Source organism: Candidatus Pelagibacter sp. HIMB1321 (assembly GCF_900177485.1).
GTDB lineage: Bacteria > Pseudomonadota > Alphaproteobacteria > Pelagibacterales > Pelagibacteraceae > Pelagibacter.
Genome location: NZ_LT840186.1, coordinates 863,131 through 920,801 on the forward strand (window position 1 = coordinate 863,131; position 57,671 = coordinate 920,801).

The 57,671-nt window shown below is 29.6% G+C and carries 57 protein-coding genes, 1 tRNA gene and 1 other RNA gene (2 of these 59 only partly in view); 18 read left to right on the forward strand and 41 right to left on the reverse strand.

What is annotated here, in order from left to right; genetic code table 11:
* The 13 genes from mrdA to hflK all read right to left on the reverse strand — a co-directional run.
* On the reverse strand, window positions 1-697 hold the 5' end (the start) of the coding sequence (mrdA, locus tag B9N70_RS04705) for a penicillin-binding protein 2 (protein ID WP_085114653.1). Its footprint begins 1,178 nt before the window's first position; the window shows 697 of its 1,875 coding nt (coding positions 1-697); its start codon is at window positions 695-697; its stop codon lies beyond the left edge, outside the window.
* The gene (gene mreD / locus B9N70_RS04710) at window positions 690-1,196 is read right to left on the reverse strand and encodes a rod shape-determining protein MreD (protein ID WP_085114654.1); all 507 of its coding nucleotides are present in this window, start codon (window positions 1,194-1,196) and stop codon (window positions 690-692) included. Before mreD ends, mrdA begins: the two co-directional genes overlap by 8 nt.
* Window positions 1,197-2,405 carry a rod shape-determining protein MreC gene (gene mreC / locus B9N70_RS04715; protein ID WP_085114655.1) on the reverse strand — a complete coding sequence of 403 codons (1,209 nt, stop codon included), beginning with the start codon at window positions 2,403-2,405 and terminating at the stop codon, window positions 1,197-1,199. It abuts the gene before it with no gap.
* A gap of 5 nt (window positions 2,406-2,410) precedes the next feature.
* Window positions 2,411-3,445 (reverse strand): rod shape-determining protein, encoded by a 1,035-nt coding sequence (locus tag B9N70_RS04720; RefSeq protein ID WP_085114656.1) that lies wholly within the window; start codon window positions 3,443-3,445, stop codon window positions 2,411-2,413.
* Between the two features lies 1 nt (window position 3,446).
* Entirely contained in the window at window positions 3,447-5,018 is a 1,572-nt protein-coding gene (locus B9N70_RS04725) for a 2-isopropylmalate synthase (RefSeq protein WP_085114657.1), read from the reverse strand.
* 76 nt (window positions 5,019-5,094) lie between these two features.
* Complete coding sequence (ilvC, locus tag B9N70_RS04730; protein WP_085114658.1) at window positions 5,095-6,117, reverse strand: ketol-acid reductoisomerase; 1,023 nt, start codon at window positions 6,115-6,117, stop codon at window positions 5,095-5,097.
* An 18-nt stretch (window positions 6,118-6,135) separates the two neighbouring features.
* Window positions 6,136-6,684 (reverse strand): acetolactate synthase small subunit, encoded by a 549-nt coding sequence (ilvN, locus tag B9N70_RS04735; RefSeq protein ID WP_085114659.1) that lies wholly within the window; start codon window positions 6,682-6,684, stop codon window positions 6,136-6,138.
* Window positions 6,684-8,450: an acetolactate synthase 3 large subunit gene (locus tag B9N70_RS04740; protein WP_085114660.1), complete on the reverse strand. Its 1,767-nt coding sequence runs from the start codon at window positions 8,448-8,450 to the stop codon at window positions 6,684-6,686. Before B9N70_RS04740 ends, ilvN begins: the two co-directional genes overlap by 1 nt.
* Window positions 8,451-8,503: 53 nt before the next feature.
* Window positions 8,504-9,412, reverse strand: coding sequence for a tRNA (adenosine(37)-N6)-dimethylallyltransferase MiaA (gene miaA / locus B9N70_RS04745; RefSeq protein ID WP_231909375.1), 909 nt, complete (start codon window positions 9,410-9,412; stop codon window positions 8,504-8,506).
* A 3-nt stretch (window positions 9,413-9,415) separates the two neighbouring features.
* Window positions 9,416-10,819: a Do family serine endopeptidase gene (locus tag B9N70_RS04750; RefSeq protein WP_085114661.1), complete on the reverse strand. Its 1,404-nt coding sequence runs from the start codon at window positions 10,817-10,819 to the stop codon at window positions 9,416-9,418.
* Window positions 10,816-11,007, reverse strand: coding sequence for a DUF2065 domain-containing protein (locus tag B9N70_RS04755; RefSeq protein WP_085114662.1), 192 nt, complete (start codon window positions 11,005-11,007; stop codon window positions 10,816-10,818). The genes B9N70_RS04750 and B9N70_RS04755 overlap by 4 nt, the downstream gene beginning before the upstream one ends.
* 3 nt (window positions 11,008-11,010) lie before the next feature.
* Window positions 11,011-11,883 carry a protease modulator HflC gene (hflC, locus tag B9N70_RS04760; RefSeq protein WP_085114663.1) on the reverse strand — a complete coding sequence of 291 codons (873 nt, stop codon included), beginning with the start codon at window positions 11,881-11,883 and terminating at the stop codon, window positions 11,011-11,013.
* Window positions 11,884-12,987, reverse strand: a complete 1,104-nt coding sequence (hflK, locus tag B9N70_RS04765; protein WP_085114664.1) for an FtsH protease activity modulator HflK — start codon at window positions 12,985-12,987, stop codon at window positions 11,884-11,886.
* Between the two features lie 50 nt (window positions 12,988-13,037).
* On the opposite strand from hflK, the gene B9N70_RS04770 reads away from it, so the two are divergent.
* Entirely contained in the window at window positions 13,038-13,862 is an 825-nt protein-coding gene (locus tag B9N70_RS04770; RefSeq protein ID WP_085114665.1) for an Mrp/NBP35 family ATP-binding protein, read from the forward strand.
* Here the strand turns inward: B9N70_RS04770 and thyX are convergent.
* Window positions 13,843-14,790 (reverse strand): FAD-dependent thymidylate synthase, encoded by a 948-nt coding sequence (gene thyX, locus B9N70_RS04775; RefSeq protein ID WP_085114666.1) that lies wholly within the window; start codon window positions 14,788-14,790, stop codon window positions 13,843-13,845. The two genes, B9N70_RS04770 and thyX, sit on opposite strands and share 20 nt — an antisense overlap.
* 4 nt (window positions 14,791-14,794) lie before the next feature.
* Between thyX and ssrA the strand changes: the two genes are divergently transcribed.
* From ssrA to B9N70_RS04790, 3 genes are all read left to right on the forward strand, one after another.
* Window positions 14,795-15,095, forward strand: a transfer-messenger RNA (tmRNA) gene (gene ssrA, locus B9N70_RS04780).
* 51 nt (window positions 15,096-15,146) lie between these two features.
* On the forward strand, window positions 15,147-16,562 hold the full coding sequence (locus tag B9N70_RS04785; RefSeq protein ID WP_085114667.1) for a PQQ-dependent sugar dehydrogenase: 1,416 nt from the start codon (window positions 15,147-15,149) through the stop codon (window positions 16,560-16,562).
* Complete coding sequence (locus B9N70_RS04790) at window positions 16,540-18,135, forward strand: glucosamine inositolphosphorylceramide transferase family protein (protein ID WP_085114668.1); 1,596 nt, start codon at window positions 16,540-16,542, stop codon at window positions 18,133-18,135. The genes B9N70_RS04785 and B9N70_RS04790 overlap by 23 nt, the downstream gene beginning before the upstream one ends.
* 9 nt (window positions 18,136-18,144) lie before the next feature.
* Here B9N70_RS04790 and ppdK read toward each other — a convergent pair whose 3' ends face one another.
* From ppdK to B9N70_RS04810, 4 genes are read right to left on the reverse strand one after another with little or no spacing between them, the layout of a single operon-like run.
* On the reverse strand, window positions 18,145-20,805 hold the full coding sequence (gene ppdK / locus B9N70_RS04795; RefSeq protein WP_085114669.1) for a pyruvate, phosphate dikinase: 2,661 nt from the start codon (window positions 20,803-20,805) through the stop codon (window positions 18,145-18,147).
* Window positions 20,798-22,870 carry a glycine--tRNA ligase subunit beta gene (glyS, locus tag B9N70_RS04800; protein WP_085114670.1) on the reverse strand — a complete coding sequence of 691 codons (2,073 nt, stop codon included), beginning with the start codon at window positions 22,868-22,870 and terminating at the stop codon, window positions 20,798-20,800. The genes ppdK and glyS overlap by 8 nt, the downstream gene beginning before the upstream one ends.
* Window positions 22,871-22,875: 5 nt before the next feature.
* Entirely contained in the window at window positions 22,876-23,754 is an 879-nt protein-coding gene (locus B9N70_RS04805; protein WP_085115131.1) for a glycine--tRNA ligase subunit alpha, read from the reverse strand.
* Window positions 23,744-24,550: a S49 family peptidase gene (locus B9N70_RS04810; protein ID WP_085114671.1), complete on the reverse strand. Its 807-nt coding sequence runs from the start codon at window positions 24,548-24,550 to the stop codon at window positions 23,744-23,746. The genes B9N70_RS04805 and B9N70_RS04810 overlap by 11 nt, the downstream gene beginning before the upstream one ends.
* Window positions 24,551-24,661: 111 nt before the next feature.
* On the opposite strand from B9N70_RS04810, the gene B9N70_RS04815 reads away from it, so the two are divergent.
* Window positions 24,662-25,675, forward strand: a complete 1,014-nt coding sequence (locus B9N70_RS04815) for a polyprenyl synthetase family protein (protein WP_085115132.1) — start codon at window positions 24,662-24,664, stop codon at window positions 25,673-25,675.
* On the opposite strand, the gene pdxH is transcribed toward B9N70_RS04815, so the two are convergent.
* Window positions 25,672-26,298, reverse strand: a complete 627-nt coding sequence (gene pdxH / locus B9N70_RS04820) for a pyridoxamine 5'-phosphate oxidase (protein ID WP_085114672.1) — start codon at window positions 26,296-26,298, stop codon at window positions 25,672-25,674. The genes B9N70_RS04815 and pdxH overlap by 4 nt on opposite strands.
* Before the next feature lie 33 nt (window positions 26,299-26,331).
* Between pdxH and aroC the strand changes: the two genes are divergently transcribed.
* The gene (aroC, locus tag B9N70_RS04825; protein ID WP_085114673.1) at window positions 26,332-27,414 is read left to right on the forward strand and encodes a chorismate synthase; all 1,083 of its coding nucleotides are present in this window, start codon (window positions 26,332-26,334) and stop codon (window positions 27,412-27,414) included.
* Between the two features lie 3 nt (window positions 27,415-27,417).
* On the opposite strand, the gene dxs is transcribed toward aroC, so the two are convergent.
* The 3 genes from dxs to B9N70_RS04840 are packed head-to-tail and all read right to left on the reverse strand — an operon-like array spanning window position 27,418 to window position 30,435.
* On the reverse strand, window positions 27,418-29,328 hold the full coding sequence (gene dxs, locus B9N70_RS04830; RefSeq protein ID WP_085114674.1) for a 1-deoxy-D-xylulose-5-phosphate synthase: 1,911 nt from the start codon (window positions 29,326-29,328) through the stop codon (window positions 27,418-27,420).
* Window positions 29,328-30,200: a polyprenyl synthetase family protein gene (locus tag B9N70_RS04835; protein WP_085114675.1), complete on the reverse strand. Its 873-nt coding sequence runs from the start codon at window positions 30,198-30,200 to the stop codon at window positions 29,328-29,330. The genes dxs and B9N70_RS04835 overlap by 1 nt, the downstream gene beginning before the upstream one ends.
* Complete coding sequence (locus B9N70_RS04840) at window positions 30,190-30,435, reverse strand: hypothetical protein (protein ID WP_085114676.1); 246 nt, start codon at window positions 30,433-30,435, stop codon at window positions 30,190-30,192. Before B9N70_RS04840 ends, B9N70_RS04835 begins: the two co-directional genes overlap by 11 nt.
* Window positions 30,436-30,455: 20 nt before the next feature.
* Here B9N70_RS04840 and B9N70_RS04845 point away from each other — a divergent pair, with 20 nt between their 5' ends.
* From B9N70_RS04845 to B9N70_RS04855, 3 genes are read left to right on the forward strand one after another with little or no spacing between them, the layout of a single operon-like run.
* Window positions 30,456-31,394 (forward strand): L-threonylcarbamoyladenylate synthase, encoded by a 939-nt coding sequence (locus tag B9N70_RS04845; protein ID WP_085114677.1) that lies wholly within the window; start codon window positions 30,456-30,458, stop codon window positions 31,392-31,394.
* Window positions 31,387-32,118, forward strand: coding sequence for an ABC transporter ATP-binding protein (locus B9N70_RS04850; protein ID WP_085114678.1), 732 nt, complete (start codon window positions 31,387-31,389; stop codon window positions 32,116-32,118). Before B9N70_RS04845 ends, B9N70_RS04850 begins: the two co-directional genes overlap by 8 nt.
* Window positions 32,108-32,899: an ABC transporter permease gene (locus B9N70_RS04855; protein WP_085114679.1), complete on the forward strand. Its 792-nt coding sequence runs from the start codon at window positions 32,108-32,110 to the stop codon at window positions 32,897-32,899. Before B9N70_RS04850 ends, B9N70_RS04855 begins: the two co-directional genes overlap by 11 nt.
* Window position 32,900: 1 nt before the next feature.
* Here B9N70_RS04855 and B9N70_RS04860 read toward each other — a convergent pair.
* Window positions 32,901-32,977: transfer RNA gene (locus B9N70_RS04860), tRNA-Arg, on the reverse strand.
* Between the two features lie 23 nt (window positions 32,978-33,000).
* On the opposite strand from B9N70_RS04860, the gene B9N70_RS04865 reads away from it, so the two are divergent.
* A complete protein-coding gene (locus B9N70_RS04865) occupies window positions 33,001-33,981 on the forward strand; it encodes an RluA family pseudouridine synthase (RefSeq protein ID WP_085114680.1) in 981 nt (326 codons plus the stop codon).
* Between the two features lie 52 nt (window positions 33,982-34,033).
* On the forward strand, window positions 34,034-34,915 hold the full coding sequence (rpoH, locus tag B9N70_RS04870) for an RNA polymerase sigma factor RpoH (RefSeq protein WP_085115133.1): 882 nt from the start codon (window positions 34,034-34,036) through the stop codon (window positions 34,913-34,915).
* Here the strand turns inward: rpoH and B9N70_RS04875 are convergent.
* The 18 genes from B9N70_RS04875 to B9N70_RS04960 all read right to left on the reverse strand — a co-directional run bounded on the left by B9N70_RS04875 (window position 34,912) and on the right by B9N70_RS04960 (window position 50,607).
* Complete coding sequence (locus B9N70_RS04875) at window positions 34,912-36,204, reverse strand: adenylosuccinate synthase (protein WP_085114681.1); 1,293 nt, start codon at window positions 36,202-36,204, stop codon at window positions 34,912-34,914. The genes rpoH and B9N70_RS04875 overlap by 4 nt on opposite strands.
* A complete protein-coding gene (gene thiD / locus B9N70_RS04880; RefSeq protein ID WP_085114682.1) occupies window positions 36,204-37,016 on the reverse strand; it encodes a bifunctional hydroxymethylpyrimidine kinase/phosphomethylpyrimidine kinase in 813 nt (270 codons plus the stop codon). Before thiD ends, B9N70_RS04875 begins: the two co-directional genes overlap by 1 nt.
* Window positions 37,017-38,342, reverse strand: coding sequence for a phosphoglucosamine mutase (gene glmM, locus B9N70_RS04885; RefSeq protein WP_085114683.1), 1,326 nt, complete (start codon window positions 38,340-38,342; stop codon window positions 37,017-37,019). It abuts the gene before it with no gap.
* A 6-nt stretch (window positions 38,343-38,348) separates the two neighbouring features.
* Complete coding sequence (gene folP, locus B9N70_RS04890; RefSeq protein ID WP_085114684.1) at window positions 38,349-39,395, reverse strand: dihydropteroate synthase; 1,047 nt, start codon at window positions 39,393-39,395, stop codon at window positions 38,349-38,351.
* A 6-nt stretch (window positions 39,396-39,401) separates the two neighbouring features.
* Window positions 39,402-41,291, reverse strand: a complete 1,890-nt coding sequence (gene ftsH, locus B9N70_RS04895) for an ATP-dependent zinc metalloprotease FtsH (protein WP_085114685.1) — start codon at window positions 41,289-41,291, stop codon at window positions 39,402-39,404.
* Window positions 41,292-41,334: 43 nt separating this feature from the next.
* Entirely contained in the window at window positions 41,335-42,357 is a 1,023-nt protein-coding gene (gene tilS / locus B9N70_RS04900) for a tRNA lysidine(34) synthetase TilS (RefSeq protein WP_085114686.1), read from the reverse strand.
* Window positions 42,320-43,297: a tol-pal system protein YbgF gene (gene ybgF / locus B9N70_RS04905; protein WP_085114687.1), complete on the reverse strand. Its 978-nt coding sequence runs from the start codon at window positions 43,295-43,297 to the stop codon at window positions 42,320-42,322. The genes tilS and ybgF overlap by 38 nt, the downstream gene beginning before the upstream one ends.
* Window positions 43,298-43,386: 89 nt before the next feature.
* Window positions 43,387-43,866 carry a peptidoglycan-associated lipoprotein Pal gene (gene pal, locus B9N70_RS04910; RefSeq protein WP_085114688.1) on the reverse strand — a complete coding sequence of 160 codons (480 nt, stop codon included), beginning with the start codon at window positions 43,864-43,866 and terminating at the stop codon, window positions 43,387-43,389.
* A gap of 84 nt (window positions 43,867-43,950) precedes the next feature.
* Complete coding sequence (gene tolB / locus B9N70_RS04915; protein WP_085114689.1) at window positions 43,951-45,303, reverse strand: Tol-Pal system beta propeller repeat protein TolB; 1,353 nt, start codon at window positions 45,301-45,303, stop codon at window positions 43,951-43,953.
* A gap of 2 nt (window positions 45,304-45,305) precedes the next feature.
* The gene (locus B9N70_RS04920) at window positions 45,306-46,115 is read right to left on the reverse strand and encodes a cell envelope biogenesis protein TolA (protein WP_085114690.1); all 810 of its coding nucleotides are present in this window, start codon (window positions 46,113-46,115) and stop codon (window positions 45,306-45,308) included.
* 7 nt (window positions 46,116-46,122) lie between these two features.
* Entirely contained in the window at window positions 46,123-46,539 is a 417-nt protein-coding gene (tolR, locus tag B9N70_RS04925) for a protein TolR (RefSeq protein ID WP_085114691.1), read from the reverse strand.
* An 8-nt stretch (window positions 46,540-46,547) separates the two neighbouring features.
* Entirely contained in the window at window positions 46,548-47,222 is a 675-nt protein-coding gene (gene tolQ, locus B9N70_RS04930; protein ID WP_085114692.1) for a protein TolQ, read from the reverse strand.
* Window positions 47,223-47,273: 51 nt separating this feature from the next.
* On the reverse strand, window positions 47,274-47,768 hold the full coding sequence (locus tag B9N70_RS04935) for a crossover junction endodeoxyribonuclease (protein WP_085114693.1): 495 nt from the start codon (window positions 47,766-47,768) through the stop codon (window positions 47,274-47,276).
* A 3-nt stretch (window positions 47,769-47,771) separates the two neighbouring features.
* Window positions 47,772-48,494: a YebC/PmpR family DNA-binding transcriptional regulator gene (locus B9N70_RS04940; protein ID WP_085114694.1), complete on the reverse strand. Its 723-nt coding sequence runs from the start codon at window positions 48,492-48,494 to the stop codon at window positions 47,772-47,774.
* 3 nt (window positions 48,495-48,497) lie between these two features.
* Window positions 48,498-49,304, reverse strand: coding sequence for a TIGR00282 family metallophosphoesterase (locus tag B9N70_RS04945; protein ID WP_085115134.1), 807 nt, complete (start codon window positions 49,302-49,304; stop codon window positions 48,498-48,500).
* Window positions 49,301-49,846: a 5-formyltetrahydrofolate cyclo-ligase gene (locus B9N70_RS04950; RefSeq protein ID WP_085114695.1), complete on the reverse strand. Its 546-nt coding sequence runs from the start codon at window positions 49,844-49,846 to the stop codon at window positions 49,301-49,303. Before B9N70_RS04950 ends, B9N70_RS04945 begins: the two co-directional genes overlap by 4 nt.
* 6 nt (window positions 49,847-49,852) lie before the next feature.
* Window positions 49,853-50,296 carry a cell division protein ZapA gene (zapA, locus tag B9N70_RS04955; protein ID WP_085114696.1) on the reverse strand — a complete coding sequence of 148 codons (444 nt, stop codon included), beginning with the start codon at window positions 50,294-50,296 and terminating at the stop codon, window positions 49,853-49,855.
* The gene (locus B9N70_RS04960) at window positions 50,284-50,607 is read right to left on the reverse strand and encodes a 5-formyltetrahydrofolate cyclo-ligase (RefSeq protein ID WP_085114697.1); all 324 of its coding nucleotides are present in this window, start codon (window positions 50,605-50,607) and stop codon (window positions 50,284-50,286) included. The genes zapA and B9N70_RS04960 overlap by 13 nt, the downstream gene beginning before the upstream one ends.
* 53 nt (window positions 50,608-50,660) lie before the next feature.
* Here B9N70_RS04960 and tkt point away from each other — a divergent pair, with 53 nt between their 5' ends.
* The 7 genes in view from tkt to B9N70_RS04995 are tightly spaced (at most 4 nt apart) and all read left to right on the forward strand, a layout consistent with a single transcriptional unit that may run on beyond the window.
* Window positions 50,661-52,619 carry a transketolase gene (gene tkt / locus B9N70_RS04965; protein ID WP_085114698.1) on the forward strand — a complete coding sequence of 653 codons (1,959 nt, stop codon included), beginning with the start codon at window positions 50,661-50,663 and terminating at the stop codon, window positions 52,617-52,619.
* A 3-nt stretch (window positions 52,620-52,622) separates the two neighbouring features.
* On the forward strand, window positions 52,623-53,630 hold the full coding sequence (gene gap / locus B9N70_RS04970) for a type I glyceraldehyde-3-phosphate dehydrogenase (protein ID WP_085114699.1): 1,008 nt from the start codon (window positions 52,623-52,625) through the stop codon (window positions 53,628-53,630).
* Window positions 53,630-54,808, forward strand: a complete 1,179-nt coding sequence (locus B9N70_RS04975) for a phosphoglycerate kinase (RefSeq protein WP_085114700.1) — start codon at window positions 53,630-53,632, stop codon at window positions 54,806-54,808. Before gap ends, B9N70_RS04975 begins: the two co-directional genes overlap by 1 nt.
* A 2-nt stretch (window positions 54,809-54,810) precedes the next feature.
* Window positions 54,811-55,818 (forward strand): class I fructose-bisphosphate aldolase, encoded by a 1,008-nt coding sequence (locus tag B9N70_RS04980; protein ID WP_085114701.1) that lies wholly within the window; start codon window positions 54,811-54,813, stop codon window positions 55,816-55,818.
* On the forward strand, window positions 55,808-56,422 hold the full coding sequence (thiE, locus tag B9N70_RS04985; RefSeq protein ID WP_085114702.1) for a thiamine phosphate synthase: 615 nt from the start codon (window positions 55,808-55,810) through the stop codon (window positions 56,420-56,422). Before B9N70_RS04980 ends, thiE begins: the two co-directional genes overlap by 11 nt.
* Complete coding sequence (gene efp / locus B9N70_RS04990) at window positions 56,419-56,979, forward strand: elongation factor P (RefSeq protein WP_085114703.1); 561 nt, start codon at window positions 56,419-56,421, stop codon at window positions 56,977-56,979. Before thiE ends, efp begins: the two co-directional genes overlap by 4 nt.
* 4 nt (window positions 56,980-56,983) lie before the next feature.
* A protein-coding gene (locus B9N70_RS04995) for an inositol monophosphatase family protein (protein ID WP_085114704.1) crosses the window boundary here: on the forward strand, window positions 56,984-57,671 show its 5' portion. The gene runs 53 nt beyond the window's last position; only the first 688 of its 741 coding nucleotides appear in the window; it begins with the start codon at window positions 56,984-56,986; the stop codon falls past the right edge of the window.

Genomic DNA, 57,671 nt, shown 5'->3' on the forward strand with positions numbered 1-57,671 from the left:
GACTAATTCTTCTGCCATAAGCATTAACTTCATATCTCTCTATAGAGTTGTTTCCAATAAGGTCATTCTCAAATGTTTTTTCTAAACCAATTTTCCCAACTTTAAGGCCTTGAACAAACTTCTCTTTAATAATTTCATTCGAGAAAATATCTTGATCATTTGCTTGACTCACATACCCTAATACATGTGTAAAATTTTCTTTAAATGGATAACTTCTAGAAATAGAAATTACTGGTTTAACACCATTTAAATCATATAAATTATTATTAATTTTAGAAAAATTCTCCCAAGTAAGATTATTGGAGACTATTAAATTTTCCCAAGGTTTAATTTGATTTTTTTTCTTTAAAATTTTTTGAAATTGACTATCCGATAATTGAAGAATATTTCTAACTCTATTAATAGTATATCTAAAATTTTCTATTTCTTCTGGAATTAAATGAAGTTCATATGCTTCAAAATTTCCAGCAATAGTATTACCAAAGTAATCTTCAAAATTTCCTCTTATTGGTGGTAATTTCCATTCTCTAATTCGATTTTTATCAGAAAGAGTTAAATATCTTTTATTTTCTTTAACTTGCAAAAAAAATAACCTTGAAACTATACCGCCTAATATAACTACTTTAGCAGCAGCCAAAATAAACATTCTTCTGTTAATTGAATTTAATTTTAAAACATTATCGCTTTGATTAATCATTTATAGCTTTTAAATAGTTATCAAAAATAAATGAAATTGGAATATACAACAAAAATGTGAATAAATTATTAATCACATAAAACATTATATCCAGCTCATAAGAAAAGAAAAAAAATAAAATTAAGTAATTCATTGAATTAATTAAAGTGATGACAAATAAAAAATAAAACCAATCCTTAATTAAGTTAGGCCTTATAGTAATATTTCTTAAATAAGCAGAGAATATGCAAACAAAGATATATGAAAATGAGCTCAATCCTAAAGGTGTACCAATTACAGTATCGTTCACTAGACCTGCAACAAAGACCAATAGATAATCAAATCTATTATACTCTTTAAGTGTAAAATAAAAAATTAATACAAAAGGAAAATTAAATGAAAAATATTCAATTTTTAAATAATTTAAATCAAATTCATTTAAAACGGAAAAGAAAAGAAATAAAATTGGTAACCATGCATAAAGCTTGTATACAAATTTATTTTTTTTAAAAATGATCATTTATTCTCTTCCTCTTTTTAGAATACAATTTTTATATTCTGGCGTACCCACTTTATAACCTTTCTTAAAAATGGTTTTTTGACATTTTGCACTGTATAATAAATTTAATCTCAGGAATTCAAATTCCTCTTGATCTAATTTATTCTGATTAATTTCTTTAGTTTGCTTTTTAATTTTATCTTCTAATTTATTATTATGTATTAATAGGTTTTTATTCTGAGAGGCTAATTCAGTATTTTCTTCAATAAATTTTTTATTTGTTTCGTTTAAAATATTAATTTGATCATTTAATATATTTATTTTAATGGTCTCTTCGTTCTGAGTAGCATCCACATTCACCTCTGTATCATTGTCTAATACAATATTGTTAGTTTTGGTCTCAACTTCAACTAAAACATATTTAAGTTGGCTAAAATCACTATAAAAATTTACAAAAAATTCATTTTGATTGAAGGATACTCTTCCAACTGGAACACCACTTCTAAATAGAGCGCCTGTCCCTGAAGTATAGCCAATACTTTGATCTTGAATTTCTTCAATTAAATTATTTTTAATGTACTTAATTTTACCAGAATCTATCCCGTCACCTACCACAATCGCTTGAATATCTCCTGGCACTATGGATATTGGAACGTTTGAATTAAGATCTGATAATAATAATACTCTAGATGTTTTAAAATTGGTCTCGATAACTCTCCCAATTAAGTAATTTCTATCAAAGATATTAGTACCAATTTTTAATCCATCTTTGCTACCTTTGTTAATTATAATTGTTTTTGAAAAAGGACTATCATGATCAACAATTACCTTTGCTAAAATTTTATTTTTTGTAAAAGTAAAATCTTCAATTAATTTTTTTAATTCTTCATTTTCATTTATAATAATTTCATTTAATATTTCTTTTGTTTCAAAATTTTTTGTCTCTTTTTTGATTCTTAAATACTCTTCATAAAAGTTAGAATATTCATTGATTTTTAAATAATAATTTTTTATTAAGTTTTCTGGGACAGATACAATAAAAGAAGATCTATAGACGGCTTCGTTGATTATACTTTTTAAATCTTTGATAATTTTAAAATTTAAATTTGATGAAACAATTATAAGAATAGATACAAATAATAATGTTAATAGCGAAAATTTTTGTTTAGTCTCTTTCCTTAAAAAAGCAGATCTAAATGCTATGACAAAATCATCTCTGCTTGAGGCCATTGATCTTAGTACTCAGTAAGCATCGTAGAGAAAGTTTGTTCTTGATCTAAAGCTTTTCCAGTACCAATTGCAACACATGATAATGGGTCCTCAGCAATATGAACAGGTAAACCTGTTTCTTTAGCAAATCTTTTATCTATATTTTTAAGTAACGCACCACCTCCAGTTAAAGTTAAACCCATATCAACTAAGTCAGCGGATAATTCAGGTGGAGTAGATTCTAATGCATCTTTTATTCCTGATACCATTTCTTTTAAAATATCATTTAAAGCTTCTGCAGTATCTTCTTCTGTAATATTTACTTCTTTAGGTGTTCCAGATCTTAAATCCCTACCTTTAACTGGATAGGTATTGTCATTTGAAGGTATTGCAGTACCAATTTCTTTTTTAATTTTTTCCGCAGTACTATCACCAATCATTAAATTGTATTCTTTTCTCATATAATTTACTAGGGCTGTATCCATAGCATCGCCAGCTACTCTTAGTGATTTTGAATAAACTAATCCACCTAAGGACATAACTGCAATTTCACTTGTTCCACCACCTATATCAACTACCATTGAACCCGTTGCTTCAGATATTGGCAAACCTGCTCCAATAGCAGCGGCTATTGGTTCTTCAATAAGTTGAACACGTCTTGCTCCTGCTGCAAGTGCACTGTCTTGAATAGCTTTTCTTTCAACCGGGGTCGAACCAGTTGGTACGCAAATTAAAATTCTTGGATTTGCAAATGTGCTTCCTTTATGAACTTTTTTTATAAAATGTTTAATCATTTCTTCTGTAACTATAAAGTCTGCAATAACTCCATCTCTTAATGGTCTAATAGCACTTATATTACCTGGAGTTCTTCCAAGCATGGTTTTAGCTTCATCACCAACTGCAAGAACTGTTTTTTTTCCACCTTGATCCACAATTGCAACCACAGAAGGCTCATTTAAAACCACACCTTGACCCTTAACAACAACTAATGTGTTTGCTGTTCCAAGATCAATCGCCATATCTTGGCTCCAAATTTTCTTCACTCTATCAAATAAACCCATATTATATTCCTCTTACCTTTTGATTTTCTTGTTCCATTGGTGCAGTTTTTCCTCTTTTTAAAATCATTTTATTTAAAGCACTTATGTATGCGTTAGCTGAGGCAACTAATGTATCAGTATCTGCAGCTTGACCAACTGTAGTTTTGCCATTTTCCTCAATACGAACACTTACTGTTGCTTGAGCATCTGTTCCTTCTGTTACAGCATGTACTTGATACAATTGTAAATTCACATCATGTGGATATAAATTTTTAATACATTTAAATATTGCATCAACAGGACCATCGCCTGTTTCAGAAGCAGATTTTATTTCCCCACTGACATCTAATTTCATTTCAGCTTTTTGAGGTTCACCTGTTCCTGCAAAAACCTTTAGTGATTTTAAAACTATCGTGTTGGCTTTATTGTCTAGAACCAAACTATCATCTACTAATGCTATAATATCTTCATCATAAATATGTTTCTTTTTATCAGCCAAAACTTTAAATTTTCCAAATGCATTTTCAATTACGTCATCTGTCAAATCAGCATAGCCTAAGCTAATCAATTTATCTTTAAAAGCATGTCTTCCAGAATGTTTTCCCATCACTAAAGAAGTTTGTTTAACACCAACACTCTCAGGTGTCATGATCTCATAAGTATTTCTATTTTTTAACATTCCATCTTGATGAATACCTGACTCGTGAGCAAAAGCATTTTTACCAACTATTGCTTTGTTATATTGGACTGGAAAGCCAGTAACATTTGAAACTAACTTAGAAGCTTTACTTAATAATGTTGTGTTAATTCCAGTTTCAAAAGGCATTAAATCATTTCTAGTTCTTATAGCCATAACAACTTCTTCAAGAGCTGCATTCCCCGCTCTTTCACCAATACCGTTTATCGTACATTCAATTTGTCTAGCACCCGCTTGTATTCCGGCTAAAGAATTTGCAACTGCTAATCCTAAATCATTATGACAATGAGTTGATAAAATTGCTTGATCAATATTTGGAACTTTATTTAAAAGAGTATTTATAATTTTTGTAAATTCAGAAGGCACAGTATAACCAACTGTATCTGGAATATTTATAGTTTTAGCACCTGATTTTATTGCAAGTTCAACTGTCTTACACATATAATCCATATCAGTTCTTGTTCCGTCCTCACACGACCACTCTACATCGTCTGTAAGATTTCTTGCATAACTTACATGTTCTTTGATTGACTCATAAACTTGCTCAGGGGTTTTGTTAAGTTTATGCTTCATATGTAAAGGGCTTGTAGAAATAAATGTATGAATTCTAAATCTTGAGGCATGCTTTAATGCTTCAAAACATCTATCAATATCCTTTTTTGAATGTCTTGCTAAACCGCAAGGAATAGATTTTTTTAAAACTTTACTAATTGCTGTTACGGCTTCAAAATCTCCAGGAGATGCAATCGGAAAACCAGCTTCAATAATATCAACACCAAGTTCATCAAAAACTCGAGCGATTTGAATTTTTTCCTCTAGACTCATAGAGGCACCTGGTGATTGCTCACCATCTCGCATTGTTGTATCAAATATAAAAACTCTATCTTTATCAGCCATAATTTTAAAATTTAAAAAAATGGATAATACAATCTATAATAGATTTTGCAAAATAATTGTTAGAATTTCTTACCTTTTAACTCTTATCACTATCAACTAACTTCTTTTTACCAATCCAAGGCATCATATCTCTTAGTTTGGCACCTACAGTTTCAATTGAATGTTTAGCTAAATCCTCTCTAGTTTTTAAAAAGTTTTTTTGTCCATTTTTACACTCTTCAATCCACTGTTTTGTAAACTTACCAGACTGAATATCTGCTAAAACTTCTTTCATTCTCTTCTTTGTTTCTTCTTTATTTATAATTCTTGGACCAGAAACATATTCACCATACTCTGCAGTATTAGAAATTGAGTAGTTCATATTAGCTATTCCACCTTCATAAATTAAGTCAACAATCAGTTTTACTTCATGGAGACATTCGAAGTATGCCATTTCAGGTTCATAACCAGCTTCAACCAATGTTTCATATCCATTTTTAATTAGTTCAACTAAACCACCACAAAGAACTGTTTGCTCACCAAATAAATCCGTTTCACATTCATCTTTAAATGTTGTTTCAATAATTCCTGATCTACCTCCCCCAATTGCTGATGCATAAGACAAAGCTAAATCTCTTGCCTTACCAGTTCCATCTTGGTGAACAGCCATTAAACATGGCACACCACCACCTTTTTCAAATTCACTTCTCACTAAATGGCCAGGTCCTTTTGGTGCCACCATAAAAACATCAAGATCTTTTCTTGCTTTAATTAAATCGTAATGAATATTTAAACCGTGCGCAAAAGCTAAACTTGTCCCTTCTTTAATTCTTTGCTCAATATGATTTTTATATATTGTTGCCTGCAATTCATCTGGAGTTAATATCATGCAAACATCAGCCCATTCAGCTGCATCAGATAAATTCATAACTTTTAAACCTTTAGACTCAGCTTTTGCTTTACTTGTAGAACCATCTCTTAAAGCAACAACTACCTCTTTAACACCACTATCTTTCAAATTTAAAGCATGTGCATGTCCTTGGCTTCCATAACCAAATATTGCAACTTTTTTTTCTTTTATTAGATTTACATCTGCATCTTTTTCATAAAACATTTTCATTTTTTTTCTCCTTTTTAATTAGTTAAAAACTTCCGCACCTCTTGTCATTGCGATCGCCCCTGTTCTAGAAGTGCTAATTAGACCTAGAGGTTTTAATTTTAAATTCATTTTATCAATTTCTCTTCTTAATGCTGTAATTTGAAGAACTACTGATTTTTTTGTTTTATCTATTATTACTGGATTATAGTTTTTACAAGCTTTTAAACATTTATCAATTTTAGTCTTATTACCAATAATTTTTAAAAGTGCCATTTCTTTGAAAATTACTTGCTTATCTTCTCTTTTAAAGTTTGCCACTTTGTGTACTGGCACTAGTTTTCCTAATTGTAACTTAATTTGATCAATTACTTGTGGAGTACCAGTAGTTACAATTGTTATTCTTGAAATATTTTTTTTAGCATCAATCTCTGCAACTGCTAAAGACTCTATATTATAACCTCTTCCAGAAAATAAACCTACAACTCTTGCTAATACACCAGCTTCATTATCCACCCATAAAACAAATATATGTGTATCTGATTTTTCCTTTTTAGTTGAAAAACTATAAGCTGACTTAGATTTTGCCATTAAACTAAAGACTTACCCTTGCCAGTTATTTTATTCTCAGCTTGATCATTTGGACCTAGTATCATTTGGTTATGAGGTTTGCCTGATGGTATCATTGGAAAACAGTTTTCTCCTGGATCTACCTGGCAGTCGAATATTACTGGACCTTTATGATCAATCATTTCTTGAATTTTTTCATCTAATTCTCCATAATTTTCTACTCTAATTCCCTTACACCCATAAGCCTCTGCCATTTTATTAAAATCTGGTAAAGCTTCTGAATAACTCTCTGAGTAATTTTTTTCATGTAAAAGCTCTTGCCATTGTCTTACCATTCCCATGTATTGGTTGTTCAAAATAAATATCTTTATAGGTAAATTATACTGAACTGCTGTAGACATTTCCTGCATAGTCATTAAAACTGAAGCTTCTCCAGCAATATCGATAACTAATTTATCTGGATGTGCAATCTGAACACCAACAGCTGCTGGTAAACCATATCCCATCGTTCCAAGACCACCTGATGTCATCCATCGATTTGGTTTATTAAATTTATAGTGTTGAGCTGCCCACATCTGGTGTTGACCAACTTCAGTTGTAATAAAAGTATCTTGATTTTTTGTTAATTCATAAAGTCTCTGGACAGCATGTTGAGGTTTTATAGTTTGATTGCTATTGATAAAACCTAAAGAATTTTTCTCTCTCCATTTTTGGATTTGCTGCCACCATTTTGAAATCTTTTCTTTATTAGAATCTTTTAGACTTTTATTTTTTTTATTGATTGTTTTGATTGATGATTGGATTACATCATTTACGTCACCAACAATTGCAAGATCAACTTTTATAATTTTATTTATTGATGATGGGTCAATATCAATATGAATTTTTTTTGAATTTGGAGAAAATTCATCAATTTTACCAGTTATACGATCATCAAATCTTGCACCAATATTTATCAATAAATCACAATCATGCATTGCATTATTAGCTTCGTAAGTTCCATGCATTCCAAGCATACCTAAAAACTGATCATCATCCCCTGGGAAAGCTCCAAGCCCTTGTAAAGTTGATGTGATTGGAAACCCAGTTAATCTTGTAAATTCTCTTAGAGATTCACTAGCTTCAGGTCCTGAATTTATTACTCCTCCACCAGAATAAATTACTGGTTTTTTTGCTTTTGAAATAAGGTCAACTAATTTGTCTATATCATCTTGTGAAAAATGATTATGGGATTTTCCATTTAATCTTTTTTGTATTTTAGGTTTTGAATAATTAGTTTTTGCAAATTGGACATCCTTTGGAATATCAATTAGCACAGGTCCAGGTCTTCCTGTAGTTGCCACGTGAAATGCTTCATGTAAAATTTTTGGAAGATCTTTAATATCTTTTACTAACCAGTTGTGTTTAGTACATGGTCTTGTAATTCCTGTTGTATCACATTCTTGAAAAGCATCTGTGCCAATCAAATGAGTTGGAACTTGTCCTGAAATACAAACTAATGGAACAGAATCCATATAAGCATCTGTTAAAGCAGTAACCACATTGGTTGCACCTGGCCCAGAGGTCACAAGAACTACACCAGGCTTTCCAGAAGATCTTGAATATCCTTCTGCAGCATGACCAGCTCCTTGCTCGTGTCTTACTAAAATATGTTTTATTGATGGATGATTTTTTAACTCATCATAAATTGGCAATACTGCTCCTCCAGGATAACCAAAAATAAATTTAACGTCTTGATCCTCAAGACATTTGAATACGATCTCAGCTCCTGAATATAATTTAGACATCAAAGCAATCTAGCTGAAGTTGTACTAATTGGTCAAGCTATAGTGAAAAATAATTAAATTTTTTTTAGAAAATTATTTATTCTTTTAGGGTTTAATTTTATCCAATTTGACATGTGGCCTCGTGACCAAGTCAACTGTCTTTTGGCATATTGCCTGGTCTTTATTGATATTTTTTCAATTACTTCTTTTTCATCCACTTTTTTAGTTAAATATTCCTTTATTTCTGCGACTCCTATTGCTTTTGATATACTTTTATTTTTATTAATTTTGAGCTTTAAAAATTTTTTAACCTCAAGTACAGCCCCCAATTTAAACATTTTAAATGCTCTTTGGTTAATCGTTTCAATTAAATCTGATCTTGGGAAATCAATAATTAATTTGTAAAAATCTTTTTTTTTAAATTGTGATTTTGTATTATCATGCCATTCGTTAATTGATTTATTTGTAAATAGTTTTACCTCATAAGCTCTTATCGATCTTTGAGTATCAGTAGGTTTTATTGTTTTTACTAAATTAGGATCAATTTTTAAAAGTTTTTTATAAAAATTTTTTTGACCAAGATCTTTTTGTAGTTTTCTTACTTTATTTCTAAAAGCCATCGGTATATTTGGAATTTCAACCAAACCATCTATTAATGCTTTAAAATATAATCCAGTTCCACCAACTAAAATTGGGATTTTTTTTCTTCTTTTAACTTCTCCAATTTTTTTAATTGCTAGCTTTAACCAATCACCGGTTGAAAAGCTTTTTTTTCCACTTTGAAATCCATATAGATGATGCTTGATATCTTGGTGTTCTTTTTTTAAAGGTCTGGCAGTTAAAATTTTTAAATCTTTGTAAAGCTGCATGCTATCAGCATTAATTATTTCACCTCCAATTTTTTTTGCTAGTTTGACTGCAAAATTAGATTTACCTGATGCTGTTGGACCATAGATTAAAATGATTTTGGATTTTAAATCCATTATCTATTTTAATTTAACACCTATGTATCTTCTTTGATTTTGGCTGTTGTAGATTACAAGCAAGATTGTTTTTTGATTGGTATTTAAAACTTGTTTTACAATTTGTTTTAGATCATTTGCACTACCAATTTTTTTCTTTTGTGCTTCAATTATTATACTATTAACTTCAATTGAATTAATTAATGGACTATCATTTTCTATTTTAGTTATTACTAATCCTTTGGTTTGATTTGGAAGATTTCTTTCTTTAATGTCTTCTTTGTTAAGTTTTCTCACTGTGATTTTTAAATCATCAATTTTATTCTCTGTGGGTGAAGATTTTTCAGTAACTTTGAAATCTTCTGATGTTTCTAATCTACCTAGTGTTACTTTTTTGACTAGTTCTTTTTTATTTCTCCAAATTTTTACATCAACTTTTTTTCCAACTTCAGTTCGAGCAACTATTATTGGTAATTCTTTCATTTCTTTTATTTTTTCATTATTAAATTCTAAGATTATATCTCCAGCTTTAATTCCTGCTTTATCGGACGGACTATTATCAGCAACACTTGCAACCAAAGCTCCTCTTGGCTCATCTAAATTTTCAACTTCAGCTATCTCTTTAGTAACATCTTGAATTCTTACACCTAACCAACCTCTTTTAGTTTCTCCAAATTCAATTAATTGATCGATAACAATTTGTGCACTATTAGAAGGTATTGAAAAACCAATTCCTATAGATCCGTTTCTTCCTAAAATTGCTGTATTAATTCCAATCACATTTCCATTTATATCAAATAATGGTCCACCTGAATTTCCTGAGTTAATCGAAGCATCAGTTTGAATGTAGTCTTCATATCTTGAAAGACCAATCGATCTATTTCTAGCAGAAATGATACCTGAAGTGACTGTTCCTCCTAAGCCAAATGGGTTTCCAATTGCAATTACCCAATCCCCAATTCTAGCTTTATCAGAGTCTCCAAATGAAACAGGAATAAATTTTTCTTTAGTTTCTAATTGCAAAACAGCTATATCTGATAAAGGGTCTGCACCTATAACTGTTGCTTTAAATTCTTTGTCACCATTTACTCTTACAATAATATCTTCGGCGTCTTGGATAACGTGATTGTTTGTTACAACAATTCCTTTCTCATCAATAATAAAACCAGATCCAAGTGCTGAAGATTTTCTCTCTTGAGGAGCTCCAAATTCTTTAAACATATCTTCAAATGGTGATCCTGGAGGAAATTGAAATGGAAAGGGATTAGTATTTGTAACTACAGTTTGCGTTGTTGAGATATTAACAACGGAAGGCATCAACTTTTCAGCAAGATCTGCAAAAGACTCTGGCACACCTTTTGAAAAAGATTTGGCATCAACACTAATAAGTATAAATAATGTAAGTAAATATATTTTTAAATTTTTCATGTACTAGTCTTTAAATAATAAATAATTACAAATCCTAAAATTGCAAAGATTAATCCGCCAGTCCTTAATTGACTATCTTTTAACAATTCAAGTTTGCTTAACATATTTCTCATTTTTGATGGAAATAAGGCATATAAAATTCCTTCGATAAATAAAAATAAACCAAAAGCTATAAATAGCTCTTTCATTTTCTACTGATTAATTTCTGGTTTTATATTTCCAAAAAATTTAAAGAACTCTGAGTCTGGAGATAAAATTAAAGAAGTTTCACCACCAATTAGAGCTTTTTCATAAGCTTGCATCGCTCTATAAAATGCAAAAAATTCTGGATCTTGACCGAATGCGTCAGCAAATATCTTATTTCTTGCCCCATCACCTTCACCCTTCATAATCTCAGATTCTTTTTGTGCCTCTGCTAAAATAACTGTAACTTCTTTATCGGCTGTTGAGGTAATAGTTACAGCCATTTCTGCACCTTCCGCTCTAAATTCTTTTGCTTCTCTTTCCCTCTCAGTTTGCATTCTTCTATAAATAGCATCACTATTAGCTTGAGGTAAATCTGCTCTTTTAATTCGAACATCAACAATGTTTATTCCAAAATTTTGCGCTTCATTGTTTACACCCTCTTTAATTAAAGCCATTTGTTTTGATCTATCTTTTGATAATAAAGTTTGAAGTTCTTCTTGACCCAAAACATTTCTAATTCTTGAATTGATAATTGTAGATAATCTTGATCTCGCAACTCTTTCATCTCCAACTGAAATATAAAATTTTAAAGGATCAACAATTTGAAATCTGGCAAAAGCATCCACAATTAAACGTTTTTGATCTGATGCAATAACTTCTTCTGGTGGGGTATCTAAATTTAAAATTCTCTTATCAAGATAAACAACATTTTGAATAAAAGGTATTTTAAAATTTAATCCAGGTTTAGTTATAATTCTTTTAGGGTCACCAAATTGAAGTATGATTGCTTGGTTAACTTCTTTAACAATAATTACTGATAAGAAAGCAAGAGCTCCTATTGCAATAATAATACCTAATAATATTTTTCCAGCTTTCATTTAATTAGTCGCCTTTTTTTTTAATTCTGGTAGCGGCAAATATGGAACAACGCCAGAACCTCCATTATTTTCAATAATAACTTTATCTATATCCGCTAAAACTTTTTCCATTGTTTCTAAATACATTCTCTCTTGAGTTACAGCTTTAGCATTTTTGTATTCGTTATAAATTGCAAGGAATCTACTAGCTTCCCCTTCTGATTTTGCTACAACTTCTTTTTTATATGCTTCCGCAGCTTGTAAAATTTTTTGAGCTTCCCCTCTCGCTCTTGGAATTACATCATTAGCATAAGCCTCGGCTTCATTTTTTGCTCTTTCCATGTCAGCTCTAGCAGCCTGAACATCTCTAAAAGCATCAATAACTTGATCAGGTGGGTCTGCTTTTTGAGTTTGTACTTGAGTTATTTGAATGCCACTCTCATAGTCATCCAATATAGTTTGAATTATATCTTGTGTTTCAACCTCAATTTTAGATCTCCCTTCAGTTAAAATTGGTTGTATATCACTTTTTGCAATAACTTCTCTCATAGCTGTTTCTGCTGCAGCTTTTACTGTTCCTTCAGGATCTTGAATTTTAAATAAGAAATTTCCAGCATCTTTAATCACCCAAAAAACAGAAAAATCAATATTAACTATATTTTCATCACCAGTTAACATTAGGCTTTCTTGTGGTACATCCGCTACTCCACCACCACTTGAGAAACCACTTTCTCTTTCAGATCTAAAACCAATATCTATTCTGTTAACTTTTGTAACTTTTGGAGTCAAAACACTCTCCACTGGAAATGGAATATGATAATTTAATCCAGGTTGTGTTGTATTTACAAATTTTCCAAATCTTAAAACTACACCTTGCTCATCAGGAAGTACTCTATAAAGACCGCTTGCTAACCAAACAAATGCTAAAATTATCAATCCTAAAATTAAAGATTTAGTGCTTGAAGATTTTCCACCTGGTAAAAAGTTTTTTATTTTATCCTGGAACTCTCTTATAATTTTATCAACATCCGGTGGTGTTGGACCTCGACCTGATCCATTGCCATTTCCACCTCCTGGAGGAGACCCCCAAGGACTTCCACCTCTTTGTTGAAAATTGTCAGACATACACTATGTATATAGTGTCTTTGAACTCAAAAACAAGTTAAGATCAAAATATGTCTGAAAAAAAGCCAGAACTAAGTGACGCAATGAAAAAAAAAGTAGAGCCAAAAAACTTTACTAAAAACCCTATACTTGGAACAAAGTTTACAATCGCAGTCTCCAGTGCGAAGGGTGGTGTTGGTAAATCTACTTTTGCAACAAATCTTGCATTAGCCCTTAAAAGTGTTGGCTGTAAAGTTGGATTGCTTGACGCTGATATTTATGGACCCTCAATACCGAAAATGTTTGATATAAATGAAAAACCAAAAAGTGATGGTCAAAAACTTGAACCTGTGATGCAATATGACATTCAATGTATGTCGATTGGATTTTTGGCAGATCAGCAAACTCCCATGATTTGGAGAGGACCTATGGTTACAAGTGCAATTAAAACTTTTACTCAAAAAGTAAATTGGAAAGATTTAGATTTTATTATTATTGATATGCCTCCAGGCACAGGGGATACACAACTAACATTCTCGCAAGAAATCAAAATAGATGGAGCCATAATTGTTTCTACACCCCAAGAAGTAGCATTACTTGATGTTGTAAGAGGTATTAAAATGTTTGATAAACTAGATGTTAAAATTTTAGGCTTAGTAGATAATATGAGTTATTTTAAAGGCGATGATGGAAAAAATTATAAAATTTTTGGTGAGGGAGGTGTTAAAAGAACAGCTGAAGAATTTAATAAAGAATTTTTAGGTGAAATACCAATCAATCCTGAGGTTGGTAAAGCTGGAGATAATGGAAAGCCAATTGTAGAAGAGAACCCAAATCATGAAATTTCTAAAATATATTTAGAGTTTGCGGAAAAAATTAAATCAACTTATCTTTAAGCTCAAAAGCTTCCATTAATTCATTCCATTCTCTTTTTGAAAGACCAGAATCATCAGGTGAAACGTCTTCTCCTTTTATCAATTTTTGAATTATATTTTTACCTTTAGCTGAAACCTCGGTACCTCCAACTCGATAATCCATAAATGCTTCATAAGTAATGGGAACCCATTTTTTTAAAGTATCTAACATTATGTCGGCATAAACTCTTATTTCATATTGTGCATGACTATCAGCTCTTAGTCTTAAAAAATTCATCAAGTTTAATAAATCTGTTTTCCAGTACCACTGTGTGTATGTATTTAAAGTTAAATTCATTCTTGCAAGTTCTCTTGCTAATCCCTTTTTATTTTCATCAATAGTTGAGCCATCATATCTTTCATTCAACATAGTTTCATAATTATCATAAGTTCTCTCAGCATCATTTTTTAAAAGCTCTAATACTTCATTTGCTTGTTCACCTTCAAGCACCTCACCTCTACCTTGTCTATTACTTATAGACTGAGCAGCCAAATTTTCTTTAGTAGGTAAATAAAATTCTTTATCCAAAATTGAATATCGAGCAGAGTACTCATTAACATTTGCTGTTCTGTGTCTTATCCATTGTCTAGCAATAAAAATTGGAAGCTTAATGTGATATTTAATTTCGCACATTTCAAATGGAGTGCTGTGCCAATGTCTCATTAAATATTTAATTAAACCTTTGTCAGTAGATACTTGTTTTGTGCCTTTTCCATATGAAACTCTCGCAGATTGAACAATAGAGGTATCATCACCCATATAATCAACTACTCTAACAAACCCATGGTCTAAAGCTGGAATTGCCTCATACAAAACTTTTTCAAGCTCAGGCGATGTAACTCTTTTAGTTTGATTACTTTGAGCTTGCTGATTTTTTATTTCCTCTGTTTGCTCTTTAGTTAATTTCATGATTGTTATTGAATCTATTGTAATTCCTTTTATATTAATAAAGTTGGTTTTCCAACTATGACGATAAACGAATTTCGTAATAACCATTGCGGACGTGGGGGCAGTACCCACCACCTCCACCATTACAACTTATGGGGGTGAACCAGAATCGACGAATGTCTAAAGGCTATTCTTTCGTTCGGAATTGTTCCTCCGTAAAGGACTAATTTATAATTGCTAACGAAAGTTACGCACTTGCTGCATAATTAACTTAAGTTAATTTAGCAGACGGGGTCTGGGGCACCTGGCAACAGAACGCCCCTAATAGAAATAACAACTTTATTTAAATATTAATAAATTATAATCATCATTATCAAATGAAATTTTTAAAAAAAAATATTTTTCTATTTTTATCATTATTTCTTTTAGTAGTCATAATTCTTGGATACTTTTTGAATAAAGAAAGTTCCTCATCAAAAAAAAATGAGATCTCAAATTTTGCTCAACAATTAAAAATTAGAAATAATCAAATAGCGAAAATACAACAAAATCTTTTTTTAAAAGGGAAGGATATTAATGAATTGATCAATGAAGATCAGATTGATTTTAGAAAAATTATTGAAAATCAAATATTAGTTGATTTCAATGGATACAATTTTTCTAAAAAAAAAATTAATGAAAACCTGTTAGAGGGTTACTTATTTTCTAAATTTTCAACTAATGATATTTTATTTACTGGAAATATTGGTGCATCAGCGACTGCATTTATTGATTTTTACAATCAAGATAAAAACATAATTTTAGCAACATATGATGGGATTTTTGCAAAAGCAAAAATTTCAACTCCAGAAAAATTTACAAAAATTCCATCAAATATTAAAGAGCTTATTAAATATAAAAAATTTTATACTCACGATCATTATGGAATAAAAGATATTTTGGTCGATAAAGATATTTTATATGTTTCATACATTGGCCAAAAAATAAAAGATTGCTTTGATTTAAAAATTATATCTGCCAATTTAAATGATAATTATTTAAATTTTGATTTATTTTATCAGACTAAAGATTGTGTAAATGTAAAAAACAATCATGGATTTTGGGCGCATCAAGGTGCTGGTGGACGATTAGCAAAAATTGATAATTCTAACTTATTGTTTACAACTGGGGATTTTAGAAACAGGCCATTAGCACAAAATCAAAATAATGAATTTGGGAAAATAATAATCATTAATACTAAAAATAGAAAATCAAATATTATATCTATTGGTCACAGAAATCCTCAAGGACTTTATTATAGTGAAAATTTTGATTTTATAATTTCGACAGAACATGGTCCAAAAGGTGGTGACGAAATTAATTTAAATCATAGACCTTTAACTAAAATTAAAAATTTTGGATGGCCTATTTCATCCTATGGTGAACATTATGCTAAAAATTATTCAAAAAAAATATTGGATGAAGCTCCTCTCAGGAAATCTCATAAAAAATATGGATTTGAGGAACCAATAAAATATTTTGATCCCTCTATAGGTATAAGTCAATTGATATCATTAAATGATAATGATTATGAATTTTTTGTTGGAGCGATGGGTAATGAAATTAAAGAGCAGGATCTGGGCGTACATTATATTAAACTTGATAAATCAAGAAAAAAAATCGTCCAACATAATTATATTCCACTTAATGAAAGAGTGAGAGATATTGTAATTTCTGAGGATAAAAACATTATTCTTTTATTCTTAGAGACAACTTCATCAATAGCAATACTTGAAAAAATTGAAAAAGATTAAGATAGGTTTTTTAGTAAATGAAGGTCTTATTGATAATTATAATTATCAATTATTAAAATGGTTAAAAAAAAATAGTGATAAATTCATAGTTTCATCTTTTATTTCAATTGAAAATTCAAAAAAAAAAATAATATTCAATAAAATTCCAAAAAAAATATTTTTTAAATTTATAATATTTTTTGAATACTTGATTTTATTTTTTTTAAAAAAACATACTAACCATCTTAAAAAATTTAAATTAAACAAAACTATTCGATCACAAATATCTATTCAGAAAAATAGCTTTGAAAAAGAAATTTTTAATAAAAAAGACTTAATAAAAATCAGAAAAGAAAAGTATGATGTAATAATTCGAGCATGTAATGATGTTTTAAGTGGCGATATTCTTAAAGTATCAACTTACGGTATTTTATCATTTCATCACGGAGATTATAAAAAATTTAGAGGTTCACCGGCTGGTTTTTGGGAGGTTTTTTTCAAAGAGCCAAACACAGGTTTTATAATCCAAAAAATTGACAAAAAACTAGATGCTGGAAAAATTGTCGAGAAAGGGTTTTTTTCTACACAAAGCTTTTTTCTTTTAAATCAAGCTGAGCTTTATAAGAAAAGTCTGTTTTACCTAAAGAATATTTTGCTAAAGTTATATGAAGACAAAAAGTTTAAATTTCTTGATAGTGCTAACCCTGGTAAAATTTATGAAATACCAAAAGTCTGCAATCAATTTATTTATTTAGTAAGTACTTTAAAAATGTTATCCAAAAAAATTTTCATTAAAAAAAAATATTTTAAACTAGCTTTTTTTGATAAAAATAATCTTAAAAAACCAATCATAATTGGGAATACAAACGCAAAAAACTTTTTAGCTGATCCTTTTTTAGTAGAAAAAAAAGATAATCTTTTTTGTTTTGCTGAAGAATTTAATTACACAAAAAAAAAAGGAGAAATTGTTTGTATTGAATTAAATAAAAAAAAATTTAATAAAAAAAGTACAATTCTTAAAGAAAGTTTCCATTTATCCTTTCCTTATATTTTTGAATATAAAAAAAAACTTTTCATGTGTCCTGATACCTCTGAAATTTCAGAAATAAGATTATATCTATGTACTGATTTTCCTTATAAGTGGAGATACTACAAAACTATAATTAAAGATATTAATGCTGTAGATACTATGATTTTCCAGAAGAAAAATTTTTGGTGGATGATAACTAATATTGATCGCACATCATCTAAAGATTTTAATCATGATCTCTCAATCTATTATTCTAAAAATGGACCTCTTACAAATAAATGGTTTCAACATAAAAAAAACCCCTTAAAAAATAATTCTTTAGGATCAAGAAATGGAGGTCTTATTATTAATAACAACAAAATTATAAGAATTTCTCAAAATCAAGGTTTTGATAATTATGGTGAAAGTATTAATTTTAATGAAGTCATGTCAATTAATGAAAATGATTATAAAGAAAAAAAAATTAAAAGTGATTTATTAGATAAAATTAATAACTCTCTAAAATCAAAAGATATTCACCATCTATCAAATATCAAAAATAAAGTGATTGTTGATTTTAAGTAAATTTCTTTTTTATTTTTTTAAAATCTCAGCTTGGGCTGCTGCTAATCTTGCAATTGGTACTCTGTATGGAGAGCATGAAACATAATTTAAACCAACTCTAGAGCAAAAAGCTATACTTTTAGGATCACCTCCATGCTCGCCACATATACCTAATTTAATTTTTTTATTTTGCTTCTTGCCTTTTAAAACTGCAATCTCAATCAAATCTTCAACACCTTCGTCAATTGAAACAAATGGATCAATATCAAAAATTTTATTATCAATGTAATCATTTAAAAATTTACCACTATCATCTCTACTTATTCCAAATGTGGTTTGAGTTAAATCATTAGTTCCAAAGCTAAAAAACTCAGCATGTTTTGCGATATCTTTCGCTTTAACTGCTGCTCTTGGAAGCTCAATCATAGTTCCAACCATAAAATCAATTTTTACTTTGTTTTCCTCTTGAACAGTTTTTGCAATTTTATTGACTAATTCTTTCATGATCTTAATTTCAACTTCTGTAGAAACTAAGGGAATCATAATTTCAGGAAAAGCTGATTTTACTTTATTCTTTTTCAATTCAACTAAAGCCTCAAAAATTGCTCTACATTGCATTTCATATATTTCAGGGTAAGAAATGCCCAATCTACAACCTCTATGACCAAGCATAGGATTTTGCTCATGTAATTCAGATATTCTTGATTTAACTTCCTTTAAGTCTACTCCGACCACATTTGCCACTTCTTGAATTTCTTTGTCTGAATGAGGCAAAAACTCATGTAATGGCGGATCTAATAATCTTACAGTTACAGGCAATCCATCCATTATTTTAAAAATCTCTACAAAGTCTTTTTTCTGATGTGGTAATAATTTTGCTAATGCTTTTGCCCTGTCCTCTTTTGATTTTGATAAAATCATCTCTCTTACGGATAAAATTCTTTCCTCATCAAAAAACATATGTTCTGTTCTGCATAAACCAATTCCCTCTGCACCAAAATCTCTTGCTGTTTTTGTATCAATAGGAGTTTCTGAATTTGTTCTTACTTTTAATTTTCTAGTATCATCTGCCCAGCTCATTAATTTTGAAAAATCACCAGAAATTTCAGGTTTAACTGTTGGAACCTTTCCAAGGATTATCCTTCCTGTAGAACCGTCAATTGTAATAATATCACCCTCTTTAACTTCAAGCTCAGAAGTTTTGAAAATTTTACTTTCATAATTAATATCAATTTCACTTGATCCAGAAACACAAGGTCTACCCATACCTCTTGCAACGACAGCCGCATGACTTGTCATACCTCCCCTTGCAGTTAAAATACCTTTTGCAGCATGCATTCCCTGAATATCTTCAGGAGAAGTTTCTACTCTAACCAATATAGTATCCTGCATCATATCGTTTAATTTTTCAGCCTCTTCTGAAGTAAAAACTACTTTGCCACTTGCAGCCCCTGGTGATGCTGGAAGACCATTTGCTATTACATTTATTTCGCTTTTTTCATCTAATGTTGGATGTAACAAAGTATCTAAAGAACTTGGATCTATTCTCAGAATAGCCTGTTTTTTAGAAATTAATTTTTCTTTAACCATATCAACAGCTATTTTTACTGCTGACTTAGAAGTTCTTTTTCCTGACCTAGTTTGCAAAATCCAAAGTTTATTGTTTTCAACAGTAAACTCAACATCCTGCATATCTTTGTAATGAGTTTCCAGCTTAATCAAAATTTTTTCTAATTGTTTATAGACTTTAGGCATAGACTCTTCCATGGATGGATCTTTTACATTTGCATCTTTGCGAGCCTTTTTAGTAATATATTGTGGCGTTCTAGTACCAGCTACAACATCTTCACCTTGGGCATTAATCAAATATTCTCCGTAAATATCATTGGAACCATCTGAGGGATTTCTTGTAAACACTACTCCAGTTGCACAATCGTTTCCCATATTTCCAAAAACCATTGATTGAACATTAACGGCAGTACCCCATTCAGAAGGTATTTGATTTAATTTTCTATAGATTTTTGCCCTATTGCTTTCCCATGATAAAAATACCGCACTAATTGCACCTAAAAGTTGATCATATACATTTTGAGGAAAGTCTTTTTGAGTTTTTTCTTTAACAACTTTTTTAAAATCACTAATTAATCCATCCCAATCACTCTCATCTAATTCAGTATCTAAAAGAACACCTTTAGTTAATTTATAATTTTCAATTAACTCTTCAAAATGATGACTTTCCACACCTAATACAACATTCCCATACATTTGAATAAATCGTCTATAACTATCTTTTGCAAACCTTCCATTTAAAGTTTTATTGGATAAGGCCTTTACAGTTTCATCGTTAAGTCCTAGATTTAATATTGTATCCATCATACCTGGCATTGAAACTCTTGCTCCAGATCTAACAGAAAGCAACAAAGGATTTTTTAGATCTCCAAATTTTTTTTTTACTACTTTTTCAATTACCTTAAGCTCAGATTTGATTTGATTAATGATTTTAGAATTGAGTTTTTTTTTATTTTTATAAAATAAATCACAAACATTTGTCGAAATTGTAAAACCTGGAGGTACAGGAAATCCCATTCTTCCCATCTCTGATAAATTTGCACCTTTTCCACCTAAAATATTTTTAGGATTTTTAATCTTTTTAACCTCTTTAGAGCTAAAATTAAAAATAAACTTATTCATTGGCATCTTTGATCAATTGAAAATCTATAAAATTCTCGTAGGTTTTACAGAAGAAACTTAATAGTTCCAATCTATTTTTTTTGATAATTTCACTTTCATCATTTACTTTTACATTATCAAAGAAATCAAAAATCTCTTTTTTTGCTGACGCAAGAGAGCTTAGTATCTCATCAAAATTTTGTTTATTTTCAACCATGGCAAAATGTTGTTTTAATTCATTAGTTTTTTTAAATAAGGCCTTTTCATATTCATTATTAAAAATTCCAGGATCAGTTGTATTGGTAAGATTTTCACCAGCTTTTTTTGTTTCTGAATTAATAATATTAAAAGCTCTTCTATAAGAAGACACGACATCCATACCAAGGGGTTTTTCGATTATTTTATTAAGACTTTTTGCTTTCTCATAAGTTGTAGAAATTTTGTTCAAATCTAAAATTTTAACTGCAGCATCAACAATGTCTGGTCTAAAATTTTTATCTTTCAAATAATATTTAAATCTATCTTTTAAAAAAAATGAAATGTCTTTAATTATGTTGTTATTTGAAAATTTAAAATCTTGATCTAAATAAATATTTAGAGAATAAGAAATAATATCATTAATTTTGATATCTTTTTTATTCTCAATAATCATCCTAATAATACCATACGCAACTCTTCTTAAAGCGTAAGGGTCTTTTGAACTTGAAGGTTTTTCGTTTATCCCAAAGAAACCTACTAGAGTGTCAATTCTATCTGATAGAGAAAGAGTAATACTATAAGGCTTTTTTGAAACATTTGAATGAGGGCCTGTAGGTAAATATTGTTCCTTAACAGCTTCAGAAATTTCTTTGTCAAACCCTTGAAAATGGGAAATATGACCACCCATAATTCCTTGCAACTCTGGAAATTCACTAACAATTTCTGAGATTAAATCCGTTTTACAAATTGTTGCTGAAAGTTCGACTTTCTCTTTACTAATTAGCAGTTCATCAGAAATCATAGCTGCTAATTTTCGCATTCTTTGAACCTTGTCAAAATATGTGCCAAGACCCTTGAAAAAATTCATATTCTTAAGTCCAGAAACTTTTTTCACTAAATTTTGAGATTTATCTTTATTCCAAAAAAATTCAGCATCCTCTAGTCTTGCCTTAACAACTCTCTCGTTCCCTATCTTAATCAAACCTTTGTTATCTTTTTTATTTGCAACAACTATAAACTCATTAGTAATTTCCTTTTTTTTAGTAAAAAGGGGAAAATATTTTTGATGCGATTGCATTGTTAAAACTAATATCTCTTGAGGTATTGTTAAAAACTTTTTATCAAATGAACATTCTATAATATGTGGTTGATCTACAAGGTTGTTGACTTCATCTAATAATTTCTCATTTTCATCAATAATTAAATTCTTTTTTTTTAAAATTTTTTCTATTTCGTTTCTGATATGATCTTTTCTTTTATCTTGATCTATAATTGTGCCAGTTTGTTCTAGAGATTTTTGATAAATATTAAAATCATTAAAAGTTTTTTTTCTCTCCTCAAAATCTTTATCTAAAAATGTGTAATTTGAAGATTTTAAATGGCCTATTGAAAAATTTATTACTTTTTTATCAAATACACACAATATTGATTTTAATGGCCTGCCCCAATTTAAGTTGTAGCTTCCCCATTTCATTGATTTTTTCCACTTAAATTCAATTAAAATTTTTGGAAGACGTTGTTTGATTAAATCTAGGGTTTTTAATTTAGCTTCCTTGGTTTTGTAAAAATAAAATTCACCTTTGTCATTTTTCTTTTTAAAAACTTGTTTTTTGGAGATTTTTTGAGATTTTAAAAAACCTTCTAAAGCTTGAGGTGGAGATGTTGTGCTTGGACCTTTTATTTCTTCAGATTTAATTTTAACTTCTCTATCCAGATTTTGAAAAACAACAACAAGTCTGTTTGGTGTTGATAATGAGAAATATTTTTTAAATTTAATTGATTTTTCCTCAAAAACTTTTTTAATATCTAAAATCAATTTTTCTCTTATATCTTTTTGAAGTGAAACTGGAATTTCTTCACTAAATAACTCTAAAAATAATTCAGACATTTTAATTAATTTTTTTGTGTTTCAATCCAAACTTCAGCAACTAATTTAACAATATTTCTTATTCTGCTAATGTAATCTGCTCTCTCAGCTACACTGATTGCTCCTCTTGCATCCAAAATATTAAAAACATGACTAGCTTTTAAACAATGATCGTAAGCTGGAAGAGAAATATTTTTTTCAGCTAATGACCGAGCTTCAAACTCGTGCATATCAAAATTTTTAAATAAATTTTCAATATTCGCAAACTCAAAATTATATTTTGAAAATTCCATTTCAGACTGATGAAAGACATCTTTATATTTCACACCCTTCTCATTCCAGTCTAAATCATAAACATTTTGTTGTTGTTGAGTGAACATGCATATTCTCTCTAAACCATAAGTAATTTCTACAGAAACTGGATTGCAATCTATGCCTGCCATTTGTTGAAAGTATGTAAATTGAGTTATTTCCATACCATCACACCAAACTTCCCAGCCTAAACCAGCTGCACCAAGAGTTGGACTCTCCCAATCATCTTCGACAAATCTAATATCGTGTAATGAATGATCTATACCTATCTTGGATAAACTTTTTAAGTACAGATTTTTTATATTATCAATTGATGGTTTTATTATTACTTGGAATTGATAATAATGCTGTAATCGATTTGGATTATCTCCATAACGACCATCTGTTGGTCTTCTTGAAGGCTGCACGTAAGCTGCCTTCCATGGTTTTGACCCTAAAGATCTTAAAGTTGTTGCTGGATGAAAAGTGCCAGCGCCTACCTCTAGATCATAAGGCTGTAAAATTGTACATCCTTCCTTACTCCAAAATTTCTGTAAATTAAATATTGTCTCTTGAAATGAATTATTATTTAATTTTTTTTTCTTAGAGACCATATTTTTGCCAAATGGATCTTTCATCAAAAATATTTGCTAATTGATCAAGTTTATCATTTGATGATGATAATTTGTTACTCAACCAGCTTTTAGGTTTTTCGAATTTTTTAATAACAACATCTTCACCATATTTTTCTTTTAAAATTTGAATAGCATCGCCAATTCCATCTATCAAACCTAATTCTTTAGCTTTTTTACCTGACCAAAATTCTCCAGAAAATAATTCAATATCTTTTTTTTTAAGTTTTGAACCTCTACTATTCTCAACAACATTTATAAAGTCTTCATGTAAATCAAGCTGAATTCTTTTTAACCGTTCAACATCTTCACTTTTCTCATCCAAAAAAGGATCTAAAGTACTTTTATTTTTTCCAGCAGTGTGAACACGCCTTTCTATTCCAACTTTTTTAATTAACTCTGTAAAACCAAATGAAGAATAAATAACTCCAATAGAACCAATGATTGAACTGGAATTGGCATAAATCTCATCTCCAGCACAAGAAATCAAATATCCACCTGAGGCAGCAACATCTTCAGCAAAAAATATTACTTTTTTTTTATGTTTTTTTGCTTGATTTCTTATGAAATTATAAATCATATGAGATTGTACTGGCGAACCACCCGGAGAATTAATTGAAATTGCAACACAAATTGATTTTTTTAATGAAAAAGCTTTTTTTATTAATTCTTCCTGACCAGAAAAATCTATTCCTTGTTTAAACTTTCCAGCATTTCCAATAACACCATTAAGCTTAATGTGTGAAACAATTCTTTTTTTTTTAAAAAACGATAGCATTTTTGATCTTTATAGAATTTTTAAAAGTTAATTAAAGACTACTTATAATTGAAGATTAGGGTGCGTCAATTGATAAGTAATAATATTATTTTTATAAACTAATTTATGCCTATGGGTTCAGTCATTAAACTTCAAAATAAAATTAATAATACTTATTTTGAGCTAAAAAATTCTGTAGATGAAAAACTTGTTTTGGTTGAAGAAAAAATTAAATCAAAACTTTCTAGTGATGTCGATTTAGCAAATAAAATGACTAATTATCATATTGATACAGGTGGAAAAAGATTAAGAGCTCTTTTGACATTAGGAGCAGCAAAACTATGTGGGTACACGAAAGGTTCTCGTGATATTAATCTGGCTGCATGTGTTGAGTTAATTCATGGTGCAACTTTAATGCATGATGATGTTATTGATAACGGTGAGGTAAGAAGAGGCAAAAAAACTTTAAATAAAATTTGGAACAATCATTCATCTATTTTAGTGGGAGACTATCTTCTTAGCAGATGTTTTGAAATGATGGTTGAAGATGGAAATATTGAAATTTTAAAATTACTTTCAGCAACGTCATCTACTATAGCTCAAGGAGAAATACTTCAATTACAGCATAAAGGTGAAATTGATATGCTTGAAGAAACTTATCTTAAAATAATTTCTGCAAAAACAGCTGAATTGTTTTCAGCTGCAACAAAGGTTGGTGCGATCTTAGCTGAAGTGGGTACAAAAGAAAAAGAGGCTTTGGAATTTTATGGTAGAAATCTTGGTCTAACATTTCAAATTGCAGATGATACTCTAGATTATAATTCTGATTTAAAGATGTTTGGAAAAGAAATCGGTCAAGATTTTTATGAGGGAAAAGTAACATTGCCTATTATACTTCTTTTTCAAAAAATTAATGAGACAGAAAAAGAATTAATTAATAATATTTTTTTTAAGACAAAAAGAGAAAAAAATGATTTAGAATATGTTTTAAAATTAATCAAAAAATATAGTGTAATCAATGAATGTTATAAAAAGGCTCAACACTATATTGAGTTAGCATCAAGCTCTTTATCAATTTTTAAAAATAGCGAACAAAAAGAAATATTAAACAACTTAACTTCTTTTAGTTTAGCAAGAAATTTTTAAGGACTTAGTAAAACTTTTTTCCACTTACCATTATGATCTAAAATAAATTTTAGTCTTTCATGAATTCTATTATCACCATCTAACCAAAACTCTAAACTATCTGGTTTCAAATTCCATCCAGACCAATGATCAGGTCTGGGCACCTTATCTTTATCATTAAATTTTTCTTTAAATTCATGGATAGAATTAACAAGTTGTTGTCTATTAGTTAAAACAGAACTTTGTTTAGAAGCCCAAGCTCCAATCCTACTTTCATAAGCTCTAGAATTATAATATTCGTCAGCAACAGAATTTTCTACCTGACTTACTTTTCCATTTATTCTGACTTGCCTAAATAGTGATTTCCAATGAAAACACATTGAGACAAAAGGATTTTCTTTTATCTCATTCCCCTTCTGACTATTAAGATTTGTGTAAAATACAAAACCATTTTTGCTGAAATCTTTTAATAAAACCATTCTCACAGATGGGACACCATTCTTAGATGATGTGGCTAATGCCAAAGCGTTTGGATCGTTAATTTCTTTTTTTTTTGCCTCTTGATACCATTTTTCAAATAAATCAAATGGTCCATCAGTCTCTAAAAAACATCTATCCAAACCCAATGAGTTTTTTTCATTCATAATTTTAACAAAATAACTTATACAATATAAATAATGTCATTTAATACATTTGGAAAGCTATTTCGTTTCACAACATGGGGAGAGTCTCATGGACCAGCAATAGGTTGCATAGTGGATGGCTGTCCTCCATTAATAAATTTAAAACAAGAAGATATTCAAAAGGAACTTAATAAAAGAAAACCAGGACAATCTAAATTTACTACTCAAAGAAAAGAAAGTGATAAGGTGGAGATACTTTCGGGTGTATTTGAAGGAAAGACCACAGGAACCCCTATCTCATTAATTATATACAATGAAGACATGAGATCAAAAGATTATGGTAATATAAAAGATAAATTTAGACCAGGTCACGCGGATTATACATACTTTAAAAAGTATGGAATTAGAGACTACAGGGGTGGAGGAAGATCTTCAGCAAGAGAAACCGCTGCAAGAGTTGCGGCTGGAGCTATAGCTAAAAAAGTTCTAGAAAGTGAAATTGGAAAAAAATTTAAAATAACCGGTGCTGTAACTCAGTTAGGTATTTTAGGTTGTGATACTAAAAAATGGGATGAAAAAATAATTGGTAAAAACCCATTCTTTTGTCCTGATAAATCAATGATCAAGTTATGGGAAAAATACTTATTAGGTATAAGAAAATCAGGCTCATCCTGTGGAGCTGTCATTGAAGTAAGAGCAAAAGGTATACCTGCTGGCCTAGGGGCTCCTATATATTCTAAACTAGACTCAGATATTGCCTCTGCAATGATGAGTATAAATGCTGTAAAGGGAGTTAATATTGGTTCAGGAATGAATTCAGCTCAATTAACAGGAGAAAATAATTCTGATGAAATTTTTTCAAAAAATAAAAAAATTAATTTCAAATCAAATAATGCTGGTGGAATTTTAGGGGGTATTTCTTCAGGGCAAGAAATAATTGTGTCATTTGCAGTAAAACCAACATCTTCAATCCTAACTACAAAAAAGACTATAAATAAATTTGGGAAAAATACCATTATTTCTGTTAGAGGTAGACACGACCCATGTGTTGGTATTAGAGCTGTGCCGGTCGGAGAGGCAATGATGTCTTGTGTTTTACTAGATCACTATTTAATGAATAAAGCACAGTGTAGTTAAATTTTATCTCTGTTTTTTTAAAATAATATTCGAGTTTATTAAATCTAAAATTTTATCTTCAATAGATTTTGCATCTAGTCCAGCAGAGTTATACATATTTTCAGGTGTATCTTGATCTATAAAAGTATCTGGCAAAGTCATTGATCTAAATTTTAAATTAGAGTCTAATAGGCTTTTTTTTGATAAAAAATCAACTACGTGTGAACCAAAACCTCCGATAGAACCTTCTTCAATAGTTAAAATAGATTCATGAGTTGTCGCTAATTGCCAAATTAAATTTTCATCTAAAGGTTTTGCAAATCTAGCATCGACGATTGTTATATTAATCCCTTTTTTCTTTAAATTTTCAGATGCTTTGAAAGTTTCATTAAGCCTAGCTCCAAAATTTAATACAGCCAATTTTTTTCCTTCCTGAACTACTTTCCCTTTTCCAATTTCAATTGTTTCATTTATTAATGGTAGCTCAACACCTAAACCCGTACCTCTTGGAAATCTAAATGCACTAGGTTTATCATTTATATTTATAGATGTATTTATCATTTTCACCAGTTCAGCCTCATTGCTTGCAGCCATCACAACAAAATTTGGAAGCGTAGATAGGTAAGTTGTGTCAAAAGAACCTGCATGTGTTGGACCATCTGCGCCAACTAAACCAGCTCTGTCTATTGCAAAACGTACTGGTAAGCTTTGTATTGCTACATCATGAACAACTTGATCATACGCTCTTTGTAAAAATGTTGAGTAAATAGCAGCATAAGGTTTATAATTTTCTGTAGCTAACCCTGCTGCAAAAGTAACTGCATGCTGTTCTGCAATACCTACATCAAATGTTCTATCTGGAAATTCTTTTGCAAAGTCTGTCAAGCCAGTTCCGTCAGGCATAGCTGCAGTTATAGCAACAATCTTGCTATCATTTTTTGCATGTTGAATTAAAGTATTTGAAAAAACTTTAGTATATGAAGGTTGTTTGCTTTTTGATTTATATTGTTCACCGGTTTTTACGTTAAATTTTGAAACTCCATGATAATGATCTTTTGCTTTTTCTGCATATGAATAACCTTTACCTTTTTTTGTTTTAATATGAATTAATATAGGTCCTTGATATTTTGAGTCTCTGACATTTTTTAATATCGGGATTAAACTTTCCATATCGTGACCATCGATTGGTCCAATATAGTAAAAACCAAGCGAGTTGAATAAAGTTCCACCAGAAATAGCAGATCTAAACAAATCTTCTGCTTTTCCAGCTTTTGCACTAAATCTTTTAGAGAAAGATGAAATTATCATCTTGATAGTTTCTCTAAAACTGAAATATATCTTTCCTGAAAAAATTTTTGCAAGGTAAGTTCCCATTGCACCTGCGGGTCTTGCAATAGACATATCATTATCATTTAAAATGACGATCATCTTTGTTTTAGATGCCCCAGCATTATTCATAGCCTCATAAGCCATCCCTCCACTTATTGCACCATCACCTATTACAGCAACTACATTATCTTTCTTATTTGACAATCTATTAGCTTCTGCAATTCCCAAGGCTGACGATATAGAAGTTGAGCTATGTGCTGCACCAAATGGGTCGTATTCACTTTCAGATCTTTTTGTAAATCCAGAAATACCTCCACCTTGACGTAAGGTTCTTATTTTATTTTTTCTACCAGTAATTATTTTATGTGGATAACACTGATGCCCAACATCCCAAATTATTTTATCTTTAGGAGTATTAAATACATAATGAAGTGCAACTGTAAGCTCCACAACTCCTAAACTTGCCCCAAGGTGTCCACCAGTCTCTGAAACAGCACTAATAGTTTCATCTCTAAGTTCGTCAGCAACTTTTTGTAAATCAGATTCAGATACTTTTTTTAAATCTAAGGGAAAATTGATTTGATCTAAAAATTTATATGTTCTCATTACTTATCTCTTGTTGCAATATAATTTAAAGTGCTAATAAGATTTTTAGATTTGGATCCAAAGTAACTCAATTTTTTATTTAACACCTTTATTAAATTGTCTTTGTACTTAACAGTATTTTCATAACCAAGTAAACTGATAAGGGTCGCCTTTCCCTTCTTTTCATCTTTTTTGGTTTTTTTTCCAGCTACAGATGCTTGACCTTTGTAATCTATTAAATCATCAACAATCTGAAATAACAAGCCAATTTCAGAGCCGATTTGATCAAATTTTTTAACTAATTTGTTATTTTTTTTTTTAATTAATAGCGGTGCCATACAGCAAAAACTAAATAACTTTCCAGTTTTTTTTATCTCCATTTGTAAAATATTTTTTTTTGAAACTTTTTTATGTTCATAACTCAAATCTAAGTACTGACCACCTGCAATACCAAGGTGACCAGAGCATTCAGAAATTTTTTTAACCAGATTAATCTTTATTGAGTTATCTAGTTTAAGTAAATCACTTGTTAAAATCTCATATGATAAAGTCAAAAGTGAATTACCGGCTAGTACTGCAGTTGACTCTCCATATTTTACATGAACCGTAGGTTTGCCTCTTCTTAATTTATCGTCATCCATACAAGGCAAATCATCATGAATTAATGAGTAAGAATGAATGGACTCAACAGCTGACCCAACAATTATAAGTTTTTTATATTCAGAATCAAAAATTTTTCCCACATCCACCAAAATTTTTGATCTTATTTTTTTCCCACCTGAAAACAAACCGTAGCTCATAGGGTTTAATAATGGGGATTTTTTTTGTGTCTTAAAAAATTTTTTTAAAAAAAAATCTGTATCAGTTGCTATTCTTTTAAGATTATTTTGCATTATTTTTTTTTGAAATCTCTATTATTTTTTCTTTTGTTTTAAGGTTAATATTTTTTGACGAATTATGAAATTTTTTTTCTATTAAATTATTCAATTTAATTAGATTTTGATAAGTCTCGGTTTCAGTCTCAATATTTTCACATTTTTCTAAATAATCAATAATTCTATTTGCTTCGTTAGTTAATTCTTCAAGACTCATGTTTTGATAATAAATTTGTTTATTTTCTTCTTTCATATATTAATTTCTGATATTACATGAAAAACAATCTTTCAAATATTAAAAAAGCAAAAAACATCCTTGATAATCAAGACTGCGTGGCAATACCAACTGAGACTGTGTATGGTTTAGCAGCTAATGCTTACTCTAATAAAGGTGTAAAAAAAATTTTTAAATTAAAAAAAAGACCACAAAATAATCCATTGATAGTTCATTATCATAGTATTAATGATTTGACGAAAGACTGTGAAATTAATTCAGATTTCTTAAAACTATTTAAAAAATTTAGTCCAGGCCCCATCACATATGTTTTAAATTTGAAAAAAACTTCAAAAATATCTAATAATGTTACTAACAAGAAAAATACCCTGGCTGTAAGATTTCCTAAACACACTTTAACTAGAAAACTACTTAAATTACTGAAATATCCACTTGCAGCTCCAAGTGCAAATATATCAACTAAAGTTAGTTCAGTTTGTTATCAAGATGTTAAAGAAGACTTTGGTAATAAAATAAAGTTTATTTTGGATGGCGGCAGATCAAAAGTTGGTGTTGAATCAACTATTATTTCACTGGTAAATAAACCAAAAATATTGAGGCTTGGAGGTTTGAAAGTTTTAGATATTGAAAATTGTTTAAATAAGAAACTAAGCTTAAAGTTAAATTCAAAAAAAATATTTTCGCCTGGTCAAATGAAGCTGCATTATTCACCTGGAATTCCTATTAAACTAAATGTTAAAAAACCAAATAAAAATGAAGCATATTTATCATTAAAGAAAAAAAAAGAACCTAAAGATTTCTATTATTATCTCTCAAAAAAAGGTGATTTAAACGAGGCAGCAAAAAATTTGTACACAACACTTAGAAAGATAAAAAAGGATAATTTTAAATCACTAGCTGTTGAAAAAATAAAAAACCATGGCTTAGGAAAAACTATTAATGATCGCTTGTTAAGAGCCTCAAAATTCGATGGATAATAATCTTCAAATAGACTCTTTAAGCAAGATTTACAATGGAGTAGAAGCGGTAAAGAGTATTTCATTTACAATAAAAAGAAATGAAATCATTGGACTACTAGGACCTAATGGTTGTGGAAAAACAACAACAATTGGTATGATTTTAGGTTTATTAAAACCCTCTGGTGGTAAAGTTTTAATTGATAATCAAGATATTGAAAAAAATAGAGTTGATATCTTAAAAAAAATTAATTTCATATCTCCATATATTGAGCTTCCTAAAAAACTCACGGTAAAACAAAATTTATTTGTTTATGGAAAACTATATAATGTTGAAAATCTTGATAATAAAATAGACTATTTAACTGAAAAGCTTAGGTTAAATGAAATTTTAAACTGTATTACTGGTGAGTTATCTTCAGGTCAAAAAAATAGAGTTAGTTTAGCAAAGGCTATTATTAATGATCCAATTTTACTGCTTCTAGACGAACCAACAGCATCATTAGATCCTGAAACTGGAGACTTTGTTAGAGAGTTTTTGGAGGATTTTCAAAAAGAAAGGAAGAATTCTATTTTACTGGCATCACATAATATGAGTGAAGTAGAAAGATTGTGTACATCTGTGATGATGATGAAAAATGGTTCAATTATTGACTCTGGAAAACCTGAAGAATTAATTTTAAAACATGGTCGCAAAAATTTAGAGGAAGTATTTTTAAAACTTACTAGAAAAAATGAATTTTAATAGAATGTATGGTCTTTTTTTAAGACACTTTTATCTGATTAGAAGCTCCTTTCCAAGGATTCTTGATTTAATTTATTGGCCCTCAATACAAATAATTTTATGGGGATTTATTTCTAAATTTTTTACTGCTTATAGTGACTATTATAATAATACTGTTGGTATAATTCTAACTTGTGCAATTTTGTATGATTTTTTATTTAGATCAAGCATCAGTTTTAACATGCTTTTTTTAGAGGAAATTTGGAGTAGAAATTTCACCAACCTCTTTATTTCTCCTTTAAAAATTAAGGAAATTATTATTTCATTAATATTTACATCTTTAGTTAGAACATTAATTGGTCTTATTCCTGCAATCATTCTAACTTCACCATTATTTGGTATTTCAATTTTAAAATTAGGATTGCCTCTGCTATTTTTATTTTTAAGTCTATATATCTTTGGCATCACGCTTGGATTGTTAGTAAGTGCTGGACTGTTAAGGTTCGGACCATCATTTGAAAATATTGCCTGGTCATCTCTTTTTCTATTAGCTCCATTAGGTTGTATCTATTATCCAATTGAAATTTTGCCAAATTTTTTTCAACTTTTAGCTAAAGGATTACCGTTAGTTTATATTTTTGATGAGGCTCGAAATATTTTGATAAATGGGTCTGTAGATTTTAAAAATATATTCAATGCATATTTTTTAAATTTATTTTATCTTATTTTAAGTATCATTATATTTTATATTTCATTTAATAAAGCTAGAGAAAAAGGTACTTTAATTAATATGGGAGAGTAAATGGCGCGCCTGCTAGGAGTCGAACCCAGAACCTCCTGATCCGAAGTCAGGCGCTCTATCCAGTTGAGCTACAAGCGCATATAATATTAATATAGTATTTTATGGAAAAAAAAATAAGTTTAATTGTATGTGAAGGGGATCAAAACACCAGAGTTGATACTTTTATCAATAAGTACAACAAAGAAATTAGCAGAACTAGAATAAAAAATTTAATCTTAGATCAGAATTTAAAGATTAATAACAAAATTATTAAAGATCCATCTAAAAAATTAATGCTTAATGATAAAATTTCTATTCAAATTCCAGAACCTAAAAAAACTTCTTTAAAACCTTTTAAATATAATCTTAATATTGTTTATGAAGATGATGATCTTATAGTAATAAATAAACCAGCTGGTATTGTAATGCATCCTGGAGCTGGTAACTATGATAATACAATAGTAAACGCTTTAATCAATTATGATAAAGAGTTATCAACTAGTATTGGAGATGAGCTTAGACCTGGAATTGTTCACAGAATTGATAAAAATACTTCTGGCTTAGTAGTCATTGCAAAAAATAACTTTACACATGAAAATTTATCCAATCAATTTGATAAACATTCAATTTTAAGATCATATCAATTACTCATTTGGGGAAAGCTAAGACCAAGCACGGGTAGAATTGAAACATTTATTACTAGAAGTTCAAAAAATCGACAAATGATGGAAACAAGCCTTACGAAAGGAAAAAAAGCAATTACAAATTACAAAACATTAGAAATTTTTGAAAATAAAAACACACCCACTTTAACTTTTTTAGAATGTAAATTGGAAACAGGTAGAACACATCAAATTCGGGTTCACATGAATTATTTAGGCAATAGTATAGTTGGGGATGATAAGTATAAAAAAAAGTTCAAGAAAATTAAAAATATTGATGAAGAACTAAACAATCTTCTTTTAGGACTAGACAGACAATTCTTGCATGCAAAAACATTAGGTTTTTATCACCCAAAAAAAAATGAAGAGATGGTTTTTACCTCAAATTTGCCACATGAGCTTGATATAGTTATAAAAAAGCTGAGAAAACTAAATAACTAAATTATTGAAATAACTAAATAATTAATTACATAGAATGACAATGAGTGTAGCAATGAACAATAATTTACCAATTCTAAGTAATGAAGGTGGATTATCTGTATATTTAGATCAGATCAAAAAATTTCCAATGCTTGATGCTGAGGAAGAATATATGCTAGCCAAAAATTGGAAAACTACAGGAAATATTAAAGCTGCTGAAAAACTAGTAACTAGTCATCTTAGATTAGTTGCTAAAATAGCGATGGGTTATAAAGGATATGGTTTGCCTGTGAATGAGATGATTTCAGAGGGAAATGTAGGATTAATGCAAGCTGTTAAAAAATTTGAGCCTGAAAAAGGTTTTAGGCTTGCAACATATGCAATGTGGTGGATAAAAGCCTCAATACAAGAATATATTCTGAGATCTTGGAGCTTGGTTAAAATAGGAACTACTACGGCTCAAAAAAAACTATTTTTCAATTTAAAAAAGCTCAAAAATCAAATTGCCCCTCAATCTGAAGGTGATCTTAGGGATGAGCATGTAAATGAGATAGCCAACAAACTTGATGTTAGTAAAGATGAGGTTGTTTCTATGAATAGAAGGCTTTCTGGTAAAGAGTTTTCCTTAAATGCTCAAGTTGGAGAAGATGGAGATGAATGGCAAGACTGGTTAGTAGATAAAGAATTAGATCATGACCTTAAATTTGCTCATCAAGAGGAGATGGAGCAAAGAAAAGATCTGCTTAAAAATTCAATAAAAGTTTTAAACGAAAGAGAAAGAGAAATTCTTTATTCTAGAAGACTAAATGATAATCCAACTACCCTAGAAGATTTGAGTAAGAAGTACAAAGTAAGTAGAGAAAGAGTTAGACAAATAGAAAATAAAGCTTTTGAAAAATTACAAAAACACATGCTTTTATTAGCTAAATCTAAAAATCTTCTACCAGCCAATTAAATCTCAAAAGGATTCTCAACAAGTATCGTATCATCTCTCTCTGGACTAGTTGAGATGCTAGATATTTTTGCACCAATAAATTCCTCGATTGCAAAAATATATTTTTTTGCATTATCTGGTAAATCATTAATATTTTTAATTCCATTTGTCGAAGTTTTCCATCCTGAAAAAGTTTTATAAATAGGTTTAATTTTTAATTGATCTTCAACAGCTGCAGGTAAATAATCTATTTTTTTTCCATCTAAATCGTACTCTACACAAATTTTAATCTCATCTAACTCATCTAATACGTCAAGTTTGGTAAGTGCTATACCGTCAATACCTGAAACTTTCATAGTTTGTCGTACTAAAACTCCATCAAACCAACCGCATCGTCTTTTTCTACTTGTAACTGTACCAAATTCTTTGCCTCTAGTTCCTAGTAGTTCTCCTATATCATCTAATAGTTCTGTTGGAAATGGTCCCTCTCCGACTCTGGTTGTGTAAGCTTTTGTTATACCAAGAACATAATTAATTGAGTTTGGCCCACAACCAGTACCAGTAGCAGCACTCGAAGCTACAGTGTTTGAAGATGTAACAAACGGATAAGTGCCATGATCTACATCAAGCAAGATACCTTGAGCACCCTCAAATAAAATTCTTTTCTTTTGTTTTTTAAATTGATCAATCTTTAACCATACTGGTTGAGAAAATTTTAGTATTTCTGGAGCTATTTTTAATAAATCTTTTTTTAATTGATCTTTTTCAAAAATTTTTTTTCCTAAACCTTTTCTGATTGCATTATGGTGCAATAAAACTGTTTCTAGCCTCTGATCTAAATTTTTTTCAGATCTTAAATCCATAACTCGGATTGAGCGTCTACCCACTTTGTCCTCATAAGCAGGACCAATTCCTCTTCTAGTGGTTCCAATTTTACTTTTTCCAGCAGCATCTTCTCTTATTTCATCCATCTCTCTATGGAATGGCAAAATTAAATTTGCTGCTTCAGATATCATTAAGTTTTCTGGACTTACATCTACACCTTTTTGCTTAATCTCTTCTATTTCATCCAAAAGAGCCCATGGATCAATAACCACTCCATTACCAATAACTGATGTTTTGTTTTTTCTAACGATGCCTGAAGGTAAAAGTCGAAGCTTATATGTCACTCCATCAATTACAAGAGTATGGCCAGCATTATGGCCACCTTGGAACCTTATTACTACATCAGCTTGTTCTGATAACCAATCGACTATTTTTCCCTTACCTTCATCTCCCCACTGTGAACCAACAACTACAATATTTTTCATTACTTATAAAATCTATTTAACTCAATTGAATTTAGGTGGTTTATTGGACCATTACCTTTTCCAATTTTTGGGTTTGTTAATATTGCAGAATTTACATATTTAATTCCAAGCTCACAAGATTTCTTTAGAGCTTTTCCACATGAGAAAAATGAAGTGATTGCTGTTGACAAAGTACAACCAGTACCATGAGTGTTAAAAGTTTTTATTCTCTTACTATTAAATATTTCAATCTCTTCTTTATTTACAAAAATATCATGAACTTTTTTAGCCTCTAAATGACCACCTTTAATTAGAATATTTGATGCACCGGCTTGAATCAATTTATGAGCTGCAAATATCATATCCTCTTTAGAATTTATTTTTACACCTGTTAGAATTTCAGCTTCTGGAATATTTGGTGTAATCAAAGAAACTTCTCTTAAAAGTTTTTTTTTCATCAATTGAATAGCATCATCACTGATTAGTTTAGCACCACCTTTAGCAACCATCACTGGATCTAAAATAATATTTTTTATTTTTAATTTTTTTAATGAAAGAATAACTTTTTTAATAACTTCAGGTGAGTGTAGCATACCAATTTTTATAGCATCTGGTCTAATATCTTTTCCTGTATGAATAATTTGATCATATATTTCTTGAGGCGGTAAAGGTACTACTGACTTTACGCCTTTGGTATTTTGCACTGTCACAGCTGTTATCGCTGTCATTGCATAAGAACCTAAGCAAGTTGCAGTTTTTATATCTGCCTGAATACCAGCACCACCTGATGAGTCAGAACCTGCTATTATTAAAATTTTTGATTTTATTTTCAATTATATCAACTTATTAGTTATTATTTTTATAGATGTTTTTAAAAGATTAATATTTTCACTTTCACCCATTACTCTGATTACAGGTTCAGTTCCTGATTTTCGCACTAAAATTCTTCCTTGACCTTTTATAATTTCTTTAGCAAATTTAATTGCTTTTTTTACTTTTGGTTCGTTTAGAACATTTTCTTTATTACATTTAATATTCTCTAAAATCTGAGGTGTTTTTTTGAAAACATTAAAAAAAGTACTAGCTTTTATTTTTTCATTTAATGCTTTAACTGCCTCAATAGCAACTAATAGACCATCACCAGTTGTGGCATATTTACCAAGAATAATATGTCCAGATTGTTCGCCACCTAAATTAAATTTATTTTTTTGCATAAGTTCTTTAACATACTTATCTCCAACTTTGGCTCTTATAAACTTTATGTTATTTTGTTTAAAAAATTTTTCTAATCCATAGTTAGACATTAAAGTTCCTACCACTCCTCCTTTTAAAATTTTCTTCCTTTTCCATTGTAAAGCAATTGCTGCTATTATTTGATCTCCATCAATGATTGAGCCTTTCTCATCGCACATAATTATTCTATCTGCATCTCCATCAAAGGATATTCCAAGATTTGCTTTATGTTTTATTACATTTTTCTGGATTAATTCAGGATATGTTGAGCCACATTTTTTATTTATATTAATACCATTTGGCTTATCACCTATAACTATGATTTTAGCATTTAATGATTTAAATAATTTCGGTGCTGCCTTGTAACCAGCTCCATTTGCGCAATCTAATACTATTTTAATTTTTTTAAGATTGATTTTTTTATTAATTCTTTTTTTTATAATTTTTAAATAAACATCTGTGCCTGTCTCTAATCGCTTAACTCTACCAAGCAAATTATTAAAGGTTAGATTTTTTCTGATATCTTGATCAATTAATTTTTCTATTTTATTCTCAATTTTATTGGACAACTTTAATCCATCAGGGCCAAACAATTTTAATCCATTATCATAAAATTGATTATGTGATGCTGTTATCATTATTCCCATATTTGCATTCAAAAATTTTGTTAACATCGCTAATGCATTGGTAGGTAAAGGTCCCATTGTAAAAACATGCATGCCTGCTGAAGTCAAACCTGAAACTAAAGCGGGTTCCAATGAATATCCGGATAATCTTGTGTCTTTAGCAATAATTGCTGTTTGTTTTTTTTTCCTCAAATTTGTAAAATATTTGCCAGCTGCTAAACCAAATTTAAAAAACATATCACCATTAATATGTTTACTATTAACTCTGCCTCTTATCCCGTCTGTACCAAAATATTTCATTATTATTTATCCAATTAGTTCTTGATATACTTTTAAACTCTGCCTCATCTCATTAACATCATGCACTCGCAATATTTGAACACCTTGTTTCAAAGCAAACAATCCAGAGCTTATTGTTCCACCTAATCTGTTTTGACTGTCATTTTCCTTTGATATTTCCTTAATAAATCTTTTTCTAGAAATTCCAAGTAATATTGGAAATCCCAAACTATGATATATTGAAATATTTTTAAGTATCTTAAGGTTGTGATTTAAATTTTTTCCAAAACCTATACCTGGATCTAGGATAATTTTATTATGTTTTATTCCTGATTTTCTTAAATATTCTATCTTTTGCTCAAAAAAATCATAGATGTCTAATATAACATTTTTGTATTTTGGATTTGATTGCATAACCTCAGGATCACCTAATGAGTGCTGCAAGACAAATGGAGCATTTGATTTTCTTAAAACATTGATTGTTTCTAGGTCATAATTAAGTCCAGAAACATCATTAATGATCTTTACTCCTAACGATAAACTTTTTTTCATAATTGCAGATTTACGGGTATCAATAGAAATCAGATTATTTTTTTTAATCTTTTTTAAAACTTTATTTATTCTGCTCCATTCTAATTTTTCACTAATCGCCTTAGAACCGGGACGTGTTGACTCTCCACCAATATCAACAATACTTGCACCATTTTTAAATAACTCTAACATTTGTTTATTTGCTTTCGCAGCGCTTATATATTTTCCACCATCAGAAAAACTATCAGGGGTAATATTTAAAACTCCCATTAGATGAGTTTTATTGAAATCTAAATTCTCAAAATTTTTGATTTTTCTTGTTATTGTTAAAAGATCTTTTTTAACTTTTAATTTTATTTTTTTTGGTAATTTATTAATTTGACTAATTGTTATCTTCTTTACTTTTTTTCTTGATATGATTTCAATATGATCAAAAGAGATGTCTGCTCTATTGTTTAATGGTAAAGCTTTTTTTAATTTGATTTTATTTTTTGAATTTTTACCATAATAGAAATTACACGCTCTTGTGTAATATCTAGTCATAAAATTTTAATGAACAATTTTAGGCTTAAGACCCATTGCACTCAAAGCAGAACCTTTTTCATCTTCAACTTTTAAATCTTGCTTATCAGCAGGATATATATTCTTGTTAATCAAATTCTCAATTTCCTCACCAGAAAGAGTCTCATAGGTTAAAAGCGCTTTTGCGAGTTTATGAAGGTCATCAATTTTTTCTGTTAATACTTTTCTTGCTCTCTCATAGCCTTTATCAACAATTTTTCTAATTTCAGAATCCACTTTTCTAGCGGTTTCTTCAGACATATTTTGTTGTTTTGCAACAGACCTTCCAAGAAAAACTTCTTCCTCGTTTTCTCCATAAGCAACAGGGCCAAGTTCTTTACTTAAACCTGCTTTCATAACCATTGCTCGCGCCCTTCTTGTTGCTTGTTCTATGTCGCTTGCAGCTCCAGTTGTCACTTTATCATCTCCAAAAATTATTTCCTCAGCCACTCTTCCACCCATTGCTATAGCTAATTGAGCATGTAGCTGTTCTCTTGTTTGTGAAAGCTCATCTCTTTCAGGTAATTGCATCACCATACCTAACGCTCTTCCTCTTGGAATAATTGTAGCTTTATGTATAGGGTAAGCTGCACTCTCATTTATCGTTACTATTGCATGGCCAGCTTCATGATAAGCTGTCAGAGTTTTTTCTTCCTCTGTCATAACCATAGATCTTCTCTCAGATCCCATCATTACTTTATCTTTTGCCTCTTCAAACTCGTTCAATGTAACTATTCTTTTATTTTTTCTAGCTGCTAATAATGCAGCTTCATTTACTAAATTGGCTAAATCAGCACCTGAAAATCCTGGAGTACCTCTTGCGATAGTTCTTAAATTCACATCTGGTGCCATCTTTATTTTTTTTACATGCACTTTTAATATTTTTTCTCTTCCTATAATATCTGGGTTTGAGACAACTACTTGTCTATCAAATCTTCCTGGTCTTAATAAAGCAGGATCGAGAACATCGGGTCTATTTGTTGCTGCAATGATAATTACACCCTCGTTAGTGTCAAATCCATCCATTTCAACTAACAGCTGATTTAATGTTTGTTCTCTTTCATCATTACCACCTCCCAAACCGGCTCCTCTACTTCTTCCTACTGCATCAATTTCATCTATAAAAATTATACAAGGAGAATTTTTCTTTCCTTGTTCAAACATATCTCTAACTCTTGATGCTCCTACACCAACAAACATTTCAACAAAGTCAGATCCAGAAATAGTAAAGAAAGGTACACCTGCCTCACCAGCAATTGCTCTAGCTAATAATGTTTTACCTGTACCTGGAGGACCCACTAGCAATGCACCTCTAGGAATTTTTCCACCAAGTCTGCTAAATTTTTTAGGGTCTTTTAAAAACTCAACAATTTCCTCGACTTCTTCTTTTGCCTCTTCTACTCCTGCAACATCATTAAAAGTTACTTTACCTTTTAATTCATTCATCATTTTAGCTTTGGATCTACCAAAACCCATTGCACCACCTTTACCACCTTGCATTTGACGCATGAAAAAAATCCAAACAGCAATTAGTAATAACATTGGAAACCACGATAAAAGTACACCAAATAATGAAGGCATTTTTTCTTCAATAGGAGCAGCGGAAATACTCACGCCTTTATCTGATAATTTTTCAATCAAATTTGGATCATTTGGAGCATATGTAGAAAAACTATTTCCATTTGAATATACACCTTTTATATTATTACCTTGAATTTCTACTTTTAAAATTTCTCCATTATCAACTGATGTTAAGAATTCTGAAAATATAATTTGATTCCCACCTCTAATATTGGACTGAGGATTTTTGAACATGTTATAAAGTCCAATAGTCAAAAAAACTATTATAGCCCACATAGCTAAATTTTTTAAATTCATGCGTTTAAAATAAGAATTATTCTAAATTAAACAAGAGTGAATATTAGTATTCTTTAGCAATTATTACAGTCTGATTTACCTTTTTAATAATGCAATTTGCCAAAGTTTCCTTTTTAAAAGCCCCCATTTGAATTAATTGAAGAATATAATCGATTTTCTTTCCTCTAGGAGAAAAATAATTTCCTCCTATATTTTTTAAAGAATCTGAAAAAGATCTAAAAACCACCTCATAAGGAGTTTTAAAGAATGCTTCATTTAAAATTAATCTTTTATTTTTTTTATCAAAATACGAATTTTGTTTCTTATTTTGCTCAGTATAAAATTTAATAACTTGATCTGAACTTTTCAAATTTTTTAAGGTCAAAGATAATTTATCATTTTGGAGACCATTATTTTTAAACTTTTCAATTATTTTTCTGACTTTTATTCTTGTAAAATTAATGTTTTCATTTGATGGATCTTTAACAAAAAAATTAAAAACATGATTTGAAATATATTCCAATTGTTTTTTTTCAAATTCAAGCAGTGGTCTGATTAAGGTTATCTCATTAATGGTTGTTTTTTTTTCAAGAGAAACTAATCCTCTTAAGCCGCTACCTCTTATCATTCTTATAAAAAAGTTTTCAATCAAATCTTCTGAATGATGTCCCAAAATCAAATTTGAAATTTTTGAACTTTTGCATTCTGAAAATAATAATTTATACCTTTTTTTTCTTGCTAAAGATTGAATATTGCTCGAAGGTTTTTTTCCTCTCCAGGTAAGTATTTCAAGATTAATAGCAAAATTTCGTAAAATTTTTTTTACTTTTTTGGCTTCTAATTCCGATTCCCTTCTTAACCTGTGATCAACAATAAAATATTTACAGATTAAATTATATTTAAGTGCAAAAATCTTAGTAAGAAAAGCTAAAGCAAGACTATCTGGACCTCCTGATATGGCTACAGCAAAATTTTCTTTAATTTGAAAATTTTTTTCAAATTTTTTAAATAAATCTTTTATTTTTTTGTTAGATAATTTTAATGCTAAGTTATGAGTTTTGGTTACATTCAAATTTTTGAGACTCATATTTAGCTTTTTGGATAACAGATTGATTTGCTTTTGGATATTGTTTTTCAACACCATTAATCATTTTACATCCTTGATCCTTTTCTCCAATTTGCACCATCGAAACTCCTAGTTTAAGTAAATTTACTGGAGCTTTTTCACCCTGTGGATATTTTTGATATCCCTCTAAATAAGCTGCTGCCGCATCTGTATATAATTGTCTAATTCTAAAAGTTTCAGCATACCAATATTGAGCGTTACCAGCTAACTGATGCTCTGGATTAGATACAACAAATTCTCTAAAGGCTCTTTCTGCTGTTGGATAATCCCCAACTTTTAAGAAACTAGTTGCAAATTCATATTGCTTAGCTGGAGATTCATTGGGCAAAATTTTTTCCTCTGCCTGAAAAGTTTCAGTAACTATAGAAGCAGTCGTTTCGACTGACTCAATTTTTTGAGATGTTTCATTTGAGGCTGTATCTTTATATGATATGGAACCTAAATCTTGTGGTGTTGACGAACCAGGTAAAATATTTTCCTGCGCTGTATTTTTTGTAATAGTTTTTATTCCCTCACCAGAATTCATAGCCGTTTCTATATCTTGAAATCTAATTTGATTGTCTGCTTGAACTTTTGATAATCTATTAGATAATTTATCAAGTTTAAAATTTATTTCTTCAAACTTATTTGTAAGCTGTTGAAATTGATTTTCGATCTCTGAAAGTTTTAATAAATGTCTAGTTAAAACATCTTCTGAGTTATTTTCAAAATTTGACGAAGTTGATATGTTATTATTAAGTTCTATTGAACCTGAATAAACTGCTTTTTCTAATGTCTTTATATCTTTTTGAATTAATTCTAGTGTTTCGTAAATATTATGGTTATCAGCTAATAAACTTTGCGCCCCAAAAAAATTTAATAAGATTAATGAATTAATTAAAAATAACTTTTTAAGTCTCATTACATTTAGTTATGTTTATAATGATGGCAAAAAAAAGACCCCTTAACCTAACTTGGTGTAAGGGGTCTTAAAATTTTTAGAAATATTTATTAATTTGCTTTAACCGTAACGGCTCTTCTATTTTTTGACCAGGCTAGTGGGTTAGATCCTGAATCAACTGGTCTCTCTTTACCATAACTTAGAACAGAGATTCTGTCAGAAGAAATACCATAGGTCATTAGGTAATCTTTAGCAGCATTTGCTCTTCTTTCTCCTAACGCTAAGTTATATTCTCTTGTACCTCTTTCGTCAGCATGACCTTCAAGTACTACTGTTACATCTGAATTTTTTCTTAACCATGCAGCTTGTTTTCTTAAAGTCTCTCTTGAAGCAGTCGTTAAAACTGATTCATTCGTTGCAAAGAAAACTCTATCTGGAACACCTGATGCTAAATATTCAACTGTATCTGTTCCTGTGTAAACATCACTCTGCATTTGTCCTGTTGTAACTTTTTTTGTTGCACAAGCACTTAGTGCAAAACAAGCTAACAGAATTAAAAGCGTATTTTTTAAAATTTTGTTTAATTTCATTATTGCTCCTTAATCAATATTTCTAAATATTATAATTTCACACCTAACTAGACGTTTCAAGCTTAAAAATCAAGTGTTTTAGGATTAATTAGTTAATAATGATGACCATGATGGGTCAGAACCATCTGATGGTGTTTTTACCATTCTCTCATTATAACCTGTTAGATCAATAGACCATAATTTAGCCGAAAATCCCTCTCCATTAGCATCTGTTTTTGTTTCTCTATAAAAAATTAAAACTCTTCCATTTGGAGACCACGAGGGAGCCTCTTGATAAAAATTTTCCGTTAGCAGTCTTTCGCCAGTTCCATCTGTCCTCATCACACCAATATAAAATTTACCTTTATGTAGTTTTGTAAATGCTATTAAGTCACCCCTAGGAGACCAAACAGGTGTTCCATAAATTCCATTTCCAAAAGAAATTCTCTTAACATTACTGCCGTCAGCTCTCATGACATATATTTGCTGATAACCACTTCTATCAGAATTAAAACAAATAAACTTTCCATCAGGTGAATATGATGGTGAGGTGTCTATAGAAGGATGATTGGTAATTTTTTCTACAATTCTATTTTCAAGATCCATTGTATAAATATCAGAATTTCCATCCTTAGCAAAACTCATAATAATTTTTTTTCCATCAGGAGAAAAACGTGGTGCAAAAGTCATACCTGGAAAATCTCCCACAACCTCTTGCATGCCAGTTTCAATATCTAAAAGATAAACTCGAGGTAAATTTCTAAAATAAGATAGATATGTTACCATTTGGCTAGTTGGATTAAATCTTGGTGTTAAAACCAATTCATTACCTAGAGTTAAAAATTTATTATTTGCACCATCTTGATCCATTATAGCTAGTTTTTTTATTCTATTAGTTTTTGGTCCTTCCTCAGCTACATAAATAATTCTTGTATCAAAATATCCTTTTTCACCAGTCAATCTTTCATATACTTTATCAGAAATTATATGACCAACCCTTCTCCAGTTAGTTGGAACAGTTGTAAAAGCAAGAGCCAACATTTCTTTACCAGCTAATACATCCCATAATCTAAATTCTACTCTTAATTTGTCCTCAACATTAGTCACTTTACCTGTAATTAATGCTTGGGCTTTAATTAAATTCCAATCTTCAAATCTAGGTTTTAAGTTTGCAATATCAGGAGCTTGTAAAAAAGCATCTTTATTAAGTGGATTAAACAGTCCTGAGGTTCTTAAATTGTTCTCAACAATTATAGAGATCTCATCACCAATATTTTTTTTCTTAAGTAGTTTTTCGAAACGTTTTTTTGATTCATCATCTATTGATAATGGAGATACTGCTAAAGGAAGTGGGTTTAGATTTCCTCTTGTAATATCTACTTCAATTAAACTGTAAGATTTTATTATTGTTAGTAATAGTATTGAAATTGACAATAAGATAAACTTTAAGTTTTTCATAATTAACCTTCTAACATTTCCCTTGCATCAAAATTTAATTGTAGCTCTTTCCATCTTTCATAACCAGTTGTTGGTACTCTTAAAGGTTGACACAATTTAACAGCTCTAAGTGCACTTTCAGCTAAAACTTTATAAAATCCCTGTCCAGGCCTATTCATTCTAGCATGATCTAAAATTTCAGATTTGCTAACAGATCCATCAGGTTTTAATTCAAGTTTAATTCTCACTAATAAATTTTCATTATAAGGTAAACCAAGTGGAATACTCCAACAACCAAAAATCTGCGCTTTTAATGCGTCTTCTTCACTTAAAGTAAGTCCTGTATTTTCAAAATTTTTAACCTGATCTTGAGTAACTTGGTCTGTCTTATTTACCTCTAAAGCTGTTTCCTCTTTAGATTTATCTATTAATGCAGCAATATTATTAGGATCAAATAATTCTTCTTTTTCAAACTCAGATACTTGTTTTACTTCATTATCAACTTTCTCTGGATTTTGAGTATCATCTTTTACTTTCTCAACCTTTTTTACATTTTCTTCTGGCATTGGAACAGAATCTGGTTTTTTCTTCTTAACTTTCTTGGGAGGGGCTTGCTCAGAAACTAATTTCTTCTCTTTTTCCTTAACTTTCTCAATAATTTTCTTAGCTTTTGGAGCAAAAGGTATATTAGTTTTCTCTGTGATTTGAATTAATTCAACAGAAACTATTGGGGGTAAATCAATTGCTTTTTTAGATAAAAACGGAAGACTAATTGCTGTTAAAATTATTATGAATAAATGAAAAACAGAAGATAAGATTATGCTTCTATTCATTAAATTATTACCTCTCTTTATAAGGCTCTGAAATCAACGCTACTTTAGTGAAACCGGATCCTGAAAGAAGTCCCATGATTTCTAAAACTCTTCCATAATTTATTGTTTTGTCACCTCTAACATAAATACGAGTATCTGTTCTATTTTTAGAAACAGCCAGAACTTTAGCTATTATCTTCTCATACTCAACTTTAGACTCTTGAATAAAAATTTCTCCTTTCGAATTTATAGTCAAAGTTAGTGGCTCTTGTTCTTCTGGTAATGAGTCTGCAGAACTCTCTGGCAAATCAACCTGAACACCAACAGTTAATAGGGGAGCTGTAACCATAAAAATAATTAATAAAACTAACATCACATCTACAAATGGTGTTACATTAATCTCACTCATTGGTTCTTTTGATGAACGATTAAATTTAAAAGCCATTTGGTAAACTAAATAATTGATAGAAATCTTTTTGAGAAACTTTCTAATTTTTGAGAGTATTTTCTACTATCATTATTAAATCTATTATAAGCAACAACTGCAGGTATTGCTGCTAGTAATCCAAGCGCTGTTGCAAATAACGCTTCTGCTATTCCAGGTGCAACAATTGCAAGACTGGTATTTCTGGATATTGCTATGGATTGAAAAGAATTCATGATCCCCCATACAGTTCCAAATAAACCTATGAAAGGAGCTGTTGATCCAACTGTTGCCAAAAAAGTAAAACCTTTTTCAATTTTAGAAATTTGTTTTTCAATTCCAACTTCTAAAATTCTACCCATTTTTTCTACTAAATTTGTTTTTGATTTAGATTTAAGTAAACCTTGCATAGATTCTTTAAATAAAGCCGCCATGGGATCCTCAACATCAGAAGGAAGACTATTATAGAAAGTTTCTGCAGATTTTGATCTCCAAAACTTTTCTTCGAATTCTTCTGAAGAAAGATTTATTTTTTTAAACATCTTTATTTTATCAAAAATGATCGCCCAAGAATAAATTGAGCAAGCAATCAAAGAGATAATTACTGTTTTTACAATTATATCTGCTTTTAAAAATAAGTTTATTAAAGAGAAATCTGCACTAGATGCTAAGCCTACTGCTTGAGATGATATATCTGCTTCCATTCAAAACTATTCACACTGAAATGTGTCATCAATTTGTTCTAAAAACTTTGACTATTCATCATTTCTAAATGTCTCAAAAAAAAAGCTGGCAATTAATATCGCATCAGCCTTATTTGAATCTTTTTTTTTTGCTAAATTAGATGAAAAATAGGGAAATATCTCAATAGCCTTTGTTCTGCTGGCATCTTTTTCTGAATTAATTAAATTAAAATATTTTTTCCACTTTGCGGGTCTTACAAAATACATGGGAAGTTGCATAGCCGAACATATTCCTTTTAATATTCCAAATGATTGTCCAAAATTAAACATGCTGGTAACTCCTTGACCAGGCATAGCTGAAACCTGTTCAATTACGACTTTGATATCGTTTTTATCTATTTTTTCTGTTCTATGTTTTATCTCATTATAAATCTGAGATCCGTTAACTTGTTTTTTATTTTTTTTTCCTTCTGTCATAGTTGGCATTTCGACTACATCTAAAATTCTTCCGTCTTTAAGAAAACAAATTGATCCTGATATACCTGGATCTATTCCGATTATTAGCATTAGTTATTCTCCTAAATCTGCATTTGAAAAAATATTTTGAACATCGTCGTCATCATCTAGTGCTTCAAAAAATTCAATAAGTTTTTCTTTTTGTTCGCCTACAACTTTAACATTATTAAGAGGTACCCATTCAATTTCTGTTGAAATGAAATTCATTATTTTTTTTTCTAAATTTTTTTTAACATTGTAAATTTCATTCATTGGGCACTGTATTTCATGAATATTTTCTTTTGTTATACACTCATCTGCTCCAGCTTCTATTGCTAACTCAAGTATTTCTTCCTCTGAAATTTCTTTTTTATCAATTTTAATTACTCCCATCTGATTAAAATTATGTGATGCTGATCCTTGAGTACCAAGGCTACCTCCGGCTTTTTGAAAAATTGTTCTTATATTAGACGCTGTTCTATTTTTATTATCAGTTAATGTCTCAACTATTACAGCAACTCTTTCAGGCCCAAATCCCTCATATCTAAGGTCTTCAAAATTTGAAGCTGTATTGACTGAAGATTTATCAATTGCTCTCTCTATATTATCTTTAGGCATGTTAGCAGACCTTGCAGCTTGAATTGCTGATCTTAGTCTTGGATTCATTGCTGGATCTTTATCTCCAAGTTTAGCTGCTACAGTAATTTCTTTTGAGAGTTTTGAAAATATTTTTGATCTTTGTTTATCAGCTTTTCCTTTTTTATGTTTAATACCTGCCCAATGTGAATGTCCTGCCATGATTTATAATGTATTTTTTAATTGTCCACCAAAGATATAACTTTCTACATGTTTTGAAAGACCAGTTTTCAAATCACATTCAACAATAACACCACTCAAAGTTGCTTCTCCAATGGCAGGGAAATGTTTTGTTGAATTTTCTTTAAAAAATCTATTAATAGAATTCTCTTTATTCATACCAATTACAGAGTCGTAATCTCCGCACATACCAGCATCAGTTTGATAAGCAGTTCCATTTTTTAAAATCCGAGCATCGTTAGTTGGAATATGGGTGTGTGTTCCAACTACTAAAGTTGCTTTTCCATCAAAATAATGACCAATAGCATTTTTTTCACTAGTTATTTCTCCATGAAAATCTACGATCAATAAATCATAGTCTTCTTTTAGCGTATGTTCTTTTAAAAACTTTTTTGAAGTTTCAAAAACATCATCACATTTTTTCATAAACACATTTCCCATTAAATTTAAAACACCAATATTAATATTTTCAGAGGTTTTATAAATTTCAAAACCTTTTCCAGGAGATGGTTCAAACAAATTATATGGCCTTAAAAGTCTATTTTCTTTTTCAATAAAGCTCATTATTTCTTTTTGATCCCAAACATGATTTCCAGATGTAATCACGTCTACACCACAATTAAAAAAATCTTTACAATTATCCTCTGTAAGTCCAACTCCAGGTTCTGCAGAATTTTCACCATTTACTATAACAAAATCTATTTTTTTTTTTTGAATTTCTGATTTTAGATTATTTAAAATTTTTGAGCTCCCAGATATCCCAACCACATCGCCTAAAAATAATATTTTCATAAAATAATCTTTTTTTCTGTAATTATGCAATCAAGTTTTTGATCAAATTTATTTATTGGTAAATTTTTAACAGCTTGAAAAGAAAAGCCCACACCAATTTTGAATATTTTCTTATCTAATTTTACTTTTGATAAATATCTATCATAATATCCACCACCATAACCTAGTCTATTAAACTGACTATCAAAACCCACTAAAGGTATTAACAAAATATCTGGATCAATTTTTTTGTTAGAAATTGGCTCAGGTATTCCATAAATATTAATTTTTAAAGGATCAGATTTACACCATTGAAAAAAATTCATTTCATTATTTTTTAAAATTTTTGGCAGCGAAAAAATATAATTCTCATTATCTAATGCCTCTAAAATATTTAAGATGTCTAATTCATAATTAAATGGATAATAACAACCAATTACTTTCGAACTTAAATTTTGTTTTTCTATTAAATTAAAAAGTTTATTGGGATTTAATGAAATATTAGCTATGTAATTTTTTTTTCTTAAATTTATTAATTTTTTTCTAATAGCTGACTTATTCACTGGAAATTAAGATAATCTTTCTAAATCAGTTTTATCTATAAAATTTGAAATCTCATCTGTAGTTTGATCTATTATTTTTTCATAATTTTTTTGATTATTTTCAATTTCAATTTTTAAATTATCATGTCTATCTTTCAGTTGATTTATTTCCTCTTCTTTCTTATCTCTGTAGTCATAGACCAAGCTTTTTAATTCTCTAAATTTATTTGAAAGTTCCTTCAATTCATTTTTTTTTTGTTCAACTTTTTTTTTTGTTTCATGATATTCATCCATAACTTTAACGGCTGTAATCAAAAGCAATTTATTTTCTCCTAAATTTCCAAGATCATTTTTCAACTCATTAAATTTTTTATTTAATTGTATCAAAAGCTCTTCTAGATGCTCTTCTTGCCCATCATCACATGATAGCAAAAACTCTTTACCATTAAATTTAATACTTACGTTTGCCATTTGTCTATTTCCTCTAACAAGGTATCTGTTTCTTGATTTAATTCATCTATTTTTTCAGAAAATTCAATTTGTTTTCTTTCTTCTAGCTTTTGATTATTTTTTATTTCTTCTATTTTCTTTGACAATAACTCATAGTCCTCTTTTAAAATTTTATACTTGTCCTCAATTTCTTTCTTTTCAATTTCTAATTGATTTTTTTTATTTTTTAATTCTTCAATATTGTTGTCTAATTCTGGGTTTTTAAAACTTAAATTTTTGAGTTTATTTAAAACTGTATTTAATTTTTTTTCTTTTTCAGTTAAGGAATTCATATATATATGTTTATAATATTAAATAGATTCTTCTAAGTCTACACAGGATAATTTTGAGCAAACAACACCATAACCTAACTAACTGTATAAGATTTTTATCTATTGATGCAGTCCAAAAGGCAAATTCAGGGCATCCTGGAATGCCAATGGGTATGGCAGATGTTGTTACAGTTTTGTTTCAGAAATTTTTAAGGTTTAATCCTAAAAATCCAAACTGGTTAAATAGAGACAGATTTGTGTTATCTGCAGGTCATGGATCAATGTTGCTGTATTCTCTTCTATATCTTACTGGCTACAAAAGCATCTCTCTAAGAGACATAAAGAACTTTAGACAACTTAATTCCATTTGTGCTGGACACCCTGAATATCATTCAGGTAGTGGAATAGAGACAACTACAGGACCACTTGGACAAGGGATTGGCAATGCTGTTGGAATGGCTTTAGCACAATCAATATTAGATCATAAAATAGGGAAAAATATATTTAACCATAAAACATATGTTCTAGCTGGTGATGGATGTTTAATGGAAGGTATAAGTCACGAAGCTATGAGTTTGGCAGGACATCTTAAACTTAAAAACTTGATCATGCTTTTTGATAATAATTCAATTTCAATTGATGGACCAACAAGTTTAGCTGTTTCAGATAATTTTAAAAAAAGATTTGAAAGCTATGGTTGGGATTACATTAATATTGACGGACATAATCCTAAAGAAATTTTTAGAGCATTAAAAAAAGTGCAAAATGCAAAAAAACCAACAGTAATTTCATGTAAAACAAAAATTGGTTATGGGTCGCCAAATAAATCTGGAAAAGCTTCATCGCATGGAAGTCCTTTAGGAACTGATGAAATTAGTCTTGTTAGAAATAAACTTCAATGGCCTCACAAGCCATTTGACATACCCAAAAAATTATTAAATGAATGGAGGAAGATTGGTCAAAAAGGCTCTGTTGTAGAAAAAAAATGGAACAAAGTTTATCAAAAAAATAAATCCAAAATTAATAAAGTATTAAATCAAAATTTTTCAAAAGAAATTAAAAAAGAAAAATTAATTGCAGCTCAAGAATTAAAACCACTAGCATCAAGAAAGGCTTCTGAGAAAACTTTAATAGCATTAACAAATAAAGAAAACTCATTAGTAGGTGGATCAGCAGATTTAGCTGGCTCTAATAATACTAAAACAAAAACTCAAAAAATAATAGAACCTGGTAAATTTGCTGGAAACTATATTCATTACGGAGTCAGAGAGCACGCAATGGCAGCTATCATGAATGGTTTAGCATTACATAGTAAATTTATTCCATATGGCGGGACTTTTTTAATTTTTTCAGATTATTGTAAACCTTCCATTAGATTGTCAGCCTTAATGGAAAAGCAGGTTATTTATGTAATGACACATGACTCAATTGGTCTGGGAGAAGATGGGCCAACTCATCAACCCATAGAACAATTATCTGGGTTAAGATCTATTCCAAATCTAAATGTGTTAAGACCCGCAGATAGAATGGAGACAATCGAATGTTGGGAAATCGCGTTAAAAAATAAAAACACACCTAGTGTACTATCATTGACTAGACAGAATTTAGACCCAGTAAGATTGAGATTTTCAAATACCAATAAGTGTGCACTAGGTGCATATGAAATTCTAAGATCAAACAAGAAAATTACTATAGCAATATTAGCAAGTGGTTCAGAAGTAAATCTTGCTAAAAAAGTTTGTAAAAACTTAGCAAAACATAAAATATATTCAAAAGTAATATCTGTTCCATGCCAAGAGATATTTGATGATCAAAGTCAAAGTTATAAAAACAAAATTTTGAAAGAAACAAAATATATTTTCTCAATTGAGGCTGGAAGAACAGAATGTTGGAATAAATATGTTGGTAAAAATGGATTAACTTTTGGTATAGAAGATTTTGGTAAAAGTGCACCTTTTGAAGATATTTATAATCATTTTGGTTTATCAGTAAAAAATGTTTCATCTAAAATTAAAAATTTTTTAAGGAGATAAGTTATGACTATCAAAGTTGGAATTAATGGAATGGGCAGGATTGGACGAATGGTCTTGCGATCAATTATAGAAAGCAACAATAAGAATATAGAAATTAAGCATATAAATAACCGAACTGGTCCTGAAGCATGCTCAACATTAATAAAGTATGACTCTATTCATGGAAAATTCAACGCTGAAATTAAATTTGATGAAAATCATCTCATAATAAATGGGACTAAGATATTATTTACAAAAGAAACTAACTTAGAAAATATTGATTGGAAAAAATCAGAAGTTGACTATGTGTTTGAGTGCACTGGCAAATTTAATTCCAAAGATAAACTTCTACCACATTTAAATAATGGGGCAGAAAAAGTTATTGTATCTGCACCATGTAAAAATGCAGATAAAACTGTTGTATTTGGAGTAAATGAGAATGAGATAAATAACGAGGATAAAATAATTTCTGCAGCATCATGTACAACTAATTGTTTGGCTCCAGCAGCTTATGTTTTGAATAATAAATTTGAAATTGAGAAAGGTTTTATGACCACAATTCATGCATTTACAAGTGATCAGAGAATATTAGATAATTCTCACAAAGATCCAAGAAGAGCAAGATCTGCAAGTCAATCTATAGTTCCAACTTCTACAGGTGCTTCAAAGGCTATTGGGGAAATCATTCCTTCACTTAAAGGTAAATTAGAAGGTGTTGCAATGAGAGTGCCTACGCCAAACGTTTCTTTAGTCGAACTAGTTTTTTGTACAAAGAAAAGTTTAACTGTAGACTCAATTAATAATTCGTTTCAAGAATATATAGATAAACAAAATAAATCTGTTTTAGATTTAACTTTTGAAAAACTTGTCTCAATAGATTTCAATCATAACCCAGCATCATCAATAATAGATGGATCTTTAACAAATGTTGTTGGAGATAATATGGGTAAAATTTCTGCTTGGTATGATAACGAATGGGGTTTTTCAAATAGAATGTGTGATATAGCAGAGTATTTACAAAAAAATACTTAATGAAAAATATTGAAAACCAAAAAAACCTCTTAGGTAAGAGGGTTTTATTAAGATTAGATTTAAATGTACCTTTGCAAGATGGTATAATTCAAGATGAGACAAGGATAAGTAAAATCCTACCAACTTTAAAATTTTTAATACAAAAACAAGCAAAAATTATTATTATTTCTCACGCTGGTAGACCAAAAGGAAAAATAGTTCCAGCTTTATCTTTGAAACTGATTTGCACTAATCTATCAGAGAAATTAAATCAGAAGATAAATTTAATAACGGATGATATTAGAAAAATAGAAAATAAAGATTTATTTAAAAATATTGATGGAAATATTTTAGTATTAGAAAATATTAGATTTTACCCAGAAGAAGAGAATAATGATTCTAATTTTTCCCAACATTTAGCGTCATTTGCTGATGTGTACATTAATGATGCATTTTCATGTTCTCATAGAGCACATGCATCAGTCACAAGTATTACAAAATTTTTGCCTTCCTATTGTGGGCTGCAATTTAATTCAGAAGTTACAGCATTAAAAAAAGTAACATCAGAAATTGAAAAACCGATTTCTTGCATAATTGGTGGATCAAAAATCTCAACAAAAATTGGTATAATAAAAAATTTAATTCCTAAGTTTGATAATATTATTATTGTGGGTGGGATGGCTAATAATATTTTAAGCTATAAAAATGTTAAGATTGGAAAATCAATTCATGAAGAAAACTGTAATGAAATTGTTAAAAATATTTTTGAAACATCAAAACAATATTCTTGTTCGATAATTTATCCAGAAGATGTAATTACTTCAAAAAGCTTAGATGGAAAACCTGAGCCAAAAAAATTAAATGATATAAGTGATGATGATATGATTTTAGATATAGGCGAAAAAACTATTAAAAAAATTGATAACTTAATTAATTCAAGTAAGACAATTTTGTGGAATGGTCCTGCTGGATACTTTGAAAATAATGATTTTGCTAATGGTAGTTTTCAAATCGCAAAATCTATTGTTAAAAATCATAAATCTAATTCTATTTATTCAGTTGCAGGTGGAGGTGATACAATTTCGGTACTTAACAAAATTAATGCGATTAATGACTTTAATTTTATTTCAACTGCAGGTGGAGCCTTTTTAGAATACCTTGAAGGAAAAGAAATTCCTGGTATAAGCGCACTCAATTAATCATGTCAGAATTAAATACAATAGCATTAAAAATTTTATCAAATGGTAAAGGAATATTAGCTGCAGACGAAAGTACGGCTACGATGACTAAAAGACTAGATTCTGTTAATGTTCCTTCTACTCCCGAAAACAGATTGTCTTTTAGAGAAACTCTTTTTTCATCAAGCAGCATGTCAGAATGTATTGGAGGGGTGATTCTTTATGATGAGACGATTAAACAACAAACCTCAAATAAAAAAAATATTCCAGACCTATTACAATCAGTGAACTCAATACCAGGTATTAAAGTTGATACAGGTGCAAAGAGTTTAGCTGGATCACCAAATGAAAAAGTTACAGAAGGATTGGATGGTCTAAGAGATAGATTAAAAGAGTATTACAAATTGGGAGCAAGATTTACTAAATGGAGAGGTGTTTACAATATTACAAAAGATCATCCTAGCAAACTTGCTGTACATTCTAATGCACATGCTCTTGCAAGATATGCGGCGTTAGTTCAAGAATGCAATATGGTTCCAATAGTTGAACCTGAAGTTTTAATGGATGGAAATCATTCAGCCGAAGACTGCTTAAAAAAAACTTCTGAAGTAATCAAAAAATGTTTTGAGGAATTAATACTTCATAAAATTGATCTAACAGGTGTAATTTTAAAACCAAATATGATTTTAGCAGGATCAGAGTCTGATAATAAAATTAATGGTGATGAAGTTGCAAAACTAACTGTTGAATGTTTAAAAAATTCAGTCCCTTCTGAAGTTCCAGGTGTAGCATTTTTATCAGGTGGTCAATCAGAAATAGAATCTACTGAAAATTTAAATTTAATAAATAAAGTAAATAATACAAATTTTATAATGTCTTATTCTTATGGTAGAGCATTACAACAAAGTGCATTAAAATGTTGGTCAAAAAATATCACTGATATTGAAGGAACTCAAAAAGTGTTTAATCATAGAGCGAAAATGAATACTTTAGCTGCGCAAGGTAAATGGTCTAAGGAACTTGAGAATTAATAAAGATAAATTTATTTACTTAATCTCTCCAAACAAAATATATAAAAATTTTTACAGGGATTTACGAAAAGTTTTAAAAAGTAATAAAATAGCTTTTTTTCAATTAAGGTTAAAAAAAGATAGTTATAAAAATAAAATCAAAATAGCAAAAAAAGTTAAAATAATTTGCAAAGTTTTTAGAGTTAAATTTTTAATAAATGATGATCCCAAACTAGCTTATCAAGTAAATGCCGATGGATGTCATTTGGGTCAAAATGATATGGCGCTAAATGATGCCAGAAAAATTTTAAAAAAAAAAATAATTGGCGTTACTTGTCATAATTCAATAAGTTTAGCTAAAATTGCTATTAAACAAAGAACAGATTATTTAGCTTTTGGTGCGTTTAATATAACAAAAACTAAAAAAGTTAGATTTAGAGCTAACGTGGGAGTTATTAAAAAACTTAAAAAATTGTCTGATATTCCAGTTGTGGCTATAGGGGGCATTAATAATCTTAATTATAAAAAACTTTTGTTGAACAAGGCAGATTTTTTAGCTATTTCAGGCTACATTTGGAATAATAAAAAATTAAAACCTACTGAAGCTATAAAATTACTAAAATGAAAATAAATGCAAATGAAATAAGAGTTGGGATGCTACTAGAATATAAAGATGACTTGTGGCAAGTTTTAAAAACTCAACATGTGAAACCTGGTAAAGGTGGGGCTTTTGCTCAAGTTGAAATGAAAAGTGTCAATAAAAATACAAAATTAAATGAAAGATTTAGATCAAGTGAAACTATTGAAAAAGCATCAGTCGAAGAAACTAGTTTTAATTATTTATATGATGATGAAAATAATTATTTTTTCATGGATCCAAAATCATTTGAACAAATTGAAATTAAAAAAGACATAATTGGTGAAAAAGGGAAACTACTTACAGAAAATCTTGAAGTATCTGTAAGTTTTTACAATGAGAAACCAATTTCTATAGATTTACCTAATCAAGTAAATTGCAAAATTGAATCAACAGACGCTGCCTTAAAAGGTCAAACAGTATCCTCGTCTTATAAACCTGCAATATTAGACAATGGATTAAGCATTCAAGTGCCACTATTTATTGAAGCTGGAGATGAGGTTGTTGTTGATACAAGAAATTTAGAATACATAAAAAAAATTTAAAGTTGTGAATTCAATTTCTGCAAATTTAAATGTAATGATAAAGGCATGTGAAAAAGCCTCTAAAGTTCTTATTAGAGATTTTGGCGAAATTGAAAAATTACAAGTTTCAAAAAAAGGGCCATCAGATTTTGTTACTAATTCAGATATAAAGGTCGAAAAGATCATTATTGAAGAATTAAAAAAAGCTAGACCTAATTACTCTATCATCAGTGAAGAAAATGGAACTGAAAATAGTATGGACAAAAAAAATACTTGGATAATTGATCCAATTGATGGAACAATTAATTTTTTACACGGTATACCTCACTTTGCAATTTCAATTGCTTTAAAATCCAATGAAGAAATTATTTCTGGATTAATTTTTGATCCTATTAAAAATGAAATTTTTTTTGCAGAAAAAGAAAATGGTGCTTTTTTTAATAATCACAGAATTAGAGTTTCAAAAAAAAATGAATTGAATAATTGCTTATTTGCAACTGGAGGAAAAACTAAACAAGAGCCAGATTTACCTTACAGAAAATCAGGGTGTGCAGCACTTGATATGGCATATGTTGCGGCCGGAAGATATGATGGATATTTTCAGCGTAATCTAAATCTTTGGGATATTGCTGCTGGACTCATTCTGGTAAAAGAGGCTGGTGGTGTACTTAATGAAATTGATTTAAACAATAATAAAAATATTAAAATTATAG

Coding starts and splice junctions, on each gene's coding strand:
- B9N70_RS04810 (WP_085114671.1), bottom strand. CDS start 24,550: ATGCTATCGTTTTTTAAAAAAAAAAGAATTGTTTCACACATTAAGCTT.
- B9N70_RS04815 (WP_085115132.1), top strand. CDS start 24,662: ATGGGTTCAGTCATTAAACTTCAAAATAAAATTAATAATACTTATTTT.
- B9N70_RS04840 (WP_085114676.1), bottom strand. CDS start 30,435: ATGAAAGAAGAAAATAAACAAATTTATTATCAAAACATGAGTCTTGAA.
- ppdK (WP_085114669.1), bottom strand. CDS start 20,805: ATGAATAAGTTTATTTTTAATTTTAGCTCTAAAGAGGTTAAAAAGATT.
- miaA (WP_231909375.1), bottom strand. CDS start 9,412: ATGGATTTAAAATCCAAAATCATTTTAATCTATGGTCCAACAGCATCA.
- B9N70_RS04945 (WP_085115134.1), bottom strand. CDS start 49,304: ATGAAAATATTATTTTTAGGCGATGTGGTTGGGATATCTGGGAGCTCA.
- gap (WP_085114699.1), top strand. CDS start 52,623: ATGACTATCAAAGTTGGAATTAATGGAATGGGCAGGATTGGACGAATG.
- aroC (WP_085114673.1), top strand. CDS start 26,332: ATGTCATTTAATACATTTGGAAAGCTATTTCGTTTCACAACATGGGGA.
- B9N70_RS04960 (WP_085114697.1), bottom strand. CDS start 50,607: ATGAATTCCTTAACTGAAAAAGAAAAAAAATTAAATACAGTTTTAAAT.
- ftsH (WP_085114685.1), bottom strand. CDS start 41,291: ATGAATTTAAAAAATTTAGCTATGTGGGCTATAATAGTTTTTTTGACT.
- zapA (WP_085114696.1), bottom strand. CDS start 50,296: ATGGCAAACGTAAGTATTAAATTTAATGGTAAAGAGTTTTTGCTATCA.
- B9N70_RS04805 (WP_085115131.1), bottom strand. CDS start 23,754: ATGGTCTCTAAGAAAAAAAAATTAAATAATAATTCATTTCAAGAGACA.
- dxs (WP_085114674.1), bottom strand. CDS start 29,328: ATGAGAACATATAAATTTTTAGATCAAATCAATTTTCCCTTAGATTTA.
- B9N70_RS04750 (WP_085114661.1), bottom strand. CDS start 10,819: ATGAAAAATTTAAAAATATATTTACTTACATTATTTATACTTATTAGT.
- B9N70_RS04720 (WP_085114656.1), bottom strand. CDS start 3,445: ATGGGTTTATTTGATAGAGTGAAGAAAATTTGGAGCCAAGATATGGCG.
- rpoH (WP_085115133.1), top strand. CDS start 34,034: ATGAACAATAATTTACCAATTCTAAGTAATGAAGGTGGATTATCTGTA.
- glyS (WP_085114670.1), bottom strand. CDS start 22,870: ATGTCTGAATTATTTTTAGAGTTATTTAGTGAAGAAATTCCAGTTTCA.
- B9N70_RS04875 (WP_085114681.1), bottom strand. CDS start 36,204: ATGAAAAATATTGTAGTTGTTGGTTCACAGTGGGGAGATGAAGGTAAG.
- B9N70_RS04940 (WP_085114694.1), bottom strand. CDS start 48,494: ATGGCAGGACATTCACATTGGGCAGGTATTAAACATAAAAAAGGAAAA.
- B9N70_RS04785 (WP_085114667.1), top strand. CDS start 15,147: ATGAAATTTTTAAAAAAAAATATTTTTCTATTTTTATCATTATTTCTT.
- ilvC (WP_085114658.1), bottom strand. CDS start 6,117: ATGAAAATGTTTTATGAAAAAGATGCAGATGTAAATCTAATAAAAGAA.
- glmM (WP_085114683.1), bottom strand. CDS start 38,342: ATGAAATATTTTGGTACAGACGGGATAAGAGGCAGAGTTAATAGTAAA.
- B9N70_RS04980 (WP_085114701.1), top strand. CDS start 54,811: ATGTCAGAATTAAATACAATAGCATTAAAAATTTTATCAAATGGTAAA.
- tilS (WP_085114686.1), bottom strand. CDS start 42,357: ATGAGTCTCAAAAATTTGAATGTAACCAAAACTCATAACTTAGCATTA.
- hflC (WP_085114663.1), bottom strand. CDS start 11,883: ATGAAAGCTGGAAAAATATTATTAGGTATTATTATTGCAATAGGAGCT.
- hflK (WP_085114664.1), bottom strand. CDS start 12,987: ATGTCTGACAATTTTCAACAAAGAGGTGGAAGTCCTTGGGGGTCTCCT.
- mreC (WP_085114655.1), bottom strand. CDS start 2,405: ATGGCCTCAAGCAGAGATGATTTTGTCATAGCATTTAGATCTGCTTTT.
- folP (WP_085114684.1), bottom strand. CDS start 39,395: ATGACTAGATATTACACAAGAGCGTGTAATTTCTATTATGGTAAAAAT.
- tolR (WP_085114691.1), bottom strand. CDS start 46,539: ATGGCTTTTAAATTTAATCGTTCATCAAAAGAACCAATGAGTGAGATT.
- B9N70_RS04920 (WP_085114690.1), bottom strand. CDS start 46,115: ATGAATAGAAGCATAATCTTATCTTCTGTTTTTCATTTATTCATAATA.
- B9N70_RS04740 (WP_085114660.1), bottom strand. CDS start 8,450: ATGTCTAAATTATATTCAGGAGCTGAGATCGTATTCAAATGTCTTGAG.
- pal (WP_085114688.1), bottom strand. CDS start 43,866: ATGAAATTAAACAAAATTTTAAAAAATACGCTTTTAATTCTGTTAGCT.
- B9N70_RS04725 (WP_085114657.1), bottom strand. CDS start 5,018: ATGGCTGATAAAGATAGAGTTTTTATATTTGATACAACAATGCGAGAT.
- B9N70_RS04835 (WP_085114675.1), bottom strand. CDS start 30,200: ATGCAAAATAATCTTAAAAGAATAGCAACTGATACAGATTTTTTTTTA.
- tolB (WP_085114689.1), bottom strand. CDS start 45,303: ATGAAAAACTTAAAGTTTATCTTATTGTCAATTTCAATACTATTACTA.
- mreD (WP_085114654.1), bottom strand. CDS start 1,196: ATGATCATTTTTAAAAAAAATAAATTTGTATACAAGCTTTATGCATGG.
- B9N70_RS04755 (WP_085114662.1), bottom strand. CDS start 11,007: ATGAAAGAGCTATTTATAGCTTTTGGTTTATTTTTATTTATCGAAGGA.
- B9N70_RS04935 (WP_085114693.1), bottom strand. CDS start 47,768: ATGCTAATAATCGGAATAGATCCAGGTATATCAGGATCAATTTGTTTT.
- B9N70_RS04770 (WP_085114665.1), top strand. CDS start 13,038: ATGTCTGAAAAAAAGCCAGAACTAAGTGACGCAATGAAAAAAAAAGTA.
- tolQ (WP_085114692.1), bottom strand. CDS start 47,222: ATGGAAGCAGATATATCATCTCAAGCAGTAGGCTTAGCATCTAGTGCA.
- B9N70_RS04975 (WP_085114700.1), top strand. CDS start 53,630: ATGAAAAATATTGAAAACCAAAAAAACCTCTTAGGTAAGAGGGTTTTA.
- pdxH (WP_085114672.1), bottom strand. CDS start 26,298: ATGAATGAAAAAAACTCATTGGGTTTGGATAGATGTTTTTTAGAGACT.
- B9N70_RS04865 (WP_085114680.1), top strand. CDS start 33,001: ATGGAAAAAAAAATAAGTTTAATTGTATGTGAAGGGGATCAAAACACC.
- B9N70_RS04855 (WP_085114679.1), top strand. CDS start 32,108: ATGAATTTTAATAGAATGTATGGTCTTTTTTTAAGACACTTTTATCTG.
- B9N70_RS04850 (WP_085114678.1), top strand. CDS start 31,387: ATGGATAATAATCTTCAAATAGACTCTTTAAGCAAGATTTACAATGGA.
- ilvN (WP_085114659.1), bottom strand. CDS start 6,684: ATGGCAAAATCTAAGTCAGCTTATAGTTTTTCAACTAAAAAGGAAAAA.
- efp (WP_085114703.1), top strand. CDS start 56,419: ATGAAAATAAATGCAAATGAAATAAGAGTTGGGATGCTACTAGAATAT.
- thyX (WP_085114666.1), bottom strand. CDS start 14,790: ATGAAATTAACTAAAGAGCAAACAGAGGAAATAAAAAATCAGCAAGCT.
- ybgF (WP_085114687.1), bottom strand. CDS start 43,297: ATGAGACTTAAAAAGTTATTTTTAATTAATTCATTAATCTTATTAAAT.
- B9N70_RS04845 (WP_085114677.1), top strand. CDS start 30,456: ATGAAAAACAATCTTTCAAATATTAAAAAAGCAAAAAACATCCTTGAT.